General features: G+C 65.6%; 53 protein-coding genes and 2 pseudogenes (1 of these 55 running past the window's edge). 25 read left to right on the top strand and 30 right to left on the bottom strand.

The features are described 5' to 3' along the window. The 7 genes from CXQ91_RS17365 to CXQ91_RS17335 form a co-directional block, all read left to right on the top strand. Positions 1–1,077, top strand: partial view of a hypothetical protein gene (locus CXQ91_RS17365; protein ID WP_146072374.1) — the 3' portion only. Its footprint begins 882 nt before the window's first position; the window shows 1,077 of its 1,959 coding nt (coding positions 883–1,959); its start codon lies off the left edge, out of view; its stop codon occupies positions 1,075–1,077. A 106-nt stretch (positions 1,078–1,183) separates the two neighbouring features. Beyond that, on the top strand, positions 1,184–1,837 hold the full coding sequence (locus CXQ91_RS17360) for a TetR/AcrR family transcriptional regulator (RefSeq protein WP_104175147.1): 654 nt from the start codon (positions 1,184–1,186) through the stop codon (positions 1,835–1,837). Between the two features lie 361 nt (positions 1,838–2,198). After that, positions 2,199–3,185, top strand: coding sequence for an ABC transporter permease (locus CXQ91_RS17355; RefSeq protein WP_104175146.1), 987 nt, complete (start codon positions 2,199–2,201; stop codon positions 3,183–3,185). Positions 3,186–3,187: 2 nt separating this feature from the next. Next, entirely contained in the window at positions 3,188–4,174 is a 987-nt protein-coding gene (locus CXQ91_RS17350; protein WP_104175145.1) for an ABC transporter permease, read from the top strand. Beyond that, positions 4,171–6,414: an ABC transporter ATP-binding protein gene (locus tag CXQ91_RS17345; protein ID WP_104175144.1), complete on the top strand. Its 2,244-nt coding sequence runs from the start codon at positions 4,171–4,173 to the stop codon at positions 6,412–6,414. The genes CXQ91_RS17350 and CXQ91_RS17345 overlap by 4 nt, the downstream gene beginning before the upstream one ends. A gap of 53 nt (positions 6,415–6,467) precedes the next feature. Further along, complete coding sequence (locus tag CXQ91_RS17340) at positions 6,468–8,177, top strand: ABC transporter family substrate-binding protein (RefSeq protein WP_104175143.1); 1,710 nt, start codon at positions 6,468–6,470, stop codon at positions 8,175–8,177. 283 nt (positions 8,178–8,460) lie between these two features. Next, a complete protein-coding gene (locus tag CXQ91_RS17335; RefSeq protein WP_104175142.1) occupies positions 8,461–9,549 on the top strand; it encodes a Gfo/Idh/MocA family oxidoreductase in 1,089 nt (362 codons plus the stop codon). Positions 9,550–9,655: 106 nt separating this feature from the next. Here CXQ91_RS17335 and ald read toward each other — a convergent pair whose 3' ends face one another. Then, entirely contained in the window at positions 9,656–10,774 is a 1,119-nt protein-coding gene (ald, locus tag CXQ91_RS17330) for an alanine dehydrogenase (RefSeq protein WP_104175141.1), read from the bottom strand. 235 nt (positions 10,775–11,009) lie between these two features. Between ald and CXQ91_RS17325 the strand changes: the two genes are divergently transcribed. Next, complete coding sequence (locus CXQ91_RS17325) at positions 11,010–12,230, top strand: CdaR family transcriptional regulator (protein WP_104175140.1); 1,221 nt, start codon at positions 11,010–11,012, stop codon at positions 12,228–12,230. A 39-nt stretch (positions 12,231–12,269) separates the two neighbouring features. Further along, on the top strand, positions 12,270–12,350 hold the full coding sequence (locus CXQ91_RS25780) for a hypothetical protein (RefSeq protein ID WP_374953675.1): 81 nt from the start codon (positions 12,270–12,272) through the stop codon (positions 12,348–12,350). Positions 12,351–12,385: 35 nt separating this feature from the next. Here the strand turns inward: CXQ91_RS25780 and CXQ91_RS17320 are convergent. The 7 genes and pseudogenes from CXQ91_RS17320 to CXQ91_RS17295 all read right to left on the bottom strand — a co-directional run. Beyond that, a pseudogene (locus CXQ91_RS17320) lies at positions 12,386–13,177 on the bottom strand (IS110 family transposase); the annotation flags it as partial. Positions 13,178–13,227: 50 nt separating this feature from the next. Then, the gene (locus CXQ91_RS17315) at positions 13,228–15,732 is read right to left on the bottom strand and encodes a site-specific integrase (RefSeq protein ID WP_104175139.1); all 2,505 of its coding nucleotides are present in this window, start codon (positions 15,730–15,732) and stop codon (positions 13,228–13,230) included. After that, positions 15,729–16,991, bottom strand: a complete 1,263-nt coding sequence (locus CXQ91_RS17310) for a site-specific integrase (RefSeq protein WP_104175138.1) — start codon at positions 16,989–16,991, stop codon at positions 15,729–15,731. The genes CXQ91_RS17315 and CXQ91_RS17310 overlap by 4 nt, the downstream gene beginning before the upstream one ends. A 73-nt stretch (positions 16,992–17,064) precedes the next feature. Beyond that, positions 17,065–17,367: pseudogene (locus tag CXQ91_RS25350) on the bottom strand (transposase); the annotation flags it as partial. Positions 17,368–17,667: 300 nt separating this feature from the next. Continuing rightward, the gene (locus tag CXQ91_RS17305) at positions 17,668–18,996 is read right to left on the bottom strand and encodes an FAD-binding protein (protein ID WP_104175137.1); all 1,329 of its coding nucleotides are present in this window, start codon (positions 18,994–18,996) and stop codon (positions 17,668–17,670) included. A gap of 120 nt (positions 18,997–19,116) precedes the next feature. Beyond that, on the bottom strand, positions 19,117–19,389 hold the full coding sequence (locus tag CXQ91_RS17300) for a hypothetical protein (RefSeq protein ID WP_104175136.1): 273 nt from the start codon (positions 19,387–19,389) through the stop codon (positions 19,117–19,119). A 99-nt stretch (positions 19,390–19,488) separates the two neighbouring features. Next, a complete protein-coding gene (locus CXQ91_RS17295) occupies positions 19,489–19,878 on the bottom strand; it encodes a helix-turn-helix domain-containing protein (RefSeq protein ID WP_104175135.1) in 390 nt (129 codons plus the stop codon). 200 nt (positions 19,879–20,078) lie between these two features. On the opposite strand from CXQ91_RS17295, the gene CXQ91_RS17290 reads away from it, so the two are divergent. Then, complete coding sequence (locus CXQ91_RS17290) at positions 20,079–21,071, top strand: SAM-dependent methyltransferase (protein ID WP_181038932.1); 993 nt, start codon at positions 20,079–20,081, stop codon at positions 21,069–21,071. Between the two features lie 36 nt (positions 21,072–21,107). Here CXQ91_RS17290 and CXQ91_RS17285 read toward each other — a convergent pair whose 3' ends face one another. Genes CXQ91_RS17285 through ptsP form a run of 3 tightly spaced genes read right to left on the bottom strand, consistent with a single transcriptional unit; the run spans position 21,108 to position 24,053 of the window. Then, positions 21,108–21,992 carry an SDR family NAD(P)-dependent oxidoreductase gene (locus CXQ91_RS17285; protein WP_104175217.1) on the bottom strand — a complete coding sequence of 295 codons (885 nt, stop codon included), beginning with the start codon at positions 21,990–21,992 and terminating at the stop codon, positions 21,108–21,110. Positions 21,993–22,050: 58 nt separating this feature from the next. After that, entirely contained in the window at positions 22,051–22,329 is a 279-nt protein-coding gene (locus tag CXQ91_RS17280) for an HPr family phosphocarrier protein (protein ID WP_104175133.1), read from the bottom strand. Positions 22,330–22,367: 38 nt separating this feature from the next. After that, on the bottom strand, positions 22,368–24,053 hold the full coding sequence (ptsP, locus tag CXQ91_RS17275) for a phosphoenolpyruvate--protein phosphotransferase (RefSeq protein ID WP_104175132.1): 1,686 nt from the start codon (positions 24,051–24,053) through the stop codon (positions 22,368–22,370). Between the two features lie 164 nt (positions 24,054–24,217). Here ptsP and CXQ91_RS17270 point away from each other — a divergent pair, with 164 nt between their 5' ends. The 6 genes from CXQ91_RS17270 (at position 24,218) to CXQ91_RS17245 (ending at position 30,392) form a co-directional block, all read left to right on the top strand. Beyond that, on the top strand, positions 24,218–24,943 hold the full coding sequence (locus tag CXQ91_RS17270) for a TetR/AcrR family transcriptional regulator (protein ID WP_104175131.1): 726 nt from the start codon (positions 24,218–24,220) through the stop codon (positions 24,941–24,943). A 57-nt stretch (positions 24,944–25,000) separates the two neighbouring features. Continuing rightward, positions 25,001–26,956: a PTS mannitol transporter subunit IICBA gene (locus CXQ91_RS17265; RefSeq protein ID WP_104175130.1), complete on the top strand. Its 1,956-nt coding sequence runs from the start codon at positions 25,001–25,003 to the stop codon at positions 26,954–26,956. Further along, positions 26,956–28,110 carry a mannitol-1-phosphate 5-dehydrogenase gene (locus CXQ91_RS17260; RefSeq protein ID WP_104175129.1) on the top strand — a complete coding sequence of 385 codons (1,155 nt, stop codon included), beginning with the start codon at positions 26,956–26,958 and terminating at the stop codon, positions 28,108–28,110. Before CXQ91_RS17265 ends, CXQ91_RS17260 begins: the two co-directional genes overlap by 1 nt. A 183-nt stretch (positions 28,111–28,293) precedes the next feature. Continuing rightward, a complete protein-coding gene (locus CXQ91_RS17255) occupies positions 28,294–28,815 on the top strand; it encodes a GNAT family N-acetyltransferase (RefSeq protein ID WP_374953673.1) in 522 nt (173 codons plus the stop codon). A 61-nt stretch (positions 28,816–28,876) separates the two neighbouring features. Next, the gene (locus tag CXQ91_RS17250) at positions 28,877–29,326 is read left to right on the top strand and encodes a MarR family winged helix-turn-helix transcriptional regulator (protein ID WP_258074068.1); all 450 of its coding nucleotides are present in this window, start codon (positions 28,877–28,879) and stop codon (positions 29,324–29,326) included. Positions 29,327–29,351: 25 nt separating this feature from the next. Then, entirely contained in the window at positions 29,352–30,392 is a 1,041-nt protein-coding gene (locus tag CXQ91_RS17245; protein WP_104175127.1) for an MFS transporter, read from the top strand. A 7-nt stretch (positions 30,393–30,399) separates the two neighbouring features. Here CXQ91_RS17245 and CXQ91_RS17240 read toward each other — a convergent pair whose 3' ends face one another. The 3 genes from CXQ91_RS17240 to rraA form a co-directional block, all read right to left on the bottom strand. After that, positions 30,400–31,839 (bottom strand): sugar porter family MFS transporter, encoded by a 1,440-nt coding sequence (locus tag CXQ91_RS17240; RefSeq protein WP_104175126.1) that lies wholly within the window; start codon positions 31,837–31,839, stop codon positions 30,400–30,402. Positions 31,840–32,116: 277 nt separating this feature from the next. Beyond that, positions 32,117–33,781 (bottom strand): MDR family MFS transporter, encoded by a 1,665-nt coding sequence (locus CXQ91_RS17235; RefSeq protein ID WP_104175125.1) that lies wholly within the window; start codon positions 33,779–33,781, stop codon positions 32,117–32,119. 104 nt (positions 33,782–33,885) lie between these two features. After that, the gene (gene rraA, locus CXQ91_RS17230) at positions 33,886–34,416 is read right to left on the bottom strand and encodes a ribonuclease E activity regulator RraA (RefSeq protein WP_258074067.1); all 531 of its coding nucleotides are present in this window, start codon (positions 34,414–34,416) and stop codon (positions 33,886–33,888) included. Positions 34,417–34,514: 98 nt separating this feature from the next. Here rraA and CXQ91_RS17225 point away from each other — a divergent pair, with 98 nt between their 5' ends. The 6 genes from CXQ91_RS17225 to CXQ91_RS17200 all read left to right on the top strand — a co-directional run bounded on the left by CXQ91_RS17225 (position 34,515) and on the right by CXQ91_RS17200 (position 40,153). Further along, the gene (locus tag CXQ91_RS17225; RefSeq protein ID WP_104175124.1) at positions 34,515–35,831 is read left to right on the top strand and encodes an MFS transporter; all 1,317 of its coding nucleotides are present in this window, start codon (positions 34,515–34,517) and stop codon (positions 35,829–35,831) included. A 149-nt stretch (positions 35,832–35,980) separates the two neighbouring features. Next, positions 35,981–36,556 (top strand): TetR/AcrR family transcriptional regulator, encoded by a 576-nt coding sequence (locus tag CXQ91_RS17220; RefSeq protein WP_104175123.1) that lies wholly within the window; start codon positions 35,981–35,983, stop codon positions 36,554–36,556. A 304-nt stretch (positions 36,557–36,860) separates the two neighbouring features. Continuing rightward, positions 36,861–38,081 carry an NADP-dependent malic enzyme gene (locus CXQ91_RS17215; protein WP_374953672.1) on the top strand — a complete coding sequence of 407 codons (1,221 nt, stop codon included), beginning with the start codon at positions 36,861–36,863 and terminating at the stop codon, positions 38,079–38,081. Positions 38,082–38,225: 144 nt separating this feature from the next. Continuing rightward, positions 38,226–38,726, top strand: a complete 501-nt coding sequence (locus CXQ91_RS17210) for a DUF456 domain-containing protein (RefSeq protein ID WP_104175122.1) — start codon at positions 38,226–38,228, stop codon at positions 38,724–38,726. 42 nt (positions 38,727–38,768) lie between these two features. Then, positions 38,769–39,734 carry a hypothetical protein gene (locus tag CXQ91_RS17205; RefSeq protein ID WP_104175121.1) on the top strand — a complete coding sequence of 322 codons (966 nt, stop codon included), beginning with the start codon at positions 38,769–38,771 and terminating at the stop codon, positions 39,732–39,734. 59 nt (positions 39,735–39,793) lie between these two features. Continuing rightward, complete coding sequence (locus tag CXQ91_RS17200; RefSeq protein WP_104175213.1) at positions 39,794–40,153, top strand: nuclear transport factor 2 family protein; 360 nt, start codon at positions 39,794–39,796, stop codon at positions 40,151–40,153. A gap of 16 nt (positions 40,154–40,169) precedes the next feature. Here CXQ91_RS17200 and CXQ91_RS17195 read toward each other — a convergent pair whose 3' ends face one another. Further along, entirely contained in the window at positions 40,170–40,820 is a 651-nt protein-coding gene (locus CXQ91_RS17195; protein ID WP_104175120.1) for a LysE family translocator, read from the bottom strand. A 104-nt stretch (positions 40,821–40,924) separates the two neighbouring features. Between CXQ91_RS17195 and CXQ91_RS17190 the strand changes: the two genes are divergently transcribed. Next, on the top strand, positions 40,925–41,380 hold the full coding sequence (locus CXQ91_RS17190) for an Lrp/AsnC family transcriptional regulator (protein ID WP_104175119.1): 456 nt from the start codon (positions 40,925–40,927) through the stop codon (positions 41,378–41,380). Here the strand turns inward: CXQ91_RS17190 and CXQ91_RS17185 are convergent. From CXQ91_RS17185 to CXQ91_RS17165, 5 genes are all read right to left on the bottom strand, one after another. Continuing rightward, positions 41,298–42,269 carry a hypothetical protein gene (locus CXQ91_RS17185; RefSeq protein WP_146072372.1) on the bottom strand — a complete coding sequence of 324 codons (972 nt, stop codon included), beginning with the start codon at positions 42,267–42,269 and terminating at the stop codon, positions 41,298–41,300. The genes CXQ91_RS17190 and CXQ91_RS17185 overlap by 83 nt on opposite strands. Before the next feature lie 26 nt (positions 42,270–42,295). Beyond that, on the bottom strand, positions 42,296–42,976 hold the full coding sequence (locus CXQ91_RS17180; protein ID WP_104175117.1) for a hypothetical protein: 681 nt from the start codon (positions 42,974–42,976) through the stop codon (positions 42,296–42,298). Between the two features lie 230 nt (positions 42,977–43,206). After that, positions 43,207–43,845 carry a hypothetical protein gene (locus CXQ91_RS17175; RefSeq protein WP_104175116.1) on the bottom strand — a complete coding sequence of 213 codons (639 nt, stop codon included), beginning with the start codon at positions 43,843–43,845 and terminating at the stop codon, positions 43,207–43,209. Further along, entirely contained in the window at positions 43,842–45,332 is a 1,491-nt protein-coding gene (locus tag CXQ91_RS17170) for a WXG100 family type VII secretion target (protein ID WP_104175115.1), read from the bottom strand. Before CXQ91_RS17170 ends, CXQ91_RS17175 begins: the two co-directional genes overlap by 4 nt. A gap of 84 nt (positions 45,333–45,416) precedes the next feature. After that, positions 45,417–45,875, bottom strand: a complete 459-nt coding sequence (locus CXQ91_RS17165) for an Lrp/AsnC family transcriptional regulator (RefSeq protein ID WP_181038936.1) — start codon at positions 45,873–45,875, stop codon at positions 45,417–45,419. A 393-nt stretch (positions 45,876–46,268) separates the two neighbouring features. Here CXQ91_RS17165 and gluQRS point away from each other — a divergent pair, with 393 nt between their 5' ends. After that, complete coding sequence (gene gluQRS, locus CXQ91_RS17160) at positions 46,269–47,165, top strand: tRNA glutamyl-Q(34) synthetase GluQRS (RefSeq protein ID WP_104175113.1); 897 nt, start codon at positions 46,269–46,271, stop codon at positions 47,163–47,165. Positions 47,166–47,174: 9 nt separating this feature from the next. Beyond that, positions 47,175–47,780: an HD domain-containing protein gene (locus tag CXQ91_RS17155; RefSeq protein WP_104175112.1), complete on the top strand. Its 606-nt coding sequence runs from the start codon at positions 47,175–47,177 to the stop codon at positions 47,778–47,780. Between the two features lie 34 nt (positions 47,781–47,814). Here the strand turns inward: CXQ91_RS17155 and CXQ91_RS25345 are convergent, their stop codons facing one another. From CXQ91_RS25345 to CXQ91_RS17110, 10 genes are all read right to left on the bottom strand, one after another. Beyond that, a complete protein-coding gene (locus CXQ91_RS25345; RefSeq protein ID WP_258074065.1) occupies positions 47,815–47,970 on the bottom strand; it encodes a hypothetical protein in 156 nt (51 codons plus the stop codon). A gap of 4 nt (positions 47,971–47,974) precedes the next feature. Then, the gene (locus tag CXQ91_RS17150; RefSeq protein ID WP_258074064.1) at positions 47,975–49,324 is read right to left on the bottom strand and encodes a carboxylesterase/lipase family protein; all 1,350 of its coding nucleotides are present in this window, start codon (positions 49,322–49,324) and stop codon (positions 47,975–47,977) included. Between the two features lie 81 nt (positions 49,325–49,405). Then, positions 49,406–50,671, bottom strand: a complete 1,266-nt coding sequence (locus CXQ91_RS17145) for a low temperature requirement protein A (RefSeq protein ID WP_104175111.1) — start codon at positions 50,669–50,671, stop codon at positions 49,406–49,408. Positions 50,672–50,674: 3 nt separating this feature from the next. Then, positions 50,675–51,319 (bottom strand): hypothetical protein, encoded by a 645-nt coding sequence (locus CXQ91_RS17140; protein ID WP_104175110.1) that lies wholly within the window; start codon positions 51,317–51,319, stop codon positions 50,675–50,677. A 17-nt stretch (positions 51,320–51,336) separates the two neighbouring features. Further along, a complete protein-coding gene (locus tag CXQ91_RS17135) occupies positions 51,337–52,653 on the bottom strand; it encodes an ATP-binding protein (protein ID WP_104175109.1) in 1,317 nt (438 codons plus the stop codon). 170 nt (positions 52,654–52,823) lie between these two features. Continuing rightward, complete coding sequence (locus CXQ91_RS17130; protein WP_104175108.1) at positions 52,824–53,453, bottom strand: DUF305 domain-containing protein; 630 nt, start codon at positions 53,451–53,453, stop codon at positions 52,824–52,826. Positions 53,454–53,576: 123 nt separating this feature from the next. Then, complete coding sequence (locus CXQ91_RS17125) at positions 53,577–54,086, bottom strand: hypothetical protein (RefSeq protein WP_104175107.1); 510 nt, start codon at positions 54,084–54,086, stop codon at positions 53,577–53,579. A 125-nt stretch (positions 54,087–54,211) separates the two neighbouring features. Continuing rightward, positions 54,212–55,159: an L-lactate dehydrogenase gene (locus tag CXQ91_RS17120; RefSeq protein ID WP_104175106.1), complete on the bottom strand. Its 948-nt coding sequence runs from the start codon at positions 55,157–55,159 to the stop codon at positions 54,212–54,214. 201 nt (positions 55,160–55,360) lie between these two features. Further along, a complete protein-coding gene (locus CXQ91_RS17115) occupies positions 55,361–56,911 on the bottom strand; it encodes an amino acid permease (protein ID WP_181038931.1) in 1,551 nt (516 codons plus the stop codon). A 58-nt stretch (positions 56,912–56,969) separates the two neighbouring features. After that, a partial coding sequence (locus tag CXQ91_RS17110) for a hypothetical protein (RefSeq protein WP_146072371.1) occupies positions 56,970–57,095 on the bottom strand: 126 nt, incomplete at its 5' end.

The following is a 57,095-nucleotide window of genomic DNA, read 5'->3' as shown; positions in this document are numbered from 1 at the left end:
TCCCTGGCCCGGCCCGTGGTGTTCGCCACCGCAGCCGCCGCGATTGTCGGGATGGCCAACACGTGGGCACTGCTGCTGCTTCTGGTGGTACCGCTGGCCGTATTTGCTGCCTTCCCGTGGTCGCGGCAGCGGCAGCGGTGGCAGGGGACAAGGAACGGGTGGCTGTGGAACGGCGCGACGGCGGCGGTCGCCTTCCTGGGCCTGGTCCTTGTTGGCCTGCAAATTTCCCGAATCGAGACCGGGACCGTCGTGACGGCCATAGGCCGGGTCCCGAGTTCCACCCACGGCGTGGAAATTGCCACGTTCCTTGTCGCGTTGGCGGCGTCAATATTGCTGGTTCACGGAAATTTCAAGCAATTCCTCGCCGGGCAGGGAAAGCTGCCTGCCGCGGCCAGGCTCATTGTTATCCCCGTTGTCGGCCTGGCAGTCGTAATTGGCGTCGGGGCTTACCAGATCATCAGCGTGGGGAAAGTCAACTACTACTCGCTCAAGCTGGCACTGGCGGTGGAGCTCATCCTGCCCATAATTGCCTGCATTGCCGTGACGGCCCTGGTGGGGCGGTGGCTTGCATCGCAAAGGTATGGCCGTCCCAAGGGGCTCGCGGTCATGTCGACCCTTGCAGCCCTGGCGTCGACGCAGGTCTTTGGGCTTACCGTCCAGGACACAAAACCGCTCGGCATGGATCCAATGACGCCGTACCAGCAAGGAATGTCCACGATAGAGGCACACACCAGCAGGAACGCTGAGGCCGCCGCGGAGCTCTTCCATGACGCAGAGTCCCATTCGGCGGACCGGGGGGATGCCATGTACATCATTAATTCCGAGCAGATTGATCCGCTGCTGGCAGCCACGTGGTATCTGTCGCTGACCGGCACGCTCAACCAGAATACGAACCGACTGGTGGAGGAACTGCGGCCGCTCCACGAGGGGTATGGCGGGAATCTCGCTAAAGCCACGGAAAATGTCCTGGCAGCGGACCCGGAGGTTTCCGTGGTTCTTGATTCAACGCTCCGCGACTTCCTCAAATCCGAAGGGCTGCCCGACAATCTGCTCGCACGAACAATCAGCGCGGACTGAATTGACGGACTGAATTGACGGGCGGATTTGCGGGACGCCATTGGGACGTTCACCCCTGCTATTCGGACTGCAGCCCGGACAATAGCCCGGGGCTAGAATACTTCGTGTGAGCCTCATCCCAATCCGCTCCGGATCGCCACTAGGCGGGGAAGCGGAACGCAGCGACGCAGCCCGTAATCGGGAGCTGCTGCTCAAGGCTGCCCGCGAGCTCATTGAGGAGTGCGGGGCGGATGGACTCACCATGGACCGGCTGGCCGAACGTGCCGGGGTGGGCAAAGGCACTGTCTTCCGGCGGTTCGGCTCCCGGGCCGGGCTCATGATGACGCTGCTCAGCGACTCCGAGGCCGCCTTCCAGGGCCGGTTCATGTTCGGCCCCCCGCCCCTTGGCCCCGGGGCGCCTCCGCTGGATCGGCTGGTGGCCTTCGGCGCCGAGCGCATCGCGTATGTCCTGGAGTTCGGGGAACTGGCCCGCGCTGCCGACTCGTCCGCCTACAATCGCTTTGATGTGCCGGCCGCTGTGCTCTGGCACCGCCACATCGAGATGCTCCTGCGGGCCGCCGGCGTGACCGCCGATCCGTGGCTTATGGCGATGTCGCTAAGTTCCACCCTGGACCCCGAGCGGCTGCTCCACGCAGTGCGGGTGCATCACGTGGCTCCGGAGCGGCTCGCGGAGTCCTGGCGCGAACTCGTCACCCGCGTGGTCAGCTGTCCCGGCGGCAGCCCCCGCCCGGCGTCGGATGGTTCAGCGGGCGGAGGATAATCCATGGGACGGGGCCCGGCCAGACAAATCAATCCTACGGATTTGTTCATAACGATCTGGTACAGGCCTCCCGTGTTTACGCGTTCCGGCAGGTGGGAGGGCTGGCCGTATGTGGTAGTTTCCTCTGGAATGTGACCCGCAACATAGTCTACAAAGGCAAGCCCCCAGGGGTGTGCGGGGCGGCCAGACACCCGCTGGCCCATGATCCCGGATCGGCGGCGGAACCCCTGCCGGATGGGGGACGACGGAAGGATCGACTGCTGTGAACGTTGAACTGACACCGGCCCGGACGGGCACCTCCGAAGCGCCACCGGCACTGCGCGGCGCGGAACTGGCAACGGCGATTCAGAGCTAGGCAGACATGTTTCGGTACCTCGCCAAACGGGCAGCCACCTACCTGCTGATGATCTTCCTGACCACGACGGCGGGGTACTTCCTGGCTGTCAGCACCCTGCAGCCCGCGCTGTTGGAACAGGAACGCATTCCACGGCCGACTCCCGAGCAGGTGACCAACTCCTTCCGGCTCAAGGGCCTGGACCCGACGCTCACCCCGTGGGAACGCTACATTGACTGGCTTACGTCGGTCGTCACGCGCTGGGACTGGGGACGAAGCCCCAACGGCGCCTTTATCAATGCGGAGTTCGGTGACCGGGTGTGGATCTCCACCCGGCTGTTCCTGGCCTCCATCGTGCTCACCCTCATCATCGGGGTCGCGCTGGGCGTCTACACGGCCGCGCGACAGTACAAGTTCCAGGACCGAGTCATTACGTCCTACAGCTATCTCGTGTACATCGTGCCCGCGCCGATCGCCTACTTCCTGGTCCAGCTCGGCGCCATCAACATCAACGAGACGGTCGGCGAACGAATTCTGTTCGTCACCGGCATATCCACTCCGGGGCTGGAGGGCAATGGCTGGGTCCAGTTCGTCGACATGCTGGCCCACTACGCCGTGCCGACGTTCGCCATCACCATCGTGGGCTGGGGCACGTACCAGATCGCCCAGCGCCAATACCTGCTGGACAACGTCAACGCCGACTTCGTCCGTACGGCCCGGGCCAAGGGCCTCACCCGGAACCAGGCCATCACCCGCCACGCCCTGCGGGTCTCATTTATCCCGGTGGCGCAAAGCATCGCGTTCACCATTCCCGCCATCTTCGCCGGCGGCTTCTTTGCCGAAAAGATCTTCGCCTGGCACGGCGTGGGCTCCTGGTCCATCGACGCCATCGCCCTGCAGGATGTGAACGCGGCCACCGCCACCCTGGCCTACGGCTCGGTGATCTTCGCGATCGGTGCCATCCTCGCGGACTTTGCCACCACCCTTGTCGACCCGAGAGTGCGGGTGCAGTAACCATGACCAACCTGAATGCGATCGACCCCGCCGCAGTCGCGGAGGAAGCAAAGATCGAGAACGACGACGTCGTGATCGCCAAGTCCGCGATCATCCTGCGGCGTTTCCTCCGGAACAAGACAGCCGTGGCCGGCCTGGCCATTTTTCTCGCCCTGACGGTCTTTTCCTTCGTGGGGGGCTATCTCACCCCGTGGGACAAGGAAACCATCGACCCCTTCAACATCGGGATGCCGCCGTCCGCGGATCACCTGCTGGGGACCTCGCAGGCCGGCATCGACCTCTATGCCCTCACAGTGGAGGGCACGCGGATCTCGATCCTCATTGGCCTGGTGGTCGGACTGGCCTCAGTACTGATCGCCGCCATCTATGGCTGCACCATGGCCTACTTCGGCGGCAAAGTGGACAAGGTCATGCTGTTCATCCTCGAAGCATTGATCATGATGCCGGCACTGCTGGTGGTGGCCGTGGCCACCAGCGGCGGGGGTAACGGCCTGCAGGAAAACCTCCCCAGCTGGCTGCTGCTGATCATCGTCCTGCTGGTCTTCAGCTGGATGGGCACGGCCCGCTTGATCCGTTCCCTTTCGATGTCGCTCATGCAGCGGGACTTCGTCAAAGCAGCCCAGTACATGGGTATCCCCGCCCGCCGGATCGTCTGGCGGCACCTGGTCCCCAACATCGGCTCCCTGCTGGTCCTGGACATCACCCGTGGTGTCACCGGCGCCATCCTGGCAGAGGTCGCTTTCTCCTTCATCGGCATCGGCATCAAGGTGCCTGACGTCAGCCTGGGCGTGCTGATCGGGCAGGCTACGTCGCAGGTCGCCACCTTTCCCTGGATGTTCTGGGTTCCGCTGGTGGTCATGTTCCTCCTGACGGGGTCGCTGGCCATGATGAACGACGGCCTGCGCGACGCGTTCGACCCCAGCTCCGGCTCTATTGGCAGCGCCAACAGGAGCAAGACACAGAAGACCGCGAAGAAGAACAGCAAATGAGCAGCGAAACCACCGCCAGCACAGAGCGCACCGCCGATTCCGTGGCAGAGCGCCTGCACATCGCCGGGCTGCCCGCCCCGGGTTATGCCCCGGCGGATGCCGTCCTTTCAGTCCGGGACCTGAATGTCCGGTTCAACTCGGAAAACGGCGTGGTCCACGCGGTCCGGGGCGTTGGCTTCGACCTCCTGCCCGGCAAGACGCTGGGCATCGTCGGCGAGTCCGGTTCGGGGAAGTCCGTGACGTCCCTGGCCATCATGGGCCTGCTGCCCCCTACGGCCGAGATCACCGGCTCCGTGCGGTTGAACGGCAAGGAACTGCTGCGCCTCAGCGACAAGGCCATGTGCAAGTACCGCGGCAACGACATCGCCATGGTCTTCCAGGATCCGCTCTCTTCCCTGACCCCGGTGTATACGGTGGGCCACCAGATCATCGAAGCACTCACGGTCCACCACCCGAAGATGAGCAAACAGGCTACCGAAGCCCGCGCCGTCGAACTTCTTCGCATGGTCGGCATTCCCAGCCCGAAGGATCGCCTGAAGGCGTTCCCGCACGAATTCTCCGGCGGCATGCGCCAGCGGGTCATGATCGCCATCGCGATCGCCAACAACCCGCGCGTGCTCATCGCGGATGAGCCGACGACGGCACTGGACGTCACCATCCAGGCGCAGGTGCTGGAGGTGCTCCACACCGCGCAGGAGGAGACCGGCGCCGCCGTCGTGATGATCACGCACGATCTCGGTGTGGTGGCCGGCATGGCCGACGACATCATGGTGATGTACGCCGGAAAGCCGGTGGAGACCGGCAGCGTTGACGACATCTACTACAACCCGCGGATGCCCTACACCATGGGCCTGCTGGGTGCAGTGCCCCGCGTGGACATCTCGGAGAAGATCTCGCTGGTGCCTATCGAAGGCATTCCGCCGAACCTCGTCCACAAGCCAACGGGATGTTCCTTCGCACCCCGGTGCCCCCTCGTCAGCGACGCCTGCCTGCAGGGTGAACCGGAGCTGTGGCCGGTCGGTGGTCCGCGGGGCGGAGCGAACGGGCTGCCCGCCAGCGGGACGCACCAGGCTGCGTGCATCAAGACCGATTCCCTTGGCGCCGAAGTGGACGTCCACGAGATCTTCCACGCCCCCGCCGTTCCGGTCTCCCGTTTCGACGCTGTTCCCCGGCTTGAACGCAAGACGGTCCTGGAGCTGAAGGACGTCCGCAAGCACTTTCCGCTGCTGAAAGGCGCGCTCATCAAGCGCCGTATCGGCACGGTGAAGGCAGTGGACGGGCTGAGCTTCGACATCCGCGAGGGCGAGTGCTTCTCGATCGTTGGCGAATCCGGTTGCGGCAAGACCACCACGCTGCTGGAAATCATGGAATTCCACAAGGACCAGGACGGCGAGGTAACCATTGGCGGGCTGAGCAACAAGGCAGCCTCCGATGCCAGGACCAAGAACGCCATGCGCAAGGAGCTCCAGATGGTGTTCCAGGACCCCACCGGCGCGCTTGATCCGCGATTCACGGTTTATGAAGTCCTGGCGGAGCCCCTGGAGAACCAGGGCATGGACAAACCGGCCATCAGGAAACGGATCATGGAGCTGATGAAGCTCGTGGGCCTGCAGCCGGACCACGTTAACCGCTTCCCCAACCAGTTCTCCGGCGGCCAGCGGCAGCGGATCGGCATTGCCCGCGCCCTCGCCGTCAACCCCAAGCTGGTGGTCCTCGACGAGCCCGTGTCCGCGCTGGACGTCTCCGTTCAGGCAGGCGTGATCAACCTCCTGGACAAGCTCCGCGCCGAACTCGGCCTGAGCTACCTCATGGTTGCCCACGACCTGTCCGTCGTGCGGCACATCTCGAACCGCGTGGCTGTGATGTACCTGGGCAAGATCGTGGAAATCGGCGACGTGGACAGCGTCTTCGACAACCCGCGCCACCCCTATACACGGGCGCTCCTGTCCGCGATTCCGGTGCCGGATCCGCAGGTTGAACGGACGCGCGAACGCATCATCCTGCAGGGCGACCTCCCGTCGCCGCTGGATGCGCCAAAGGGCTGCAACTTCGCTACCCGTTGCCCCGTGTTCGCCGCGTTGCCTGCAGCGAAGCAGGAAAAATGCCTTACGCTCGAGCCGCCTTTGGAACCGGCCGCCTCTTCGCAAGCGGCCCAGGCCGCGCCGGACCAGCAGTTCGCCTGCTTCTTCCCCGACGGCGAGCTCGACGCGGACATGCTGGTTGTCCACGGAGCCCCATGACTTGCCCGATCCCCAAAAGCACCAAATCTCGCACCAAAAATGAAGGGAAAACCATGAAGAATCTGACCAAGATTGGCGGGGTGGCCGCCGTAACGGCAGCGCTCGCGCTCACCGGCTGTGGCGGAGGCGGCTCCACCTCGGGGCCCGACGCGGGAAAGGGCCAGGACGCCGGCAGCGACCTCACCAAGCTGATCAGCATCAACGCCAAGGATGCCAAGGACCTGGAACCGGGCGGCACCGTGACGCTTCCGCTGGGCAGCATCGGCCCGGACTTCAATGGTTTTTCCAACACCGGCAACAGCGGAGACAACACTGCGCTGCACCGGCCCATCGACGGCGCGGGCACGTGGGGCTGCTGGAACTTCGACTTCGACGGCACCGCCACGCCGAACAAGGACTACTGCGAGGACGTCAAGAGCGAAGTCAAGGACGGCAAGCAGACCATCACCATCAAGGTGAACGAGAGAGCCACCTACAACGACGGCACGCCGATCGACGTCAAGGCCTTCCAAAACACCTGGAACATGCTCAAGGGCGAGAACAAGGACATCGACGTCGTCAGCTCGGGCGCCTACGAGTTCGTTGATTCCGTCAAGGCCGGTTCCAGCGACAAGGAAGTTGTGGTCACCACCACCCAGCCGGTCTTCCCGCTGGACGCCCTCTTCACCGGCCTCATCCACCCGGCCGTGAACACCCCGGAAATCTTCAACACCGGCTTCACCGGTGACATGCACCCCGAGTGGATGGCCGGCCCGTTCAAAGTTGACAAGTACGACAGCGCCGCCAAGACCGTGACCCTGGCCCAGAACGACAAATGGTGGGGCGCCAAGCCCGTCCTGGACAAGGTCATCTTCCGCCAGCTGGAGACCAGCGCCCAGATTGCAGCGTTCAAGAACGGCGAAATCGACGGCATGTCAGCCAACACCATCGCGCTGTACAAGCAGCTCGACGGCACCAAGAACTCCGAAGTCCGCCGCGGCCAGCGGCTGTTCGCCGGCGGCCTGAACCTCAACGCCCAGAAGGCCCCCATGACCGACGTCGCGATCCGCAAGGCGATCTTCACCGCCGTGGACCGCGAAGCCCTGCGCAAAGTCCGGTTCAACGGGCTGAACTGGGAAGAGCCCAGCTCCGGTTCGATGATGCTGCTCCCGTTCTCCAAGTACTACCAGGACAACTACCCGGCCACGGAATCCGGTCCTGAGGCTGCCAAGAAGGTCCTGACCGACGCAGGCTACAAGCCCAACGCCGCCGGCATCATGGAGAAGGACGGCGCTCCGGCGGCCTTCAAAATCAGCAACTTCGGCGATGACCCCACCACCCTGGCGTTCGCCCAGACCCTGCAAAAGCAGCTCCAGGCCGGCGGCATGGACGTAGGAATCGACCAGCGCGCTTCCGCCGACTTCGGCAAGGTACTGGGCAGCCGCGACTTCTTCCTGAGCGTCTCCGGCTACACCGTGGGTGCCGACGCAACGGACTCCGTCAAGCAGTTCTACGACTCCAAGACCAACGAAAACGGACTCGGCGACGCCGAGCTGGATGCCGAGATCAAGAAGCTCAGCTCCATCGAGGACAACACCGAGCGCAACAAGGCCGCCATGGAAGTTGAAAAGAAGCACATGGCCAAGTACTTCTCCATGGGCGTGGTGATGAACGGACCGCAGATCTCGTTCGTGCGCACCGGCCTGGCCAACTACGGCCCGTCACTGTTCAAGAGCCTTTCCCAGGTTCCGGACTGGACCACTATCGGCTGGGAAAAGAAGTAGCAGCAGCCGGGTAATCCCGCCCCGAAGCGAAAAGCAGCGCCGCGCCAACGCAAGGGCCGGCATTCCCGTGGTCCCTTCACACGGGGGTGCCGGCCCTTCGCCATCCCGCCCCAACTTCCGACGCTCTCTCACTTTTGGCGCCCTTTTGAGCGACCCTCTCTCACTTTTTGCGCCCTTTTGGGCGACCCTCTCTCACTTCACGCGAATTTCCCCAAAGGAGGTGAGAGAGCGTCCGGTGGAAAGCTGCAGGATGTGAGAGAGCGTCCGGGGGTAGCGTAGGTCCATGAGCACAGAAGCAACCCCCAGCGCCGTCCCCGGTAAGCCTGCGATCCGCACGGCCGTTGCCGGATACGGATTGTCCGGCCGCGTGTTCCACACGCCGCTGATCGCCGCCAACCCGGCGTATTCGTTGAACGTGATTTCAACGTCCGACGCCGGAAGGCAGGCTGAAGCGGCCGGCAGCCACCCTGGTGCGCGGCTCGTTGACACGCCCGCTGACATCCTGGCGCTCGCCGGTGACCTTGACCTCATAGTCCTCGGTACACCGCCGGCCACACACTACCCGCTGGCGAAGGCCGCGCTCGAGGCGGGCCTCGACGTCGTCGTCGACAAGCCGTTTGCGGTGCGCAGCGCCGAGGGCCGGGAACTGATGGACCTGGCCGCCCGGCTCGGCCGCGTGCTCACTGTCTTCCAGAACCGCCGCTGGGACGGCGACTACCTCACAGTGAAGGGCCTGGTGGAAAGCAGCATCCTGGGCAAGGTCACCCGGTTCGAGTCGCGGTTCGAACGCTGGGCCCCGGAAGTCTCCAAGGCGTGGAAGGCGGACGCCACAGCGGACGACGGCGGCGGCGTCCTGTTCGACCTCGGGACGCACCTGATGGACCAGTCGCTGGAGCTGTTCGGACCCGCCACCGTGACGCACGCGGAACTCCAGGCGCGGCGGCAGGGAGAAAAGACCGACGATGACGTGTTCGTGGCCCTGCAGCATGATTCCGGCGTCGTGAGCCACCTGTGGATGAACATGCTGTGCCCTCAGCAGGGACCCCGCTACCGGCTCCTCGGATCAGAAGGCGGCTACACGAAGCACGGAATCGACCCGCAGGAGCCGTACATTGTGGCCGGCGGCAGCCCGCTCGACGCCGAGTACGGCATTGAGGACAAAGACTGGGCCGGGCTCCTGGGTCGCGACGGCCACCTGGACCGCCTGCCCACCGAACGCGGGGCGTACCCGGAGTTCTACCGGATCCTTGCGGACAAGATCAACGACGGCGGCGCAGCCTCGCCACTGCCGCTGCCAGTGGACCCGGCAGGCCCGGTCGAAGTCCTCAAATTAATAGAACAAGCACGGGAACTGGCCTCGGCGCAGGCTTAACCAATACCGCGCTGAACGACAGGCATCCGGCAGCGTGCGTCTAAGCGACGAAGGAGCGAGCACGCCGAGGATGTCTGTCGTCCAGCGCAGCGGGACGACCTAAGGCCTACGCGGAGACCAGTTCGTGCCAGTCAGCTACGAGGGGCAGGTTGTGCGCCTCGGAGACGGAGTGGTGGGCGACGTGGCCGCCGGCGATGTTGAGGCCGGCTGCGAGGGCGGGGTCCTTCTCGAACGCGGCCTTCACGCCGAGGTTGGCCAAGGCCACGCCGTAGCGCAGGGTCACGTTGGTGAGTGCGTACGTGGACGTGTTGGGGACGGCGCCCGGCATGTTGGCGACGCAGTAGAAGATCGTGTTGTGGACCTTGTACGTGGGTTCCTGGTGCGTGGTGGGGCGGGTATCTTCGAAGCAGCCGCCCTGGTCCACGGCGATGTCGACGAGGACGCTGCCGGGCTTCATGCGGGAGACGAGTTCGTTGGTGACCAGCTTGGGTGCCTTGGCCCCCGGGATCAGCACGGAGCCGATGACCAGGTCCGCGTCCACGACGGACTTTTCGATCTCGTACTTGTTGGACGCGACGGTCTTCAGGCGGCCCTGGTACTGGGCGTCGAGTTCGCGCAGGCGGTTGATGTTGATGTCCAGGATGGTGACGTCCGCGCCCAGGCCCAAGGCCATGGCGGCGGCATTGGTGCCGGCGACGCCGGCGCCGAGGACAACCACCTTGGCCGGGCGGACGCCGGGGACGCCGCCGAGGAGCACACCCTTGCCGCCGGCGGGGGCCATCAGGGAGGTGGCGCCGACCTGGACGGAGAGGCGGCCGGCGACCTCGGACATCGGGGCCAGGAGCGGAAGGGTGCGGCCTTCCTGGACAGTCTCGTAGGCGATCGCGGTGACGCCGGAGTTGATGAGCTCGCTGGTGAGTTCGGGTTCGGCGGCGAGGTGGAGGTAGGTGAATAGGATAAGGCCCTTGCGGAAGCGGTGGTATTCCGCGGCGATGGGCTCCTTGACCTTCATGACCATGTCCGCGCGGGCCCAGACGTCGTCAGCGTCGGCGACGATCTCGGCGCCGGCGATGGCGTATTCCTCGTCGGTGATGCCCGAACCCAGGCCTGCGCCGCGTTCGACCAGGACGGTGTGGCCGTGGGTGCGGAACTCGTGGACGCCGGCGGCGGTGATGGCGACGCGGAATTCGTTGTTCTTGATTTCTTTGGGGACACCGATGATCATTTTTGGGGCTCCATCGTTGGGGGCTTTGTGGGCCGGACGTGCGGGGAATCTGTACTTCCAGAATAAATCCGCATGTGAGGTAGCTGACAGGCAGCAGCCGGCCTGGTGACTGCAGGTTCCGCGTATTTCCGGGGTTTTTGGTTTTGTTGCCTCGACATCTGTCGAGGCGTGAAGCGTCAGGTGTCGCCTGGTGTCCGTTCACGGTCCGGCGGCGCCGGGCAGTAAGGTGGCAACCATGCACCAGCAGGATGTGGAACAGCTCGTTGAGCAGGTGGCCGTGAAGCTCGGCCGGGGGCTTTCGCTCGAGGATCTCGACGGCGTTTTGCTCGCCTACAGCTCCAACCAGTCCCACGCGGACCGGGTCCGGGTGAACTTCCTCCTGAGCAAACGCGTGCCGGTGGATGTGAAGGCGTGGCAGCTGTCGCACGGAATCGCGACGGCCGTGCGTCCCGTCGTCGTGCCCGCCAACGAGGAGCTGGGCATGCTGGGGCGCGTCTGCGTGCCGCTGCTGGTGCGCGGTTTCCGCGTCGGCTACCTGTGGGTGCAGCAGGACATTGAGGACCAAAGCGCGACGGCGATCCTCACCCAGTTGCCCGGCGTCCGGGACGAACTCGAACTGCTGTCCGGGCTGCTCCTTGAATCGAACACGGCTGAATCGGAATTCCGGCGCCGCAGGGAACAGGAGTTCCTGAGTGCCTGCCGCGGCGAGGCCAACGCCGTGGCCGCCGTGGCCGGCTGGAAGGAAGTCCAGGGGCGCGGCCCCTGGCAGCTTGTCACCGTGCTTGACGCCGACGGCTGGTCAGAGGGATCAGACCCCATCGCGTCCACGCTGATCCACCGCTCAGCCGCGTTGCAGGCCACCATCGGCGTGGATGCGGCGCTCTTCAGCGCAGGCACGGAAACCCATGCGGTGGTCCTCTTCCGGGAGTCTGTTGGCCGTGCGGCCCACGCGCAGGTCCTGGTCCACTACCAGTTGGAGCTCGCCAAGCGGTCCGGGCGCCCGGTCCACCGGATCATCCTGGGCACGAGTGAAGGGTTCGCCAAGCCGCGCGAGCTGGCGGATGCCTACCGGCAATCGAAGCAGGCAGCCCAGGCCGCCGCGGTGGATCCCCAGCTGGGCGAACTGGTGGATTGCCGGGCGACGGGCGTGTACCAGCTGCTGGCCTCGGCCGGAGGCGGTGCCGGCGCGTGGGCCGACGCCGGGTCGGTGTACTCGCGGATGCTGGAAGACCACGACCGGAACGGTGAGCTGCTGCCCGTCCTGGAACTCCTCTACGACAACGACGGCTCGGTCCAGGACGTCGCCACGAAGCTGCACCTGCACCGGAGCAGCATCTACAACCGGCTGGGGCGCATCCGGCAGGTGCTTGGCGTGGATCCGCTGAAGGGCATGGTCCGGCTGGAACTCCACGCCGCGCTCAAGGCCCGCCGCTGGTCCGGGCGCCCGCGGATCTAATACGAAAGTAAGGGCTGTCAGGCTGCGGTGGCCGGGGTGATGGTGACGTCGAAGCCGAGGCTGTTGAGTTTTTTGATGGCGTTGTTTTTGGCTTTGATCGGGTCCAGGCGGGTGAAGTGATCGGCGCCGGGGTCGCCGTAGCATTCGCCCTCGGCGAATAGGTGCCAGGCTGCGGTGAGGATGGAGTGTTCGATCGCGACGATGGCTTTCATCGGTCCGCGCCGGGCGGCGATGCGCCGGTATTTGGCGGCCAGATAGGTGTCCTTGCCCCGGGAAGCGGACAGGGCCGCGGTGCCCAGGGCGGCTTTGAGGTATTTGTTGCCGGGCAGGATGTGCGCGGATTTGATCCGGCCGGCGGATTCGTTGGAGCCGGGACAGACACCGGTCCAGGATGCGAGCCGGCCGGGTGTTTCGAACCGGGCCATGTCCGCCCCGGTTTCGGCGATGATCACGTCGGCGACTTTGAGTGAGACTCCGGGGATGGTGGCCAGGAATTCCCTGGCGGCACGAAAGGGTGCCATCGCCTCCTCGATCCGCCCGGTGAGCGCGTCGATGATGCGGGACTGGGCATCGATCTGGTCCAAATGCAGGCGGGCCATGAACGCGTGGTGGGCCTTGAACCGGCCGGTCAGCGCGTCCACGAGCTCGGGGATTTTGGAGCGCAGGGTTCCCTTGGCGAGCCCGGCGAGGACTTCGGGGTTGCGTTCGCCGTTGATGAGGGCTTCAAGCATGGCCCGGGAGGAGACGCCGGTGAGGTCAGAGACCACCGAGGAGAGCTTGATCCCGGAGCCCTCCAGGAACTTCTCGAGACGCTGGATTTCCCGGGTCCGGTCCCGGGTGGCGATGGACCGGGCCCGGGTCAGATCCCGCAGTTCACGGATCGGCTCCGGCGGGACGAAGGAGGCCCGGAGCAGGCCATGCGCGCCGAGCTGGGCCAGCCAGGCCGCGTCGGAAACGTCTTCTCCGAACTAAGAAAATTACGGGGAGATCGTCGATATTACTGGCCGTTTCTGGGGTCGGGTGGGCTGATGTTGGTGCGGCCGGCGGCTTGGGTGAAGGTGGGCATGCCGAGTTGGGTTGTGTTGCGGCGTTGGGTGATCTGGTCCATTTCGGCAAGTTTGGCCCGGGCCCCTGCGAGGCTGACTTTGAGGCCTTCGGCTTCGCCGAGCCAGCGGTGGGACTCGGCCTCGGCGATGCGTTCTATGAGGTTGTCGCGGATCTGTGCCAGACGGGGTCTTGCTGTGGGATCGGGCCGCAGCAGCGGGCAACGCAGGCAGCTGTGCTCGTGGATGCAGGGCGTGTCGTAGGAGCGGCCGCAGTCGCCGACGGAAACCTTGCGGTGTTCGAAGTGGCCGATGAACTCGGCCCATTCCGCGTCGGTGGGGGTGCGGTATTCCTGGCTGGGACGTAGCGCGCGGCGGCGGGCGATGAATTCACGGTGGCCGTTGATGACTTCTTCGGGGTAGACGGCCTTGTATCCCATGGTGGTGTTGATGTCGCGGTGTCCGGCGACGAGCTGGGCGATGTGTGGTGGCATGCCGTGCATGACGGCGTCGGTGATGAAGATCCGGCGGAAGTCGTGGAAGGTGTAGCGCATCGGGCTGCCGCCTCCGTCTTTGATGCCGAGTTCTTGCAGGGCGTGGTCGAGGTATTGGCGTAGCACCGTTTCGGAAACCGCCCGGTTGTCCAGACGCCGCCGCCATTGGAACAACAGGGGCAGGGGAGGGTTGTAGACGCGTTCGTTTTTGTCGTAGGACACTACCGGCGGGACGTGGGGTTGCCCGGAGCGGATCCGGGAGACGATCTGGGATAGCACGTCGGCGAGTTCGGGCGAGATGACCAGTATCCGCTCGGCGTCGGTCTTGGAAGGGGCGATCTGCAGCAGCGGAACGAGTGCTCCGGTGTCGGGTAGCCGGTATTGGATCAGGCTGTGGTGTGAGAGCTCGCCGAGCTCTTCGATGCGGATGCCCGTGTGGCGCAGCACCTCGATCATGGCCCAGGTCCAGAAACCGCGGTGCTCTTCGAAGGTCAGGTCGCGGCGTGGTCCGCCCTCCGGGTCTTCGGCCCAGACCCGGGCGATGGTTCCGGTCTTCATGGCCGTGCGGCGCAGCGTTTGGCCGGCAGTGGTAAACAGTTCACCCGGAGCGGTGCGTTCGGCGGCCACTAGCAGGTCACTGGTTCGTGCCCGTTCGGCCTGCACCCATGAGACCAGCGCCGGTAGCACCGGCAGCCGTTCGCGGGTGCGTTGGTCGGTGCGTGATTTACGGGCCAGCCGGTCTTTTTTGTGGGAGACATCCGTGGCGCTGACCGGACAACGCACCGCCCACGGCCCCCACCGTGCAGGGTCGTCATCGGCCCATTCGGCCAGGTCCAGGTAGAAGGCGCGCACGGAAGAAAAGACGCTGCGCCCATCCAGTCGTGCCGATGTCTTTTGGATTTGCTCACCGCTCGGGGAGGTGCTGGTGCGGGAACGGGTCATGACCCGCTTTTTCCATGACGCGGCGACCTCGCGGGAGAACTTCAGTGAATCGATCCCTGGATGGTGGGCTTCCAGGTCGGCCCAGAACAATTTGCCCAGCAGATAGGCGGTGCGTTGCAGGGAGGAGAAGTCCATCGCCATCTGGCGTTCCCGCAGGTAGCCCACGAGCACGTCCCGGACCGGCCGGCACTTGATGTTGTAGCGGTCGATCAGCTGCTCGCAAGTCGGTTGGCCGTTGCCGGAGAACATTTCAATGGCGGCGGGTGCATCCTCGCCCAAGACACCATGCTGGCGGAGCAGTTGATAGAACAGCGGGCTGCGCGCATTTGTCTGCAGCCGGGTAGCGGTGCCGATACCGGTGACGGTGGCGAGCAGCTCAACGCAGTCTCCGACTCTCACCGACGAGACCGGTCCTCCCTTGGCGGCCATGATGACCGCGATCCGTGTCAGGGCCTGTTGGCTGGTTTGCAATCCCACGTGTGCGTCGGTGCAGGCCTGGTTCAGGACGGCGAACGCCTTGCTGTCGCGGGTGCGGGCCATCTCGGTGGCCAATGCCCGCCGCGCCGGAGCGAAACGCAACAGCCAGTCAAGGCCCGGGCGGATCACATCGGCGCAGATCAGCACCATCAGGCCGATGCTCAGGTGGTGTGCCGGCTCACCGGGGGCGTTCCGCCACCGGCCGGCGGCCTCGCCGATGAACAAGTCCCGCCAGTCGGAGGCTGCCTCCGCGCCGCTGGACTGCCACCGCTGCTGCCAGTTCCCGCCGGGGAAATCGGACAGCCAGCCCAGCACTGCCAGCACTCCCGTCCGGCGGGTCCGCTGGCTGTCCGGATTCTCCAGCCTGAACGGTGCAGCGAGCACGCGGGCCAGCACCGCAGAACGATCATCACAGGTCCAAGGCCACGACGGGTCAACCCCGCGCGCTGGGAACGCGGCCATCAGCTGCGCCCCGGTTTGCCCCACTGTAGGGCCCGCCGCATCACTGACCACCGGCGGGGCGACTAATTGTTCGCTGCCCGTCATGGCTGGTTCCCTCCGAAGAGGATCTGCAGGCTCTCGGGCCGATAACCGGGTGCAGGCGTGGGTACCGGGTCACGCAGGAGCTGGCGGGCATGAAAAGCAAGCACTCCGGCAATCACGTCCTCGGTCACAGGGTTCAAATACCGCTGCGTGGTCGACAAAAATGCATGACCCAGGACCCATTGGACGTCGGTCAACGGCATCTTCGGATCCTGGGCCATCCGGTAGGCGGCCGTGTGGCGAAGGTCGTGCAGGGACCAGTCCGTGCCCAGCGATGCATTGGCCCGATCGAACATCGCCCGCGCCGCGTCATAGGTCAAGGCACGGAACGGGCGGCGCAATGTCCACCACAATGGTTCATCCCTGCCCGGTGGAACCAGGTCCGACACTTGTGTTTGATAGAGACGCAGCCAGACGAACGCGTCCGGCGCGGCAGGCAACGGCTGTAACGCACCGGTGCCCTTGCGCAGCACGGTGATCAATTGCTGCCCGGGATCAACGTCAGCCACCGTGGCCCCCAGCAGCTCCGAGGCCCGGGCACCGGTCGAGACCCAGAACGCGACCAGGGCCCGGTCCCGATGCGACCCCAGCCGGGCGAACAACCGATCGAACTGGTCATCTGGGATCGCCCGTGGAGCCCGGGTCACGACCTTGGGCCGATAGCGGCCGCGGCGCTGCCCCGAAAACGGTTCCATCGGGTTGTGATGCGCCCGCGCCCGGGTGCCTCCACGGGCACGGGCCAGGGGGAACGGGTTGAGCATCGGGCCGGTGCCAGCTTCCAAGTGGAAGTCGTAGAAGCCACGCAGCACGCTCTCGCAATGCGCAACGGTTACCGCGGCATACCGGTCGCCGCCCGGGGCCTTGCCTGGCCCCGGGATCTCCCTAGCCGCTCCGGGTGCCGCGTCGGAACCCGGGCCGCCGCCATCGGGGTATCGCCAATGCGGCAGCACCGGCTTGAGCGTCACCTGCAGCCAGCGGCAGAAATCACGTGCTTCGACCTGGGTTGCCTGATCCCACACCAGCTCGAGGGCCGAGAGGAATCGAAACCAGCGCAACAAGTCCATGCCATATGACCGCAGCGTCGTCGCCGGCCGTCCGCAGGCCACCAGCTCGGCGAAGAAGGCCGCCGCCGGCCCTATCGTCTCTCCGGCGCCGTCAACGAGCCGATACGGTTCGAAGGGATTGCCGGTGGTCTTCAGCGCACCCGATGGCGGCACCACCAGCTCGGACAGTACCCGCGGAATGTGCTCTTCGTTGACCATGAGAACAGAACCTAGCCGATGCAAACCGGCGCCGCCTGCGGTTCCCCGACGTTGGTCCGGCTAGTTCGGTTAACACGTCGGTTTTGCGGCCCGGGATGTTCCGGGCGGCCTTGGCATTGACCAGCATCACCGGCAGCGTCTCTTCGAGAAGGTAGTAGAAAGGTTTCCAGTAATCGCTGGTCGCTTCCATCACGAGTGTCGTGACGTGCTCGTGTTCGAGGAAGTCCCGTAGCTCAAGGATCTGCGTCGTGGTCGCACCCCAGGTGGTAACCATGGAGGTGTAGGTCCCGGCCCGTTGCCCGGGCAGCCGGAGACAGACCTTGGCGTCGCGCTTGGAAATGTCCAAGCCGGCTGCCCGTTCGTGCACGATATCCATGACTGTTCCTCCTGACACCTTGACCTGGCTAACTGGTGTCTGCCGCGGGGAGGACAGGGAAAATTCAGGAATCTAACACTCGTGCTCCAAGGCAACAATCCACGGTTCCCGTGGAAGTCCTCCGCGCCACGCTAGCCGGCAGGCTCTGCTGCAGCACCAAAGATCGACCGGCGTCGACCGTGACAGACACCTCCATAATCCGCCCGGAAACGTTCCAAGTGCCAGAGACTAAGGCGACGCGAGGACAACTTTCTCCCACCACGGCGCGACAGCGACTCTGGGGCGCTAGCCGGGAACCGGCTACTTGCCGAAGACCTTCCGGGCCAGGAATTCGTTGCGGAATTTGTGCTCCGGGTCCATCCGTTCCGCGAGGTCCTTGAAGTCGGCAAAGCGCGGGTAGAGCGCGGCCACGGAGTCAGCCTCCGCATGGAACAGCTTGCCCCAGTGCGGCCGCGCGTTGAACGGTGCCAGCGCCTCCTCCATCGCAGGGAGCAGTTCCTCCACTTCCGCCTGCCGTTGCTTCCAGGTGAAGTGGAACCCCACGGAGTGCTGGCCGTAGGCGGTGCTGAGCCACAGCTGGTCGGCGGCCACGGTGCGGATTTCCGAGACGTGCAGCAGCGGGCTGATGCGGGGCGAGAGGGCGCGCAGCTCTGAGATGGCGGCTACGGTGTGCTCGCGGCGGACGAAGAATTCGCTCTGGAGTTCATCGCCGCTGCTGGGTGTAAATGCCATCCGGAAGTGCGCCAGGCGCTCGGACCAGGGTCCGGGGACACCGAGCTGTTCCGTGCAGTTCTCGGCGGAGACGCCGGGCAGCGGATGCCGGGCGACGGTGGCCCGTGTGCCGCTGAAGAAAGTGCCGCCGGCGAACGCCGCTTCGGCGGCCGCCGCGCCGGAAACGCGGCTCTTGAGCCAGGCCTGGGCGACGGCGTCGCCGCTCCAGTCCGTAAACAGGCTGACGCTGTAGGCGCTGGAGGTGGCGGCGTCGAAATTCTCCAGCACCGTCTGCCAGGGAAGCGCTTCAAAGACGTCCTGCCGCACCGCGAACGTGGGTTCGATGTCCAGCGTCACCTTGGTGACGACGCCCAGCGCGCCGAGGCCGACGACGGCGCCGTCAAAGTCGGGCGAGCTGCCACGGCCGAGGTGGTGGACGGTTCCGTCCGCTGCCACAATTTCCAGCGCGGCGACGGAGGTTGCCAGATTTCCGTTGGCATCGCCCGAACCGTGGGTTGCGGTTGCGATGGCTCCGGCAATGGAGATGTGGGGGAGGGAAGCCAGGTTGGGGAGCGCATAGCCGTTGGATTCCAGCTTTTCCGCGAGTGTTCCGTAGCGGGTTCCGCCGGAGACCGTGACGGTCCGCGCTGCGGGGTCGATGCGGATCCCGGGGTCCAGGTCTTCGAGCGAGATCAGGGACCCGGGGGAGTCGGCGATGGCGTTGAAGGAGTGCCGGGAGCCGAGCGCGCGGATTTTCGAGGCGCCGGCCACGACGTCCTGGACGTCCTCGAGGGTGCGCGGCCGGTGGATGGCGGCTGCCGTGTAGCGGTAATTCCCGGCCCAGTTCAGTTCCGGCGCGGCGCCGCCGGTTCCGGTGTGGCCGGTCAGCCCGGCCATTTCGCTGATCTCAGTGCGCATTGGATCCCTTTCGCGCCGGACCAACGGGCCATCGGCAGTATGTTATCGCTAACAAGTCTGATGAGGCGGCTGGACCCGTGTCAATGGCCATCCACGGATCAGATGGTCGTTCGCCGGCCGTCAGGCCCTGCCGTCGCGCTCGGACTTGTCGGCGTCAAGTGCCCTGGCTGAATCGCCCTGGTTTTGCCCCTGGCTTTGCCCCGGAAGGCGGGCGGCAGCTTCCCGGCGGCGCTTGGCAAGGTGGCTTTCCATGCCCTTGGAGACCGCGACGAAGGCCACGCAGCTGGCCATAAAGGCGGCAGTGTTGTTCAGGCCCATGGCCGTTCCGAGGGCGGCAGTCAGCAGCATGGCGGCGAACCCCGCCACGATGTGCCACCCTCTGAACTTACCCACAAATAAAGGGTAACCCCGGCCTTTGGGGGCTTTTGGCGGTTACCCGGGATCGTTGCTTGATCCTTATCACTGCTTCACAAATTGCGTACCCACGCTAAATCAAACCTGCTCGCCGCGGCCGTCGGACGCCTTCTGCGTCTCCAGCCATTCCATGATGGCAGCCAACCGGATCCGCCGGTGCGTACCGCGGTACTCCACCGGAATTTCGCCGCGGTCCGTCATATTGCGAAGGTACGTGTGCGAGATTCCGGCAAGCTCCGCGGCCTGGGAAGTGGTGAGCACTTCCTCAACGCTGCTGACGGTCACCGCTTCGCCGCGGCTGAACCGGCTCAGGAGGTCCACGACGGCGTCCCGCGCCTGGGGCGGCAGCCGGTGAACCGTGCCGTCCACAAACACGGTGATGTCGTGGCTGCCGTTGAGCGCATGCTTCAGTTTCAGGGCTTCGTCGCCGGGGAGCCCGGCCGTCACGCGGGGAGCAATCAATGCCATGCGGAAATCCTAACGCCCGCACCGCCGTCGAAGGCGCGACCGCAGCCGCAGCACGCGAAGAATGCACGGCCCATTGGCAGTAATCATCTGGTCGGTGCGAACGCGGCGCCCAGGCTCAACTAGTTGACCGGCGGTGCCGACCGGAGGAGCATAAACCCGGGCGCGTGGAGGGAGCGGGGCGAATGCGGGAAATGCGCGGTATGTCCGTTCTGCGTGCGGCTGCCTTGTTTCGCGTGATCCAGGTGGCACTCCTGCCGGTGGGGATCGTGGCTTATCTGTGGGGCGTCCCGAAGCTGCTCGTCTATAGCCGGCAGACTGCTGTATCGGCGACCCTGCTCGCTTCGCTCTACACCCGCTACATGCAGCACCGGCTGGGGACGAGGCCGGATGAGCCCGCCGCCCGGCTGTTGATGGTGATGCCCAATGTTTCCCGGACAGCCTTCCGCCTGGAGACCGCCCCCACTATGGCGGGCCATCTCCTGACCGGCTACGTTCCCCGAATCTACCGCTACCCGTACAAGGGCGAGCCCCCGGTGCGCCATCAGCAAACAGCGCGGACAAGCTTCTACGACGCGGCCCTGGGCCGGCACCTCCCAACCATCAACCAGCTCGTCATCCTCGGCGCCGGCTTCGACACCCGTGTCTACCGTCTGTCCCCGGAAGACCACGTGCGGTGCTTCGAGATCGATCGGCCCGCAACGCAGGCATTCAAGCTCAGGATGTTGAAGAAGGCGGGCCTCTCAACACACCTGTCCACGTACGTGTCCACCGACTTTCAGGCCGAGGACTGGTTCGAGAGGCTCGTCGCGGCTGGCTTCGACCCGGCCAGACGCGCGTTCTTCCTCTGGGAAGCGGTAACCATGTATCTGGACCGTGCATCCGTGGAGGACACGCTTCGCCGGATCGCCGGGACAGCTCCAGGCAGCGTCGTCGCCTTTGACTACTTCTCCGCCGACACCATCGCGTCCCGATCGCCCTTCATGCGCTACGCCCGTGCCGCGGCGAAGTTCGTGGGAGAGCCGCTCACTTTCGGGATCGACAACACGCCTCCGGCCAGAGACAGCGCCACGGAATTCGTGGCAGCCTTCGGCTTGAACCTTGAGGAGCACCGCAACTTCGGGTCCGAAACCCGACGGCGGCAATCCCCGGCCGGATTCGTTACGGCCACCGTCGGCCAACCGGCCCAGCCCTGAGTTCCTGGTTCCCGTTCCGCCGGACCTGGCACAATTTCACGGTAGCCCGGCCAGATGCGAGCATTCGTCCCACAGCCGAGTGCGGACTTCGGAGTCCGATCCCATGCCGGGTGTGGGGAGCTCCCTGCGCTTTGCCCAGAGCTTTCCGGAGACCGCCCCTGCTTCCCTTGAGGTGGCGAGCCAGAGCGCTGTGTCGGCCGCCTTCTCGGCCGGTGCACCGAAGGTGTTCGTGATCCAGCGGAAAGGGCCCCCGACGTCTTGCAGCAACGACGTGTTCTTCACCAGTCCCGGGTGGACGGCATTCGCCACCACGTCCGAGCCGCGCAGGCGCTCAGCGAACTCTTGGGTGAGGAGAACGCGGGCCAGCATGGTGGGCGGCGTTGAGCGTAGGTAGCTATACCGCCCTTTCGCAGTTTGGAGGTCGTCGAAGTGGAGTTTGGTGTTGCCGTATTTGGATGCGATATTCACGATGCGGGGCGTGCGCGCCGGCGCGGCCGGCCGGTCCGCAGTCCCCGTGGATCCTCCTGTGACGGCGGCGTGTTTGAGCGCGTCCAGCAGGAGGTTGGTCAGCAGGAAGTAGGCCATCACGTTGGTGGCGAAGGTCAGTTCGAGCCCGTCGGGGGTCACCTGGCGCTCCTTGCGAAACACACCCGCTGCGTTGACGAGCACGTCCAGCCTGTCATGGCGGGACAGGAACTCAGCCGCCGCCGTACGGATCGAGGACTGGACTGAGAGGTCACAGGCCAGTGGCTCAAGCAGGGCGGCAGGGACGAGCAGGCGAATGCCCTTTATCGCCTCTTCCGCCCGCGCTGTGGAGCGCCCGACCACCACGACCAAGGCGCCTTCGCGCGCAAGGCCGGTTGCCACAGCATTTCCCAGGCCGCTCGCCGCGCCTGTCACCAGCGCCACGGTTCCGTCCATGGAAGCCATCGCCTCAGCCTTCCGCGTTCACTGCCGCGCCCTCTTCCCGGCCGCCGCGCTATTCGGCGTCGAGGTCGGTCTCCAAAAGGGTGACCAACGCATCCAGCGCCTGGTCGGCGCCGTCGCCGTCGGCCCGCAGCACCACGACGTCTCCCTTGGCCGCCCCCAGCGTCATGAGCGAAAGGATGCTGGCGGCGTCGAGGGCCTCGTCCGCGGGTTCGCCCTGCATGGAAATGGTGACCTCAACGCCGGCATTGCCTGCCGCTTCGGCGAATAGTGCGGCAGGGCGGGCATGGAGTCCGGAGCGGCTGGCGATGGTTGCGGTACGTTCGGGCATTACTTCTCCTGATGGGTTTCGGCGGTGGGCGGCGGCGGTTAGAGGCCGAGTTCGTTGAGTACGGGCAGCTTTTCGCGCACCCAGGCCCGGGCCTCGGTGGCGCTCGGTGCGGAGAGGGCCAGCTTGGCCAGTTGCTGCGCTTCGGCCAGGGTGACGGTCTTGAGCACCGCGGCCACGGCCGCGAGCGAGCGTGCGGTCATGGACAGGGTGGTAACGCCGAGGCCGGTCAGTACGACGGCGAGGGCGGGGTCCGCCGCTGCCTCGCCGCAGACGCCAACGGGCTTGTTGTGACCTTCGGCCCGTGACCCTTCGACGGTGAGGCCGACAAGGCGGAGCACGGCCGGCTGCCACGGAGTGTTGAGTGCCGCCAGCGGACCTAGCTGACGGTCGGCGGCCATGGCGTACTGGGTGAGGTCGTTGGTGCCCAGGCTGGCGAAGCCCACTTCGCGCAGGATGGCCTCGGCTGTCAGCGCTGCGGACGGGACTTCCACCATCACGCCGGGGGTCTTGATGCCGGCGTCGGCGCACATGGAGGCGAACCGGGCCGCTTCTTCCGCCGTCGAGATCATCGGAGCCATGACCCACACGTCTGCTTCGGACTGTTTCTCGGCCAGGGCGATGGCTTCCAGTTGGCGGTCCAGGACGCCGGGCGTGGTGAAGTCCGTGCGGTAGCCGCGGACGCCCAGAGCCGGGTTGGGCTCCGTGGAGTCGGTAAGGAAGGGAAGGGGCTTGTCGGCGCCGGCATCGAGGGTGCGCAGAACCACCTTCTTGCCAGGGAACGCATCAAATACGCTCTTGTAGGCCGCGGCCTGTTCCTCCACGGTGGGCTCGGAGTCCCGTTCCAGGAAGCAGAATTCGGTGCGGAACAGGCCCACGCCCTGGGCGCCCAGCTTGGCGGCCGCCACCGCGTCCTTGCCGCCGCCAACGTTGGCGAGGAGGGGCACCAGGTGACCGTCCGCCGTCGTGCCCGTGCCGCTGAACTCGGCCAGCAGGGAAGCCGTGGCCGCCCAGGCATCCGCTGCGGCACGCAGCGAGTCGTCGGGATCAGACGTGATGGTGCCCGCGGCGCCGTCCACGTAGACCTCCGTGCCGTCCGGGAGCTCGTCCACGCCCACGGCAGCCACCACCGCAGGCAAGCCAAGCGAACGCGCAATGATGGCGGTGTGGGACTGGGGGCCGCCGCCCGCAGTGACGAGTGCCAGGACCTTGTTCGGGTCGAGGGTTGCGGTGTCGGCCGGCGCCAGGTCCTCGGCCACGAGCACAAAGGGCGTGCTGGAGGAGGGAATGCCGGGCGCAGCGACGCCGCGAAGTTCCGCCACAATGCGGGCGCGGACGTCCAGGACGTCGGTGGCGCGTTCGGCCATGTAGCCGCCCAGGTTGTGAAGCATTTCAGAAACGGAGGATCCGGATTCCCAGATGGCGCGCTCGGTCGAGAGGCCGCGGGCCACGAGTTTGGCTGCGCCCTTGATCAGCATGGTGTCCTTGGCCATCAGCGCCGTGGCTTCCAGGACGGCCTTGCCGTCTCCGGTGGCGTGTGCGGCGCGGCCCTTCAGTTCGTCGTGGACGGCCTGGGAGGCTGCTTTGAGCGCTGCCGTTGCGTCCTCGGGCGTGACGCCGGCGGACAGCTGTTCGCCTGCCGGCGGTTCGCTGATCGGTTTGGGCATTTGGCGGACGTTGCCGATGATGCGGCCGGGGCTGACGCCTACTCCTGGGAAGTTCTGCACTGAAGGTCCTCATTCTCTGCCGGTAAGCAGGCCCCGCCATTCGTTGCCTGGGCGATTGCCCAGATCGCCGCGACTGCTACGTCCCGACGGTGTTTTGCGGTGCCTGAAAAAATTGTATGTGATGCAGTTCATATAGCGTTGCTATAGATGATAGGGTAGCGGTTATGAGTTTCGATGGCCAGCTACCGCCCAAAATGAGGCTGTTGCGTGCAGCAGCCGAGTTGCTGGCCAACTCAGCGGGAGCGTCGGTATCCACCCGCCAGATCACGCAGCTGGCAGGGGTGACCGCCCCTACCCTGTATCACCACTTCGGTGACAAGGAAGGGCTGTTCGACGCCGTCGTAACAGCAGGTTTCGAAGAGTATGTGGCAGGGGAACGCGACTTCGCCCCGTCCGGGCAGCCGCTGGAAGATATCCGGCGGATGTGGGACAACCACGTCCAGTTCGGGCTGAACCAGCCGGAACTGTACCTGGTCATGTTTGGCAACATTCGCCCTGAGAGCCGCCCGGCCATCGTTGCCGATGCCGAGGCGCTCATGGAGGAAATGCTGAACAAAGCGGCTGTGGCAGGTCAGCTGAACGTCCAGCCGCGTGAAGCGGCCAGGAGCATCCTGGCGGCGAACGTTGGCGTGACGCTCATGCTCATCGCCGAGCCTGCCGCCGAACGCAACCTTGAACTGTCCACCATGACCCGGGACGCCATGATCTTCGCGGTGTCCACGGAGCAGGCCAGCGGCACTCCGGAAGACTCGGGAAAGTCGTCGGTGGTGGTGGCAGCGATCGCCCTGAACGCCGCACTCCAGGCATCGCACTCGGACCAGCTTTCCAGCTCGGAACTCAAGCTCTTTCTCGAATGGCTCCACCGGATCTCCACCAGCTCCACCAGCTAGTCGTCGAAAATATCGGACCATCCTGCGGTGCAGCAGGAATCACGGTTAGGAAATCACATGGCAACAGAGACAGTTGCAAAACCCCGCACAAGCATGCGGGTTCACGTCCAGAGGTTCGGGACGTTCCTGTCCGGCATGATTATGCCCAATATGGGGGCCTTCATCGCCTGGGGCATCATCACGGCCTTCTTCATTCCGGCTGGCTTTACTCCCAATGAGGAACTGGCCAAGCTCGTTGGGCCAATGATCACCTACCTCCTGCCCCTCCTAATCGGCTTCACCGGTGGCCGGATTGTCCACGGCGTCCGCGGCGGCGTTGTGGGCGCAGTCGCGACAATGGGCGTGATTATGGGTACTGACATCCCCATGTTCATCGGTGCCATGATCATGGGGCCGCTGACGGCCTGGATCATGAAGAAGCTGGACAGGATCTGGGAAGGCCGGGTCAAGCCCGGCTTCGAGATGCTGATCGACAACTTCACCGCGGGCATCGTGGCAGCCGCCATGGCCATCGTGGGCATGCTGGTGATCGGCCCGGTAGTGAAGGCCTTCAGCAACGGCGCCAGCGCCGTCGTCGAATTCCTGGTCACCAACGGTCTGCTGCCATTCACCAGCATCTTCATCGAACCGGCCAAGGTGCTGTTCCTGAACAACGCCGTCAACCATGGCATCCTGACGCCGCTGGGCACGGAACAGGCCCTGGCCAACGGTAAGTCCATCCTGTTCCTGCTCGAAGCCAACCCCGGCCCCGGCGTCGGCATCCTGCTTGCGTACATGTTCTTTGGCAAGGGCCTGGCCAAGGCGTCGGCCCCTGGCGCCGCGCTCATCCAGTTCGTGGGCGGCATCCACGAAATTTACTTCCCGTTCGTGCTGATGAAGCCCATCATCATCCTCGCCGCGATCGGCGGCGGCATGACCGGCATCTTCACTTTGGTGCTCACAGGCGCCGGCCTGCGTTCCCCGGCGGCCCCGGGCAGCATCATCGCCGTGTTTGCCGCGACAGCCAGTGACAGCTACTTCGGAGTGGCGCTTTCGGTGCTGCTCGCCGCCACAGTCTCCTTCCTCATCGCCTCGGTGATCCTGAAGTCCAGCAAGACCCCCGTGGGTGAAACCGAGGAGGACAGCCTCAGTGCCGCTACCTCCCGGATGGAATCCATGAAGGGCAAGAAGAGCTCCGTTTCCTCCGCCCTGACCGGCGCAGGTGCGGCCACCGCCGTCATGGCAGGTCCCATCCGGAACATCGTGTTCGCGTGCGACGCCGGCATGGGTTCCAGCGCCATGGGTGCCTCGGTGCTGCGCAACAAGATCAAGGCCGCCGGCTTCCCGGAGGTCAAGGTCACGAACTCCGCCATCGCCAACCTGAGCGACACCTACGATGTTGTCATCACGCACCAGGACCTGACCGAGCGGGCAAAGCCCGCCACGGCCAGTGCCGTGCATGTGTCCGTGGACAACTTCATGAACAGCCCGCGCTATGACGAGATCGTGGAGCTGGTCAAGAGCAGCAATACCGAAGGAGCTGCTGACGCCGGAGCCGCTGCGGCGCCTGCGGCCGCGGCGCCTGCTGAGGCCGCCCCGCCGTCGGACATCCTGGTGGCTGACAGCGTGATCCTCAACGGCACGGCAACCACCCGCGACGCGGCCATCGACGAAGCGGGCCGGCTGCTGCTGGACTGCGGCGCCGTGGACGGCGGCTACATCGATGCCATGCACGAACGCGAGGAATCCGTGTCCACGTACATGGGCAGCTTCCTGGCCATACCGCACGGCACCAACGCTGCGAAGGACCACATCATGAAGTCCGCCGTGTCCGTGATCCGCTACCCGAACGGCATCGACTGGAACGGCAAGGAGGTCAAGTTCGTGGTTGGCGTCGCCGGCATTAACAACGAGCACCTGCACATCCTGTCCTCCATCGCGAAGGTCTTCACCAACAAGGCCCAGGTGGCCCAGCTTGAGGCCGCCACCACGGTGGACGAAGTACTGGAACTGTTCGGGAAGGTCAACGCATAGTGAAGGCTGTTCATTTTGGGGCCGGGAACATCGGCCGCGGCTTTGTGGGACTGCTGCTGCACCAGGCAGGCTACGAGCTCGTGTTTGCCGACGTCGCTGAAGATCTGATCTCGCAGCTCGCCGCCGCAGACAGCTACGACGTCCACGAGGTGGGGGAGGACCCCACGGTCCGGACCGTGGACAACTTCCGGGCGCTGAACTCCGGCACCCAGGAAGCGGACGTCGTGGCGGAAATCGCGACGGCGGACGTGGTCACCACCGCGGTGGGTCCGCACATCCTGAAGTTCGTGGCCCCGGTGATCGCGAAGGGCATCGCCGCACGAGCCGCCGGGCTGGCACCGCTGCAGGTGATGGCGTGCGAGAACGCCATCAACGCCACGGACATCCTGCGGGACGAAGTGGCGGCGCAGTGGGATACCGCCGCCGGCGAGCTCGAGTCCGTGGCCGTTTTCGCGAACACGGCTGTGGACCGGATCGTCCCCAACCAGGAGCCGGGCAAGGGCCTGGATGTCACTGTGGAGACCTTCTACGAGTGGGTCATTGACCGTACGCCGTTCGGGGATGCGGTGCCGGTCATCCCCGGCGCGACGTTCGTGGACAACCTGGCGCCCTACATCGAGCGGAAGCTCTTCACGGTGAACACCGGGCACGCCGCGGCAGCCTACTTCGGGTTCGAGGCAGGCCTCGGCAAGATTTCGGAGGCCATGGCCGACCAGGATGTCGCCGCCGATGTGCGCGCCGTCCTGGACGAGACCAAGGAACTGCTGATCCACAAGCACGGTTTCAACCGCGATGAGCAGGAAGCCTACGTCGAGAAGATCCTGGGCCGCTTCACCAACCCGCACCTGCCGGACACCGTGAACCGCGTTGGCCGGGCGCCTCTGCGCAAGCTCGGCCGGCACGAACGGTTCATCGGCCCGGCGGCAGAGCTGGCCGAACGCGGAATCGTGCCCGAAGCGCTGCTGGGAGCCATTGCGGCCGCACTGCGCTTCAACGATCCCGCGGACGCCGAAGCGACCGAGCTGGCTAAGATCGTGGCGTCGTCCACCGCGGCGGAAGCGACCGAGAAGGTAACGGGCCTGACGCCCGGGCACCCGCTGTTCGCCGCCGTCGAGTCACTGGTGGAAGAGGCCAAGGCGGAGGCCAAAGCCTAGGACGCTCTCTCACTTCCTGCCGGTTTTTGGGCGACGCTCTCTCAGATCCTGTCGGATTTACCCCAACGCTCTCTCACTGAATGAAGTGAGAGAGCGTTGGGGTTTTTCGTGCGAAAACTGAGAGAGCGTTGGGGTTTTTATCGCAGGAAGTGAGAGAGGGTGCGGCTGTGGCAAGCTGGTCCGGTGACCTCCGAGCAACGTGACCTGCCCGCCCTGCTGACTCTCGACGTCGACGGCGGGACGTTCCGCCTCCGGCCGGCGACGCGGGCCGACCTGCCCCGAATCCTGGAGCTCCTCGCTGACGACCGGCTGGGTGCAAACCGCGAGGACACCTCGGACATGGCACCGTACGAGCGGGCCTTCGAAGCGATCGACGCCGACCCCGCCCATCTCTTGGCGGTGGGCGAGCTCCTTCGGGAAGGCGAGGCCGCCGGGCAGGTCGTGGCCACGTTCCAGCTCAGCTTCCTGCCGGGCCTTTCCCGTCGCGGTTCCTGGCGCAGCCAGATCGAGGCCGTCCGGGTTGCGGCACAGGTGCGCGGCCTCGGGATCGGCGCCGCCATGGTCACGTGGGCTGCCGGGGAGTCGCGCCGCCGGGGATGCTCGCTGATGCAGCTCACCACCGACAAATCCCGCAAGGACGCCCACCGCTTCTACGAACGCCTGGGCTTCGCAGCCAGCCACGAAGGCATGAAGCTAACGCTCTAGCTGCGTCGAAAGCAGGAAGGCCTTTGACTCTTAGGTATCCTAACTGTTAGGCTACCTAACTATGAGTCAACCCCAGCCAATGCCTGCCGCGCTGCAGGGCCTCGCCCAGGATTTCCGCGAAGCGCTCCGCCACAGTGTTTACCTGGTCCGCCGCCTCGACGCGGACGGCGAACTCAGCGCCGCGCAGCTCAGCACGCTGAAGATGCTGCTCCATGACGGCGTCCGCGTCGGCGAGATCGCCCGGAACCTGGGCGTCAAGGTGCCCAGCGCCACCGAGCAGATCATCAAGCTGGAGAAAGTCGGACTCGTGCGCCGCGACCCGGACCCCCACGATTCCCGCGCCGTCCGGGTTGTGCTGACCACGGAAGGCCGTGCCGCCGTCGACACCGCCAACGAGCGGCGCAACGCCGTGATGGCGGAAATCCTGATGACGCTTAGCGACAGCGAGCGGCGGGCCCTCGCCGCGGCCCTGCCCGTGATCGAAAAAATCAACGGCACACTTCACAACTGATACCCAAGACTTAGGAGTGCCCCCTATGGAAGGCCAGCTCGCCGCCACGCGGCCAGCAGTAGAAGAAACCCTCGAGGTCGAAAAGGCCTCCCTGCTCAAGCAGCCGAAGGCCGTATGGGCCACAGCCCTGGCCGCGGTGTTCGCGTTCATGGGCATCGGCCTGGTGGATCCGATCCTCCCGGCGATCGCCAAGAACCTGGACGCCACGCCCAGCCAGGTCTCGCTCCTGTTTACGAGCTACTTCCTGGTCACTGCGGTGGCCATGCTGATCACCGGCTACGTGTCCTCCCGGATCGGCGGCAAGAAGACCCTGCTCATCGGCCTGGCCGTGATCGTGGTCTTCGCCTCGCTTTCCGGTCTGTCCGGCAGCGTGGCAAGCGGCGGCGCCGGAACGGCGATCATGCTCATGGCGGCAGCCTTCGTCGCGCTCATCGCGTTGTTGCCCAAAACCCCGCTGCCCGAGCGGAAGGTCCGGTTCCGCGACCCGCTACTGGCTTTGGGGCACAAGGGACTGCGGACGACGGCGGCCAGCGGCCTGTTCTACAACTTCGGCTTTTTCACCATCCTCGCCTTCACGCCGTTCATCCTGGGCATGGACGCCTACGGCATTGGCGGGGTGTTCTTCGGCTGGGGCGTGGCCGTCGCGGTCTTCTCCGTCTTCGTGGCGCCCGTCCTGCAGAACCGCTTCGGCGCCACCCGGGTGCTGATCGGTACGCTGGCCGTCCTGATGCTGGACCTGGCTGGGCTGGGACTGGCAGCCGGGCACTCGGTGCCCGCCGTCGTCGTCCTGGTGGTGGTCTCCGGGGCGCTGCTGGGAATCAACAACACGGTCTACACGGAACTGGCCATGGGCGTCTCCAACTCGCCGCGCCCGGTGGCGTCGGCCGGCTACAACTTCGTGCGCTGGATGGGCGGCGCCCTGGCCCCGTTCGCCGCCGCGCAGCTCGGTGAGCACTTCGGTCCGCAGGTCCCGTTCTTCGCCGGGGCGCTGGCCATGGTTGTCGCCATCGCAATAGCCTTCGGCGGCAGACGCTTCCTGGCAGACCACGAACCCCACGTGGTCTGACCAGAGCCTAGACCTTGACGGTCCCCTTCGGCACGAACAGCGTCTCCGCCTGCTCCAGTGACATGCCGTTGGTTTCCGGCACCTTGAACATTACGAAGAAGAACGACGCCGCCGCGAACGCCGCGTACATGGCGTACGTCAGCGGCAGCGAGGCTGCCGCCATCACGGGGAAGCTCAGGGTGATGGCGAAGTTGGCGATCCACTGGGCAGCCGCGGCCAGGCCCAGGGCGCGGGCGCGGATCCGGGACGGGAAGATCTCGCCCAGCAGCACCCACACCAGCGGCCCCCAGGAGGCGCCGAAGCTGATCACGAAGACGTTGGCGGCCACCAGGGCAACAGGCCCCCAGGCGCCGGGCAGCGAGATTTCCTCACCGGATCCGTTGGCGGAGGCGAACGCCAGGGCCATGGCACCGAGCGATACAGCCATGCCGATGGAGCCTGCCAGCAGGATGGGGCGCCGGCCGATGCGGTCCACCAGCGCAATGGCCACGAGCGTGACCAGGATGTTGGTGATGGACGTGGCCACCGAAATGGTGAGCGAGTCCTTCTCCTGGAAGCCCACGGCCTTCCACAGGGTGGTGGAGTAGTAGAAGATCACGTTGATGCCCACGAACTGCTGCAGCACGGACAGCGTGATGCCGATCCACACCACGGCCTGCAGGCCAAAGACCTTGCCGCGGAGCGAGCCCTTCTGGCCGGCGAGCTTGTCCTCCTCGATGGCGGACTGGATTTCGCGGATGTGGCGGTCGGTGTCCTCGGACGGGGCGATCGTTTCGAACACCTTGCGAGCCTCGTCCTCCTTGCCCTTGAAGACCAGGAAGCGCGGCGATTCGGGCAGGGTGTAAGCGATCCAGCCGTAGACGACAGCGGGTACGGCGCCGGCGAGGAACATCCAGCGCCACGCTTCGATGCCGAGCCAGAGCGCCTGGTCCGCCCCGCCGGCGGTGGTGGCGAACAGGGCGTCGGAGAGGAGGGCGGCAAAAATACCCGTGGTGATGGCGAGCTGCTGGAGCGACGCGAGCCGGCCGCGAACGTGCCGCGGCGAGATCTCGGAGATGTAGGCGGGGGCAATGACAGAGGCCAAGCCGATGCCGAGGCCGCCCACCAGGCGCCAGAAGATCAGGTCCCAGACGCCGAAGGCGAAGCCGGTGCCGACAGCGCTGACGAGGAAGAGGACGGCCCCGAGCTTCATGGCCGGGATGCGGCCGTACTTGTCGGCCACCTTGCCCGCCAGGAAGGCGCCGGCGGCGCAGCCGAGGAGCGCGACGGCCACGGCGAAGCCGGTGACGGCCTCGCTCAGGGCGAATTCGTCCTTGATGGCGTCCACCGCCCCATTGACAACGGAGGAATCAAAGCCGAAGAGGAACCCGCCCACCGCTCCCGCGATTGCGAGGCCGATCACCTTGCGGGGAACGCCTGGGCGGCCTTCGGTGCTGGATGTGGACATGGATCTCCCTCGGGATTCTTGCTGCGTTGGGTTTTTAGCTGTGCGGACATCGTTGACCACGGAACCGGCCCTGCTGGCCGGCGCACACGCGCTAAACAGTGTGCCACTTCACGCTGTGAGGTTCCACTTAGGGACGCAGGCCGACGACGGCGGGTATCCGCCAGCGGGAAACACAGCCGGGAAACACAGCCGGAGAACACAGCCGGAGAACAGCCGGAGATGACAACGGGAGGCAGCCTAAGAGACTGCCTCCCGTGACGTGGGCGAACGTGGTCACTTAGTGCGCGGCCACCGTTTCTGATTGTGCTCCCTGAGCAGTAGCCTTCGGGTCCGTCAGCTTCTTGTTCGGCAGCGCGAAGCTGATCAGGAAGGCGACCCCGGTGAGCACGGCCGCGGTGAGCATTACGGCGTCGATCGACTGCGCGAAGCCCTCGGTGATGGGGCGGGTCAGCGTGCTGTTTGCCGTGTGCAGCCAGCTGGTGTCGTTGAGGGAATCGTTGGTGGCGCCGTTCTGGAAGAACTCGTAGAGCTTGGCGTTGGCGGGGTCGGCGGCCACCGCGGGGTCCTTGAGGACCTTCAGGTAGTCGGCGTTCTGCATGGCGTCCTTCATGCCCGTGGCGATGAGGTCCGCTGCCATGCTGAAGAGCAGTGAGATGAAGACCGCTGTGCCCACTGCGCCGCCCATGGACCGGAAGAACGCGGCCGAGGACGTGCCCACGCCCATGTCCTTGGGCGGAACGGAAACCTGCATGGCCAGCGTGAGCGGTTGCATGCAGAAGCCCAGGCCCAGGCCGAAGAACACGGCGATGACGCCCGGCACCCAGAGCCCGGTGTCCACGCCCAGCGAGAAGCCCATCACGGTGGCGGCGGCGGTCAGTACCGCCGTGCCCAGGATGGGGAAGATCCGGTAGGTGCCCGACGCCGAGATGGTCCGTCCGGCGGTGATGGAACCGGTGAGGATGCCCACCGTGAAGGTGATCATCATCAGGCCGGCTTCGGTGGGGGTGAGGCCTTTGACCAGCTGGAGATACATCGGGAGCATCGCGATGGCGCCGAACATGCCGATGCCGATGATGAAGTTCAGCAGCGAGGACAGTCCGAAGGTGAGGTTCCGGAAGAGCCGGAGCGGGATCAGGGCGTAGTCGCCGGCGCGCTTCTCGGCCAGCAGGAACGCGATGATGCCCACGACGCCCAAGCCGATGCACAGCAGGGACGCCGCCGAGGTCCAGCCCCAACTGCGGCCCTGTTCAGCGACCAGGAGCAGCGGAACGATGGCCAGCGTGATGGCGGCCGCGCCCCAGTAGTCGATCTTCTGTTTCACGTGCTTGGCGGGCAGGTGCAGGTAGAGGAACACAACGGCCAGGGCAGCCAGGCCGATTGGCAGGTTGATGAAGAACACCCAGCGCCAGCCGTCGAAGCCCAGGATGTTCGCGGAGCCGGCGAAAGCGCCGCCCACCACCGGGCCCAGCACGGAGGAGATCCCGAAGACCGACATGAAGTAGCCCTGGAACTTGGCCCGGTCCTTCAGTGCCACAATGTCGCCGATGATGGTCAGCGCGAGGGCCAGCAGGCCGCCGGCGCCCATGCCCTGGATGCCGCGCGCGATGGCCAGTTCGGTCATCGAGTGCACCGATCCTGCGTACAGGGATCCGGCCAGGAAGATCACGATGGCGGCCAGGTAAAGCGGGCGGCGTCCGAAGATGTCGCTGAGCTTGCCGTACAGCGGGGTGCTCACCGTGGAGGTGATGAGGTACGCCGTGGTGGCCCATGCCTGCAGCGAGAGCCCGTCGAGGTCGTTGGCGATGGTGTAGATCGACGTGGACACGATGGTCTGGTCCAGCGACGAGAGGAACATGCCGAGCATGAGACCGACCATCACTGTGATGGTCTGACGCTTCGTCAGGACGTCCCCGGCTACGGGCCCGGCGGCGGTTTTGGACATGACTGCTCCATTACGAAGAAGGGGAATTAAGCTTGATAGTTGCTTTCAGTAACTATCTTACTTTGCGATTTGTTCCCCCGGCCCTCCGAAATGAGGAATTTACGTCAGCGCTCCACCAGGATCCCGTCCGGATCGCACCAGATCATGGCACCGGGACGCACCGTCACGCCGTCAATCTCCAGTTCCACATCCGTCTCGCCGGCGCCCTCCTTGGCGCTCTTGCGCGGGTTGCTGCCCAGCGCCTTAACCCCAAGCGGCAGGTCGGCCAGGACCTCGCGGTCCCGGACGGCACCGTTGATCACGACGCCGGCCCAGCCGTTGGCCACGGCGCTCGCGGCGATCATGTCCCCCATGAGCGCTGTTCGCAGCGAACCGGCACCGTCCACGACCAGCACGGCGCCGTCGCCCGGAGTGCCCAGGGTGGACTTGACCAGCGCGTTGTCCTCAAGGCACCGGATGGTGCGGACCGGCCCGCTGAAGTGCGACAGCCCGCCCAGGGACTGGAACTGGAGCGCGATGGAATCGAGTTCCTCGCCCCGCTCGTCGTAAAGATCTGCAGTATTGATGCGGCGGCTCTCGTCGACGTCGAGGTTGTCGGGGGTGTCTGCGGGGGAATCTGCAGGCGAAGCGGTCATGGGTCCTCCTCGGAATGGTTGTGGACAACCCGGTACGGGCTGTGTTGCCCACGATAGTCTGAAAGCACACCAATCATCAGTTCCTTGGGGGAGCCGCAATGAGCCTGTCCGACCTGCCGGGGAACGTCCCGGAACCTTCCGTTGTGGCCGCATCCCGGGGAGGAAGTTCGACGACGGCGCTCGCCGAACCGGAGCGGCGCGTCCGTCCGCTCTGGACCACCGGCGTGGTGCTCGTGAACGTGGGCATCAATGCGGCGTTCTTCGGCCCCATCCAGGTCCTGCTCGGACAGCAGGCAGCGCACTTCAGCGAGGGCGACAAGGAAGCCATCCTGGCGCTCGTCACCGGAGCCGGAGCCGCTGTCTCCCTCGTGGCCAACCCGCTGTTCGGTGCCTTCAGCGACCGCACCACGTCACGGTTGGGCCGCCGGGTTCCCTGGGTGGTCTTCGGTGCCATCCTGGGTGCGGCTGCCCTGATCGCCCTGGCGGGCGCCCCCAACGTTGCCGTCATGACCATCCTTTGGTGCTTCGTGCAGGCGGGCTGCAACGGGGCGTATGCCGCCATCACCGCCGCCATCCCGGACCGTGTGCCCGTGCCGCAGCGCGGCGCCGTGGGCGGTCTCGCCGCCATGGGGCAGACGGTGGGGATCCTGATCGGCGCGGTGATCGCCGCCGTCGTCAGCGGGAACTTCGGCGTGGGCTACCTGGTCTGCGCAGCGGCGCTGGTTGCCGGCGTCGCGCTGTACTTCTTCAAAAGCGACGACGTGGCGCTTCCCGCCGGGGCTCGCCCGCCGTTCAGCCTTGCGGGCTTCGCCCGGGGATTCTGGATTTCGCCCGTTCTGTATCCGGACTTCGCGTGGGCCTGGCTGACCCGGCTGCTGGTGAACATCGGCAACCACATGGTCACCCTGTACCTGCTGTTCTTCCTGTCGGATGCGGTCCACCTGAAGGAGACGCAGGGAATCGAGCCGGCCTTCGGCGTGCTGATCCTGACCGGCCTGTACGCGGTGATGGTGATCATCACCAGCGTGATCGGCGGCCCGCTCAGCGACCGCATGGGCAAGCGGAAGCCGCTGGTCATCGCCTCGTCGGTGATCATCGCCGTCGCGTCCCTGATCCTCGCCTTTGCGCCGACCTGGGCCGGCGCAATTGCCGGCGCCTCGGTGCTGGGGATCGGGTTCGGCGCCTACCTTGCCGTGGACTTTGCCCTCATCACACAAGTGCTTCCGAGCGCACTGGACCGCGGCAAGGACCTCGGCGTCATCAACATCGCCAACTCGCTGCCGCAGGTTCTGGCGCCCCTCATCGCGTTCCCGTTCGTCACCCTGTGGGGCGGCTACGTTTCGCTGTATGTGGCCGCCGCGGTGATCGGGCTGCTGGGCGCCGTGTTCGTGGTGAAGATCAAGGGCGTGGACTGAAGAAGGTGGTTCGCAGCGGTCCGGGCAGACATCGTTTTGACTAATGGGCGCCAGGACCGGTGCCGTATAGTGGACTCGAATTGCTGCGGCAGTGCTGTGATGGGGATCCGCCTGACCGCTATACGAAACCCACTCCCGGAACGCTGCTGATGCTTGAACTCAATTCAGATCTTCCACCCATGGCTGCGCCGCCGACCCTGCCCAGACAACAGATCCGCTATGCCCGGATCCTGGACGCCGCCGCCGGATTCGCCCGTAAAGGGCTGGATTCCGTGAGCCTTTCCGAGGTGTCCGCCAAGGCCAATGTGCCGCTGGGGACCCTGTACCGGTATTTTCCTTCCGCCACCCACCTGATGCTGGGGCTGTTCCGGAAGCAGTTGGGCGAACTTCAGGTCGGAAGCTGGCCGGAGACCGGCGGCAGCCGCGTCCATACCCTGGCAGGCGTGGTGATGGAGATTTTCCACATGCGGCTGATGCAGCCGGCGGTGGAGCAGTGCCTGAGCCAGTGCGTTTACGCGAAGGGGAAGGACACCACCGTCCTCCTGCGGGAGATCGACGTCCTTGCCGAGCAGGCCGTCACCGTGGCAAGCGGTGACGCCGCCAAGTCCCGGGTGCTGCTGCTGACCGTCTCCGGCCTGGTGCAGGCAGTCCGCTGCCGCCGGCTGTCGCTCTTCGAAGCCGAAGAAGACCTGAAGAAAGCGTGCTCGCTCCTCACCCGGTGCTAGCAGGCACGTAACCGGTCTAGACCATTAGACGTGCTTTTGGGGTCATTCTTAGTGATGTGGATCACTTGAAATGCTGAATAAACGATTTATCACGAGCGGTGGTCGGCCCAGTGTCCATTCGCCCGCCGCCCGCCTGTTTACCATTGAAGAACCGGAGTGGTTAGCAGCCCGTACCTTGCAGGAGCTTCACGGCGGTCCCGCCATCCATTGGGCCGCAGAATTTCCAGCCTGCCCATCTTGAGCCTCCTATGTGCTTGAGCTTCATTGAGCCGTGCGCCCACGGCTAGCCCCAGGAGACAACGACGTGTCCATTGAAATCATCACTCCCGATGACAGCCTTTCCGCCGGTACCGCTTCCACCGAGTCCACCGTGCTGACGGACCAGGAGATCTTCGAAGCCCATCAGGGCGGCAAGCTGTCCATCTCCAGCACGGTCCCGCTCGCCAGCAAGCGCGATCTTTCCATTGCCTACACTCCGGGCGTTGCCCAGGTCAGCCGCGCCATCCACGCCGACCCCGAACTTGCCAAGACCCTCACCTGGGCCCAGCGATTGGTTGTTGTGGTCAGCGACGGCACCGCAGTGCTGGGCCTCGGCAACATCGGCCCCAGCGCGTCCCTGCCCGTCATGGAGGGCAAATCCGCCCTGTTCAAGTCCTTCGGCGACCTTGACTCCATCCCGCTGGTCCTCAACACCACCGACGTGGACGAAATCATTGAGACCCTGGTCCGCCTGCGCCCCAGCTTCGGCGCCGTGAACCTGGAGGACATCTCCGCGCCGCGCTGCTTCGAGCTCGAAGAAAAGCTCATCGAGGCCCTGGACTGCCCGGTCATGCACGATGACCAGCACGGCACCGCCGTCGTGGTCCTGGCCGCGCTGACCGGCGCCGCCAAGGTGACTGGCCGCGAACTTGAAGGACTCCGTGTGGTGGTCTCCGGTGCGGGTGCCGCGGGCATCGCCGTCGCCGAAATCCTGCTCACCGCAGGCATCCAGGACGTTGTCCTGCTCGACTCGCGCGGCGTTATCAACAAGGACCGTGCGGACATCGCCGCCGACGCCTCCAGCAAGAAGGCGCAGATGGCGCAGCGCAGCAACCCCCGCGGCATCACCGGCGGACCCGGCGAGGCGCTGCTCGGTGCCGACGTGTTCATCGGCGTCTCCTCCTCCCAGCTAGCCGAGGAACACCTGAAGCTCATGAACCACAGCTCCATCGTGTTCGCACTGTCCAACCCGGACCCCGAAGTCCTCCCGGAGGTTGCCTCCCGCTACGCCGCAGTGGTGGCCACGGGACGCAGCGATTTCCCCAACCAGATCAACAACGTGCTGGCCTTCCCGGGAATCTTCCGCGGCGCGCTGGACGCCGGTGCCCGCCGGATCACCCCCGCCATGAAGCTTGCCGCCGCCCGCGCCATTGCTGAACTGGCCGAACCGGAGCTGTCCGCCGACTACATCGTGCCCAGCCCGCTGGACCCGCGCGTGGCGCCGGCTGTTTCCGCCGCCGTGGCCGCAGCGGTCGAAGCGGAGTAACTGCGGACTAATCCGCCAGGAAGTTCGACGGCGGCGCCTCCCGTGCTGGGGAGGCGCCGCCGTTGTTGTTTTAAGCGTCGTTGCCGTTAAGTGTCGCTGCCTTTGAAGGCGTGATGTCCTTGGTGGAACCCTAGACTGAGGGGCATGAACCCCGAGATCCTCGTGACCGTCCTCTGCGGCCTGGCCATCCTGGTGGGCGTGGCCGGCACCGTTATCCCCGTGCTGCCCGGCAGCATCCTCATTGGACTCAGCCTGCTGGCCTGGGCAATCTGGGGCGGCGCCGGGACCGCCGGCTGGGTGGTGTTCGGCGTGGGCCTGGCGTTTGTGCTGGCGGGAATGGCCGCCAGCGCCGTGCTCACGGGACGCAAGCTCAGGGAACACCGGATCCCCAGCCGCAGCGTGGTGGTGGGTCTGGTCTTTGGCGTGGCGGGCATGTTCCTCATCCCCGTGGTGGGACTCTTTGTGGGCTTCGCCGCCGGCTTGCTGCTCAGCGAATCGCACCGCACGCGTGATTTCAGGACCGCCGTGACCACCAGCTGGGCGGCCCTCAAGGCCACCGGGCTGGGCATGCTGGTGGAGTTCGGCCTGGCCTGCCTTGCCGCCAGCACCTGGGTGATCGGCGTCTGGGTGGCCGCGGTCAGCTAACCCTCCCAGCGGCTGCCAAGCGGGCACCACTAGCATGGAAGGATGAGCGCCGGACAGACCTCAGGACCGATCTATCGCGACAACCGTGACCTCACCCCGTTCGGCAACGCGCAGGTCCGCACATCGGTGCGTGACATCGCCGACGGCGTGGGCGGAATCCTGCACAGCGCCCTGGGCGGCCGCGGCAGTGCGCTCCTCAGCGTGGATGGCCCCCTCCCGAGGCTCAAACGGCTTCCCGGGAAGACCGCCAGGGCCGTGTACGACGCAATCTTCCACAACACCGATCCCAACCGACTGATCGCCACAGGCCGTGACTACCCCGGGTGGGCCGGGCTTTGCTACGTGATGGCCGGGCTGCTCGCCTACAAGCAGGGCGGCTACCTGCGTGCCGCGGAGCTGCTCCAGCGCGGCCTCACCACCAGGAACGACGACGACGCCAACCAGTTCGCGTCCAGCTACCTGATGCGGGTGGTCACCAGGGTCGAAGTTGCCGAGCGCATCGACGTTCCGGTGCTGTTCAGCGAGGAAGCGGTGTTCCTGGCGCTTTCGCACTCGTTGCGGGAGACCGGCCACCTTGAGGCGGCGCTGCAAACCGTGGCCTCGCTGCCGCCGTCGCTGCCGGCGGCCCTTGCGCGGTGCTCCCTGGCGCACGCTATCGGCCGGGACAAGGAAGTGGTGGTCTGGACGGAAGGGCTGCTGAATGCCGATGACCTCTCCGCCGCGCTGCTGCTGATCCGGGCGCGTTCGCTCCGCAGGCTCGGGGCCCACACTTCCGCGCAGCAGGCGCTGAAGGAGGTACTGCGGCGCCGGAAGACCGACTTGGCCCTCCGGAATGACGCCCTGACCGACCGCGCCCTCCTGGTGCTGGACAACGGCCGCAAATCCCTCAACCCGCGCGACTGGCTGCGGGGCCGGCCGGCGGAACTCGAAACTTTCGAAGTCATCCGCAAGGACGTTGAAGAGCGCAGGCTCTGGGAACAGGAATGGAAGCAGCTGGACCGGGAATGACCCTGCCGGACCGGGAACAGGCTCTTGTGGGCGGTGGCGGGCCGCGGTACAACGGACCAATGAGCGATGCAATCAGGCAGTGGATGGAAAAGTACATCACGGCGTGGACCACCAACAAGCCGGACGACATCCGGGCGCTCTTCACGGAGGACGCGGTCTATGCCACCCGGCCTTACGACCCGGACGCGTGGCGCGGGCACGGACAGATCGTGGAGCACTGGCTGACTGAGGCGGATGAGCCCGAGGAGTGGACCTTCGAGTGGGAGCCGCTCGGCGCGGACGGCGACCTGCACTTTGTCCAGGGGCGCACCACGTATCTGGGGGACCGCCCCAGCTACGAGAACCTCTGGGTTGTCCGGCTCGCACCGGACGGCCGGGCCGCGGCCTTCACTGAATGGTTTATGGAACGCAGGCCTTGACCGCCGCCGGCAGGCGCTACTGCCAGGCGAGCACGGCCACCACAGGAAACAGCTGCTCGGACAGCAGTACGGTCCCCAGTGCCATCATGATGATCCCGCTGGCAAGCGTCACCCTCCGGGCAGCCCCGGGACGCGAATGCAGCAGCTTTCGGGAGAGCAGTGCCACGCAGGTGTACACGAGGCCTGCCAGCAGGACGAACGTCAGGCCCAGCAGCCCGGACTGCACCGGAACGGGCAGTGCCGCTTCCGGGCTGACGAACTGCGGAACCAGCGCCACGAAGAACAGCAGCCCCTTGGGGTTGATCCCGCTCGTGCCCACGCCCTGGAGGAAGCTGCGGAACTGGGTGGAAGATGCCGGCGAAGTCACCTCGGCGGTGAAGGTGGCGCCGCGCCATGACCGGATGGTGCCGAAGCCCAGCCACAGCAGGTAAGCCGAGCCGGCCACGGTCAGCCAGCCGAGGACGCCCGGCAGGCCGGCGAGCAAGGCGGCCAGCCCGGCCACCATCAGCGCCGTGTGCAGGACGTAGCCACCGCAGAGGCCGGCTACTGCGGGGACGAAGCTTCGCTGTTTCAGGCCCGCCGCAATGGAGTAGGCCCAGTCCACGCCCGGCGTGCAGGCCAGGGCGCCTGCAACCACCAGGAAGGCGAGGAATAACTGGGAATTCATGGCGGCCTCCTAGGGTGTACTGATAGGAGAAACTCTAGGGAAAATGCCGCCACAAGTGTTCCCTGATTTACTCAGGAAATGCGCCCAAAGGGTAAGATAATTGCGTGATTGACCATATTGACAGGAATATTTTGCGCCACCTTAAAGAGGACGGTCGGATGACGGCCACCGCACTGGCCGCAAAGGTGGGATTGACGGTGGCGCCGTGCCACCGGAGGCTGCGCGACCTGGAGTCGTCCGGGGTGATTCGGGGCTACCGCGCGGACATCGACCCGTCCGCCGTCGGTCTCGGATTCGAGGCGATCGTTTTCGTCACGCTGCGGCAGGTGGACAGGCCCACCATGGAGATCTTTGAGAGCCGGGTGGCGGACAATCCCAACATCGTGGAGGCGCAGCGGCTGTTCGGCTCGCCGGATTATCTCCTGAAGGTGATCGCTGAGGACCTGCCGGCGTACCAGCGCTTCTACGACGCCGAGCTCACCTCGCTGCCCGGAGTGGAGCGGTTGACGTCAACGCTGGTGATGAAGAACCTGAAATCGAACGCCGGCCCACCGGTCTAGCCGCGCCGGGGCCCTTTCTGCCGGGGTTTCCGTTTCCCCGGCCGCTCAGGCGGTTTGGTGCGCGTCCGGTCCCGGCCCAGGACCGGCAGGACTGCGGCGCCCTGAGTGCGTGGGAGCTGTAATGGGAGCCAGGCCGCGAGGACGCAGCCGCCCGGACTGCCGGGAACCACAGCCCGATGGCCAGGGCTGCCGCACTGGCTATGCCGGTGAGCCAATGGCTAAGGACGATGCGGTGGAAATCCGTTAGCCACCCTGTCTCCGCCCCGACTGCGTAGAACCACGCCACGGAGGCCGCCAGCAGTCCATAAGCGGCAATTTCCCACGAGCCATCGTCAGTCAGTGCATAGGTCGAGATGGAGCAAAAGCCGGCAGTGAACAGCGCACCCGCCGGAACGCCCTTCCAGCCGCCCACGATCGCCGCGCCTGCCACCGCTGCAATGAGGATGGCCAGGATCAGCAGAGCAGCGAAAGCGCCGAGTGCCCAGTTGCCGGCGTTGTGCCAGCCGCCCGGCATGAAGTCCGCAAATGGGGCCAACCCTGCCAACGTGGCCGCAAGCGCCAGGAGTAGTAGCGGGCCCGAAACAGCCAGCCGGAGAATGAGGGTCTTGCCGGTAGGGCGGACCCATTCGCCGTCGGCATCTATCCACGAACCGCCAGCGGCCCGACTGGTCAGAAAGAGCGCGAACGGAATAAGAAGGCCAGGGGCCAGGATGTAGAGGATGGCCCCGGCCCAGGGGTTTTTCGGGGCATAGCCGAGCGCCGGAATGGTGAGCAGGCAAGCTGCCCCGGCCAGCACCGCCACCCCGGCAAGGATGCCGGCCGCCGCCTGCACACCACGGCGCGCGGATTCCGCCCGCCCGGTTGAGATTGCCTTTGTTCCGCGGCTCACGTGTTCATCCGGCTCCATAGTCCGCATCACGTTCCGCCTAGGCTGCGGGGTCTGACATGGACGATGATCACCTGGGTGTCCTTGGCGCCGTCGTATCGGAGATCGTAATTGACGTCCAGGCCGACGGCCGTGCCCGAGGTGATGGAGAAGTCGCTCGTCTTCGCGGGGTTCTTCTCTGTCGATGAAATCCATCGTTCAGCGGAGTCGCCGCTGATTCCATACCGCTGAACGCCGTCGCGGATGAGGCTGAAATACTCATCCGCCGAATCCGCGGTGAGGAAGTAGGTCACTTCGCTGAAGTCGGAGCGCTTGCCCGTGGTGTCGAAGCGGATGCGGTCGGTTTCGCCGGTGACTGCGCCGTTGGGTGCGGCAATGGTCAGTGCAATCTTTCCTGAGCCGCGGGTATTGATTTCCGGACCGTAGCTGGCCTCTGTCACCCGAACAGCCGCCTTCTTCAGGGACCCCGAACGCATGTCAAGCCGCGCGGTCTTGGTGTCGCGGATCTGATCCACCCCGGCGGCGTCGAGAGTAGAGAACTCAGAGTTGCTCAGGGTGCTCCCCTGGGAGGTCGGTTCGGTGGTTTTGCCGCTGATCTGGCAGCTTGCCAAGGCAAGGCTTCCGGCTAGGGCAAGAAGGACGACGGCGGCCTGCCGCCGGAATCGCCAGGTGGACGTCGCCGGCGCACCTCCGCGATATGGTTCCCGCATCTGATCACTTCCTGTCTGCCCGGTCGCCGGGCTCAGATTCGGAACTCACCGTCCCGCTATTTCTGCCTTGATTTCAGGGGTGTACTACTCCTCGGACAGGAAGACCGTGTAGATGAAGGTCATCCGCCCGGTGGTCCCTCCGCCCCGAACGCGGATGGTGTCCGTCCGCCGCGGTCAGTGCGATCAGTGGTGCCATTTTCTTCAGGGGGGCGGTCCCCATGTCATTTTGCCTACGCTGCCGGGCTGACATGGACGATGATCACCTGGGTGTCCTTGCCGCCGTCGTACCGTAGGTCGTAGTTGACTTCCAGGCCGGTGTCCGTCCCCGAAGTGATGGAAAAATCACTCTTCTTGGCCGGGTCCGCTTCCGCGGAGGAAATCCACCGTTCGGCGGAGTCGCTGTCGATTCCATAGCGCTCCACGCCGTCCCGGATGAGCTCAAAGTACTCGTCCGCCGACTCCGCGGTGAGGAAGTAGGTCACTTCGCTGAAGTCGGGGCGCTTGTCCGTGGTCTTGAAGCGGATGCGGTCGGTTTCACCGGTGATTTCGCCGTTGGGGGCGGCAATCGTGAGCGCGACCTTGCCTGAGTCGCGGGTGTTGATTTCCGGGCCGTAGCTGTCCTCGGTGACCCGTACGGCGGCCTTCTGCAGCGAGCCCGAACTCATGTCCAGCCGGGCCGTCTTGGTGGCGCGGATTTGATCCACCCCGGCGGCGTCGAGAGTGGAGAATTCCGAGGTGCTCATGGTGCTCCCTTGAGAGGTTGGTTCGGTGGCGGTGCCGCTGACCCGGCAGCCTGCCAGGGCGAGGCTTCCGGTGAGGGCAAGGAGGACGACGGCGGCCTGCCGCCGGAATCGCCGGGTGGACGTCACTGGTGCACCTCCGCGTCAAAGCCGGAGACGAAGCGGTCCATGATTCCCGGGATGTTGTTCGTTGGCCTGTACTGGTCCACGCGGGCATTGAAATCGGAGCCAATGATCTGCTCGGCACGTGCCGGGTCAGTTGCCAGCAGGTTCTGGTAGGCCGGCAGCGTGTCCTGCTCGATGAGCGCCCAGCGTTGGTCGGCGCTGGCGATATTGCCGTCGGGGAAGCCGGTGGTGAAGTCCGTGCGGAACTGCGTGGGGTTGTCCCAGTTGGTGAGTGGCACGTTCTCCGGTCCCGGGCTTTCCACGCTGAACTCGTACGGGAACACCTCCGGGTAGCTCTTGGCGCCAGGGATTGACGGTTCACCGGCGAGGGTCACCATGTAGGTCACTGCCTCACCGCCGGGGTGGCTGCGCATGTTCTCGTAGTCGTCAGCGATGATTTCGTTCTGTTCGCGGTACAGCAGTTCCGTGTTCCCTTCCTGCACCTGTGAAGGGTCGCCTGAGTCGATTTTTTCCCAGGACCGGGCCGTTTCCGGATCGATGGCGCCGGAGTCGCGGAGCCGGTTGATTTCGTCCAGGCCGCCGTTCATATAAGCCTGGTGCTGACGGGCCTGGTCCAGGAAGATTTCCTTGTTCATGTCCAGCATGCTGGTTTCGTAGAACTTGATCTCCTGGTCCGTCATGCCAGCCAGCTGCTCGATCTGGTCCAGCACCGGCAGCGGTATGTCAGACGCCGGGTTGTCCGCGATCTGCCGGGCCAGTTCCCGCATCACGGCCATGTCCTTGAACCCGCCGGCGAACGAAGGACCGATCATGTTGGCCATGCCCGCCCACTGCAGGTCCGGGTTGGACAGGTAGGCCTGGCCGTAGAAGTCGTAGACCTTCTTGATGGTTTCCCAGTTGTACGCCGTGCCCTTGGACGTATCCCAGTCGGCCGGGTCGATGCCCATGTCCCGCATGGCCTGTTGGTTCCAGTAGTCGGTGAGGAAATCCGAATACTCCGGCGAATTCTTGCCGATCAGCCCGGAGTCTGCGGCAGCGTCCAGGGCGGCCTTCGCGGCGTCCGGATTGTCCAGCGCCCACTTCCTGAAATCATCGCTCTTCAGGTAAGCCGCGCGTTCTGCAGGGGTCATTCCGTTGAGCCGGTCCGTCAGTTCCTGCGCGGCGCCGTCAGCCGGAGAGTTGCCGCTTCCGCCTGGCCCGCCCGTGCCGCCGCCGGTTGAACCGGTGCTGGCCCGGTCCTGCTGCTCCGCATTCTGGAGCAATGCTTTGGATGCCTGCTGGATGCCGGCGGCTGCAGCCCTGAGCACCTTGGCGTGCTTCGCGTTCCAATCGCTGCGGAAGCGCTCGCCGTCGTTGCCCTTCCACGGGCTGGAGGCAATGGAGCTGCCCAACTGTTGTCCCAGCTGGTCCAGCCGGCTGGCGCCGGTGGCCAGTTCCTTTGCGAGCTGGCGTAGCTGTGCGACGTCCGCACCGTAGAAGTTCCCCGCCACTTTTCCCCCTGGTTGAAGTCCACGGCCAGCCTAACGGCTTTGCCGGCAGGCAGCGATGGGGAGAAGTCCCCGTATGGTGCGGTGTCAGGCTCCCAGCAGCCCGGTGGTGCGGTAGGGAATGACCTCGCGCAGGAACATGCTGGTGGACGTGCGGACAATGCCGGGGCAAAGCCTGATTTCCTCGGATACCCGGTAGAGATCGTCCGGGCTCTTGGCCACCACGCGGATCAGGAGGTCGGTGTCGCCGGCAGGGGCATGGCATTCCAGGACTTCAGGGATCTCACGCAGCGCGGCGATGGCCTCGTTCAGGTGGCTCTGGTCCAGTTCCGCGCTCACTGCGGCGGCCACGCCCCGGCCGAGCGCCGAGGGCAGCACCCGGCTGCTGTTGGGGCGGAGGGCCCCCGACGCCGTCATCCGCTCCAATCGCGACTGCACGGTACCCCGCGCCAGGCCCAGCTTCTGTGCGAGCACCATGATGGGAACGCGGGGGTCGTTGTCCAATGCGGCAAGGATCCGCCGGTCGGTGGAATCCAGTTCCTGCAATCTGTTCACTTCCTGCCTGTTGCGCGCTGCGCGATTGATCAGATTGACCAGCGAAGCACTTGCTCGTTGCGCCTACTGTAGGGCTTCTGTTGAAATAGTGGCAACAAGGGACGCAGGCTACCGCCGGATCCCGCAGGCTACAGGAGCCCCGGCACACCACCCGGTCCCTGGAACAGGTTTCCCGCAAGGAGGCCGCCGCTGATTGACACTTGTTCACGCATCGTCATTCCGCAAGCAGTGCAAGGGGTCCGGAGCTACGCTCCCGGACCCGGCACGGCAAGAGCCCCTGAGCCACCGACGCCGGATCACCCGGAGTGTTCGGTAGCTGAGGGGCTCTTGTGTTTGCTTCTGCCGTGTTGCCTCGCCCACCGCCGGTGAGCCTAGGCTGGTGCCATGACATCAGCCGGCCGCTTCGCTCCGAGCCCCTCCGGCGAACTCCACGTGGGAAACCTCAGGACGGCGATACTCGCGTGGCTGTTCGCCCGCTCCACCGGCCGGCGCTTCCTGATGCGCGTGGAGGACCTTGACCGGGCCCGTGCGGGTGCGGAGGCGGAGCAGCTCCGCGATCTGGCGGCCATCGGAGTGACCTGGGACGGCGGCGTCGTGCGCCAAACGGAACGCGAGCCGCTGTACGCGGAGGCGATCGACCGCCTCGCAGCCGCGGGGCTGACGTATGAATGCTTCTGCACCCGGCGGGAAATCCAGGAGGCGCCGTCGGCGCCGCATGCCCCGCAGGGTGCTTACCCGGGGACGTGCCGGAACCTCGATCCGGCAGAACTCGAGTTCAAAAGGACAATTCGCCCCGCCGCCATCCGGCTCCGAGCGGCTGTGACGGACTGGACGGTCGAAGACCAGCTGCACGGCACATACACGGGCATGGTGGACGACTTTGTGCTCCGGCGCAACGATGGCGTGACCGCCTATAACCTGGCCGTGGTGGTGGACGACGCAGCCCAGGGAATTGACCAGGTGGTCCGCGGGGACGACCTGCTGCCCTCCTCCCCGCGGCAGTCCTATCTCGCTTCACTCTTGAATATTCCTGTTCCGGAATATGCTCACGTGCCGCTGGTGGTGAATTCCGACGGCGCCCGGCTGGCCAAGCGCGACGGCGCAGTGACGCTGGCGGACCTCGCCAGCGCCGGGCTGGATGCGGGCCGTGTCCGGGACATCATCCTGGCATCGTTGGGGTTGCCGGCAGGGCCGCTGGGGAATGCGCTGGCCGTATTCGATCCCGCAAGCCTGCCGCGGGACCCGTGGGTGTGGCCGGGGGCGGTGCAGCTGGGCGCGTAGGCTGGAACCATGCCAGAAACAGGAACCCCGGACGCACACCTCCCCCAGCCACGATTCACTGTTGACACGGCCCGGGTCCTCGCCGAGGTGGCCCACAACCGCCAGAAGGACAAGCTCAAGCGGCCATACCGCGAACATGTTCTCGCCGTCGGCGATGCCCTGGCGGATTTCGACGACGACATCCGGATTGCCGGTTACCTGCACGACATCGCCGAGGACACCCCCATCACCCGGCAGGCGCTGCTGGACATGGGCGTCTCCGAGCGCGCCGTGGACATCATTGAGCGTGTCACCAAGCGGCTGCATGACAACCCGGACGACTACGAGGCCGGTATCCGGTTCATCGCCGAAGACCATGACGCCACACTGGTCAAGATCGCGGACAACGCCCACAACTCCCTGCCTGAGCGCGTCAAGGCCCTGGCCGAAAAGTGGCCGGACAAGCCGCCGGTAACCCGCTACGACGAGGCTCGCCCGGTGCTTTACAACGCTGTCCCGGTGGAAGAGGTCCGGATGATCCTGGCCAGGGTGAACCCGTGGCTGCTCGAAGAACTGGACGACCGCCTGGACGAGGCGGACGACACCGACTACGAGAACCTCTCCTACGAGTCGTAGCTTCTCGGGCGCCGAGGCCACCGGCGACTGCCGGTTACCGGACGCCCTTCCAGAGGTCCCGTTCCCACGCCCTGGGATCGTAAACCACGCGTGACTCGGTGTTAAAGAGCATGGTGGTCCGGCGCTCGAGATCGTAGCCTGGCCAGCCCGCATCCCCGGTGGCTGCAAAGGAAATCCACGCGGCGTGCATGGCATCAGCCAGTTCCTGCGGAGGGTCTGTCCCGAGCAGCGGTCCGAACAACCTGGAGTGCTTGTCCAGGGTGTCGAAGACGAACGGCACATCCACGGCATGGACTGCGCCAAGGCCGGGGGCGGGCCACGCGAACTCGTACATGTACGTGCGCGGCGGTCAGCGACCCGTCCTTGGCACGGGCCTCCGCCAGGCGGATCGCCGGCATCCGCACCCACCAGTCGGTTTCCACGGCGGCCAGCACATCGCCTGGTGAACTGTCCGGATAGTGGGAGCGGTACTCGTCGAGTGCCGTCGCCGCGGGGAGACCGTATGCACCAATTGGCGGGAAGCCGTCCACGCTCCTCGATTCCACCAGGTCCTGCTCCGTGACCTTCGCGATCACGCCCGTGATGGCAAGGAACAGCTTCCAGTCCTCGGTATTGGTGCCCACCATGAGGTCCACCGTCGCGCTGGCGCCGGCACGAATCCGGTCAATGGGGCGCCGGGGAATGACATCACCGTCGATCGACGGCTGCCAGAGCATCATGCTCGCCGCTACCTCGTGTCCCCAGAGCCAGGGGTCCGGGTGGGCACGGAAATCCGCTTGCAACTCCGCCTGCGCCTCGAGAAAACGCGGGACGGGAACGCCTGCCATTGCCTCCCGGGTTTGCGGCACCCCAAGCTTCTCGGCAAGGGACCGGCCGATATGGTGGGCGCTCTGGGCGGGTAAGACATGGTGGGCGGCGCCGCTCTGCAGGATAGCGCGCCGGAACAGTCCCTCCGCGCGGGGCATCGACAGGAGAATTCCGATGCTCATGGCCCCCGCCGACTGCCCAAAGACAGTGACGTTGCCGGGATCACCGCCGAAGGCTGTGATGTTCCTGCGGACCCAGCGCAGGGCCGCGACCTGGTCAAGGAGACCGACGTTGGCCTGCCCGTCGCCAAGGTCAAGGAACCCGTCGGCGCCGACCCGCCAGTTGATCACCACACAGACGACGCCGTCCCGGGCGAAGTTCCGGCCGTCATACGCCGCCGTCGAACCGATTTCGAACGCGCCGCCCTGAATCCAGACCATTACCGGCAGGCCGGCGCTGCCGGGATCTGGTGTCCAGACATTCAGGTTCAGGCAGTCGTCGCCGGCCAGCGCGGCGTCCCACTCCGTGCCCGCACTTTCCGGGGGAGCGAGCTGGAAAGGGGCCGCGCCATACTGGGTGGCGTCGCGGACTTCGGTCCAGGGCTGGACCGGCTGCGGCGGACGGAGCCGGTTCGCGCCCGACGTCGGCGCCGCGTACGGGATGCCCAGGAAACGGTGCACGCCGTTGGCAATGCTGCCGCGCAGCGGGCCATGCGTGGTCTTGACGACAGTGTCCATGCCTACCAACAACCGGGTCGAGGGTTTCGGGCCATAAAGTCACCTTGGCATCCCGCGGTGTCGCTTTTGCAGAGCCGAAGGTCACCCCTTGTTGGTCGAGCCCGTCGAGGCCTCCCGCTCCATCTGCTCCAGCGCTGCGATCATCTTGTCGGTGCCGCGCTTTTCGTCGATGACAATCGAAACGCCCAGCGCCAGCACAATCACCAGAAGGCAAACGGGCACCGAGACCCCGGCGACGGCAAGTCCAACGCTGCCCGCTAGCGCAACCACGACGCCGGCTGCCACGGCAATGACGGTGCGGTCCACGCAGATCATGACGCTGAAGAGCCAGGTCAGGGAAAGTTTGAACAGCGCCACGGGTACCGCGATGCAGGCCACGGCCACGGCGGCGCTGATGTGGGCCTCGTGGTCGATGTAGTAGGCCGCGACGTGCAGTCCGGCGCCGGTTGCGGCGATGGCAGCGAAGATGGGCATGTGCCCGTAGCCGAAGAAGAATGAGCGGTGGCGCTGGTGATGCAGGGCCGGGCCAGCGGGCAGGATGAAGTAGATCCACCACATGCTGAATGCAAGGGCCGTTCCGCCGAATCCCACCAGCGCGGCATCGACGCTCCAGCCATGGTGGGCCACAATGGCGCGGAGGGTTTCGATCGCCCCGATCAGGCATTCGCCAAGGGCAATGATGGCGAGCAGCCCGTAGCGCTCGGCGATATGGTGCGCGTGCCACGGGGTCCGCATGCCGCGCTCCGCGGCGTAGGGTGTGGCCATTTCCAGGATGAACAGGGGCGCAGCAACGAGGAACGTGGTCAGGATGTCCGCCTCAATGATGAGCACCGCGATCCAGCCGAGCTGCACCACGCCAAGGTACGTGGCGTAGCGCCGGCAGGTCTGCCGGCGTGCAGGATCCTGCCGTGCCGCGCGCAGCCACTGGAACACCAGGGCCAAGCGCATGATCACGTAGCCGCCCACCATCACGGCATTGTCCACATGGTCGCCCTCCACCAGAGAGTGGAACATCGGCTCAATTCCCATGGCCAGGATCAGTACGCCGAGAAGCTGGACCATGGTGACCACGCGGAAGACCCAGTCGTCGGTGTCGTAGGCGCTGGCAAACCAGGTGAAGTTGATCCAGGCCCAGATCACGGCGAACATCGCGAAGGAGAAGCCCAGCAGCCCGGCACCAAAGTGGGCTTCGGCTATCTCGTGGGCGAACTGGCTTCCGGCCACTCCGAACGCAATGACAAACGTCAGGTCGAAGAACAGTTCCAGCGGTGTGGCGGCACGGTGCTGCTCATGTGGGTCACGGCCGCCCATACGGGCCACGGCATGCCGAAGGGGATTGTTGGACATGGCTCAAAGAGTACCGCCGTGAGCCGCGCCCGCTCCAGCGCGCCCCGGCCGCGCCCGCAGCATCAAACCGATATACACGAGGTCGAAAATGCTGCAGAGGGCGCCGACGCCCAGGATCAGCGGCGAGTTGCCGAACCAGCCGAAAACGATGGTGGGAGCCAGGGTTCCGATCCATTTGGCGACGGCGATCAGCAGGGACTGGCCCCGGGCGCCGCCGCGGGCAACGAACATGGCGATGAACAGCCCGGACATCAGCAGGTTCTGCAGGAAGGCCGAGTAGCGCGGCGCGGCCTCCCAGCCGAACTCAGCAACGAATAACAGCTGCACAGTGAAGGCGGTGACGCCCAGGAGGACCGCCCAGCCAAGGAAGAGCTTCCGGGTCACCCAGAAAGGGAGCTCGGCCCGGCCGAACCTGAAGAACGTGTACAGGATGACGACGTCCGCCAGCGCCCACACGATGTTGATGACGCCCTGGACGGACAGCCCGGTGGTGACCGAATGAGACGCATAGATGGCCTCCCAGGCGAAGTTCAGCGCCAGGGCTGCGGCGGGGATCGCATAGCACCGGTCCCTGAAACCGATCCGGACTGCGTCAACGTACACCACCGTCCAGGCGATGCCGCTGAGAACAGTCAGGAACAGGATCATCGGACGAGCATCAGGGGCTACACCCGGCCCAGTGCGTCGATGTCCTCCAGGAACAGCTCGTGGACCTCTTTGCTCACTGTCGTGCGCGTGTCAGCGATCGCATCGAGGTAGTCCTGCGTGGCGGGTCCCTTCCGGACTGCTTCGCGGATGGAGACGTCGCCGCCGGAAGCCAGCCCGCCGTCGTCGTACACCGCCTTTTCCAGCGCACGCTGGGAGGCGCTCCGGGCGGCGTACTCAATGTCCGCAGGGGAGAAGCCCTCGGTGCGGTCCACCAGCAGCTCAACGTCCACGTCGTCCACCACGGTGGCAGGGATGAAGCGTTCCCACATGGCGCGGCGGGCTTCGGAGTCCGGGAGGCCGATCGGGATCACGTAGTCAAACCGGCCGTGCCGCAGGAAGGCGGTGTCCAGCGCGCGGATGAAGTTGGTGGCGCACACCAGCAGGCGGCCGGGCTGTTCGCGGAAGGCCGGGATGATTTTGAGGAGCTCGTTGGTGACGCCCTGCAGCGGCGACGGCGGTTCGCCGGACCGCTGGGACGCGATCTCCTCCACCTCGTCTATGAACACCACGGCATGTTCCAGCTCGGCGATCTCCAGGAACGTCTCACGGAGCGCGCCGGCCAGGCCCTTTGGATCGGCGGCGAGTCTGGAGGGGAATACTTCCACGAACGGCCATTCCAGGCGGGACGCGATCGCCTTCGCAAACGTGGTTTTTCCGGTGCCGGGAGGGCCAAAGAGCACGACGGCGCGCGGCGGCACTACGCCGAATTCGTCCGCGAGGTCTGCTTCCGCCAGGGGGAGCACCAGCCGGCGTTCCAGCAGTTCCTTCTCGTTCCGCATGCCGGCAACGTTCTCCCAGAGGTCGCGGGCCAGGATGCGGCCGCCGAGGAGGCCCAGGGGTTCGAGTTCCTGGCGCTGCACCGGGATGGTCCGCTCGAAGTACCGCAGGTTTTTCTTGAGCACGAAGCCGCGGCTGAGGAACGCCTCCACCCGGGTTTCGGACTCCGGCATAAGCGCCGAAAGTTTGTTCAGCCCGTGCGGGGCCATCCTGTTTTCGACGGCGGCCAGCAGCGAGGTGCCGATCCCGCGGCCGCGGAATTCGGGGAGTGTGGCCAGGAAAACGATCCAGCCCTGGTCGTGCGCGGCACGTCCGACGGCGGCACCCACCACCTGATCACCCTGCACCGCCACGACGGCGTGGTCCTTCTCGCAGGAGGCCAGGACTTCGGAGAGCGCGTAGACGGGCTCCACGTTGCTGGCCTTCAGCGATTCCCAGAGGTGCAGGATGCCGTCAAGATCGGCCGAATGGAAATCCCTGATCCGCCAGGTGGTCATGAGCGTTACTCCTGTGGTGGTTCGTCGTTGAGCCAGCGTGAACTTCTCTGCTGAGCATATGCGAACCGACCCCCGCCGGGGGTTGCGCCGGCGTTGCATTACGCCGGCTCACCCTAGCCGCCGCAACTTAAGCGCGAACGGACACTTGCGGCCCGGCTACGGAAGCCCTGCTACTGAGCCGCGGCCAGCAGGTTCTCCATCTCCTTTATTTCGGCCTCCTGGGCGGCGATGATCTTCTCGCTGAGTTTGATCGCATCGCTGTTCCCGCCGTCGGCGATCTCCGCTTTGGCCATGTCCACGGCGCCCTTGTGATGGGCGATCATCTGCGTGAGGAATAGCTTGTCCGCCTCCTTGCCCTGGGCAGCCCCGAGTGCCTGGAGGTCGTCCGCGCCCATCATGCCGGACATGCTGTGGCCATCGGCCACCTGGGTGGATTCGTTCCAGCCGTTGAGCCAGCCGGTCATCTGTTCGATTTCCGGTGCTTGGGCGGCCTTGATCCTGGTGGCCAGCTCCGTCACGTCCGGATCGGCGCCCTGCTTCTTGAGCATCAGTTCGCTCATTTCCACGGCCTGTGCATGGTGCGGGATCATCGACTGCGCAAACATGGTGTCGGCGGCGTTGTGGCCCATGGCAGCAGCGCTATCCGCCGGCGCCGAGCTGGAGCCCATGGCGCCGTGGTCCATGCTGGAGCCGCTTCCCGTGCTGGGGTTGCCGGCGGTGGTGGTCGAATCCGTGGCGCAGCCCGCCAGTGCGATGACGGCGGCAAGGGCGGCGGCGGATAGGGTCAGGTTCTTCTTCATGGAATGGGTCCTTCGTGAATCCGGCGGGGGTGCCGGTATCGGCGGACGCGCATCACTGCCACACGGGCAGCACGCGTCCAGGGGCATGGTGGGCGCCGGAATCTGCACGGCGCGGGCCCGGTTTTATGTGCGGCTGATGGACAGTTCGCCCGGCGAAGGACTGCCGGGCACATAGGCGTACGCGGCGACAGCCTGGAGCCGGCTGGCGCCCGGGTCCGGTGCGGCGACCGGGGCGGTTCCCGGTGGCGGTGCGGCCAGGGACGAGCCGCCGGGGGCCGGGACACAGGTCGCATGTGCCGCAGAAATTTCGCCACAGCTGCCCCGGCAGGAGCACGACGGCGGCAGCTGGGCAGTGCTTCCGGCCGCCGGGGCGGTGGCAGTCTCGGCAGGTGCAGCCGCCGGGCTGCCGGGAGCGCCGCGGCTGACATGGCCGCCGTGGCGGGTGGACGTCGTCGTCTGCTCGTCCCCGACGGAACTGGGTGCGGCGGGGGCAGCAACAGCCGTACCGTGAACGCCGTGCGATCCGGCGAGGACGTGCATGCCGAGGAGCCCGGCCACGATGGCCAGCAGGGTGGCGAACAGCGACGCACGGCGAAGGAGAGCGGCGGCAGTGCCTGTCACGGATGTGGCCACGGCGTCCTCCTTCCCCTCAGCCAGAATCACTCAGTCAACGGTCAGGTCAAGGCTACCGGCTTGTGCCGCATGCCCGCCTCAGGTTCAACGAAGGGGATGCCACTGAAGTTTCGTTTGCTGACAGCTTAGATTCCCAACGTCCCCATCGTGTTCCGCAGGGTAGCGGCCGAATACTGCAGGGCCGCCAGTTCGCCGTCGTCCATGGGCGTATGCAGCACGCGGTGCACGCCGCCGCGACCCACAATACTGGGAAGGGACAACGCCACCCCGGAGATCCCGTAGGGGCCGTCCAGCACGGTGGACACTGGCAGCACGGCGTTCTCGTCCCGGAGCAGGGCTTCTACGATCCGCGCGCCGGAAAGGCCGATCGCGTAGTTGGTTGCTCCCTTGCCGGCGATGACTTTGTAGGCCGCCTGCGTCACCTCGCGGGCCGTCTCGGCGAGGTACTCCGGGGTGAAGATGCGTTCGCCGTGGTCTTTCCAGTCACGGATGGGGACGGGGCCGATGGTGGCACCGGACCACACCGGAAACTCCGTGTCGCCGTGCTCACCCACCATGCTGGCATGGACGCTGGCCACGGAGACGCCGGCGCGGCGGGCCAGCAGCCACCGCAGCCGCGACGTATCCAGCACGGTGCCGGAGGAAAAGACGCGTTCCGGCGGCAGCCCGGAGATCTTTTGCGCTGCAACAGTGAGCACGTCGCAGGGGTTGGTGACCAGGACATAGACGGCGTCCGGGGCACGCTGAAGCAGTTGCGGCATGAGCTGTTCGAGGATGCGGACGTTCGTGCCGGCAAGATCCAGGCGCGTTTGGCCCGGGGCCTGCTTCGCCCCGGCTGTGATCACCACCACGTCGGCGCTTTCCGTTACGGCGATGTCGCCGCCGCCGGTGACCGTGGCGGCCACCGCGGCGAACTGAGTGCCGTGGGCAAGGTCCAGGACCTCTGCCTCCGCTTTGAGGGCGTTGACATCGAACAAGGCGATGTTGCTGGCCGAACCCCGGATCAGGGCCGCGTAGGCCAGCGAGGTGCCCACGCTCCCGGCTCCCACCACGGCAAGTTTGGATCCTGACATGAGCTACCTCTTCCCCGGCCCCGGCACTCCAGGGCCGCGCTGATGGTGCAAGCGTCCGCGATGGCTACATGCTACCGATTTAGGGCTGGCAGCACAGGCCCCGCCGCAAACGCGAACGGACACTTGCTGCCCTTCGATCCGAAGATTTCAGGGCCGCAAGTGTCCGTTCGCGCTAAAGGAAGGGTCTATTCGCCGCGCTGGCTATTCGCTGTCCCGCGAGCCCGGGCCGGGCCGGTTGGCGACAAGCGGGTAGGGGCCGGTGAAGCCGTCGCGGACCGCGGCGAGCTCCAGGACGCGGTCCCGGCAGAGGCGCCAGCCCAGCATCATCAGGGGGATGATGACAAGTAGCGAGGCGATGGTCCAGGTGCCTACGGGGGAGTCGAAGGCCATCAGAACCAGCACTGCCAGCAGGAAGGCCAGCGTGATCCAGCCGGTCACAGGCGCGCCGGGCATCCGGAACGCCGGGCGGAGCAGCTCGCCGCGCTTGGCCAGCCGAGCCAGCTGCATCTGGCACATCACAATCACGGCCCAGGTGCTGATGATGCCCAGGGAGGCGACGTTGAGGACGATCTCGAAGGCTTCGGCGGGAACGAGGGCGTTGAGCACCACGCCGAGGACGGCCACGGCAGCAGTCAGTGCGATGCCGCCGTAGGGGACGCCGGCCTTGTTCATGCGGGCTGCGAACTTGGGGGCGGACCCGGTGACGGACATGGACCGCATGATGCGGCCGGTGGAGTACAGGCCGGCGTTCAGCGAGGACAGTGCCGCGGTGAGGACCACCAGGTTCATGATCGCGTCCACGCCTTCCACGCCGATGGAGCCGAAGAACGTGACGAACGGGCTTTCGCCGGCTTTGTACGAGGTGTACGGCAACAGCAGGGACAGCAGCACCAGGGAGCCCACGTAGAACACCGCGATACGGAAGATCACCGTGTTGATGGCCTTGGGCATGATCTTTTCCGGGTTCTCGGTTTCACCGGCGGCGGTGCCGATCAGCTCGATGGAAGCGTAGGCGAACACGACGCCCTGCATCACGACGATGGCGGGCAGGAGACCGTTGGGGAACATGCCTCCGTTGTCCGCGATCAGGCTGAAGCCCACCTGCTGGCCGTCCACGGGTGTGCCGAAGATGACGAAGTAGATCCCCACCACGAGGAAGGTCACCAGCGCCACCACCTTGATGAGCGCGAACCAGAACTCGAGTTCGCCGAAGACCTTGACGGAGATCAGGTTCAGGCCGAGCACCAGGATCAGGGCCGTCAGCGCCCACACCCACTGGGGAACATCCGCGATGGGAGCCCAGTATTTCTTGAAGAAGTTCATGTAAAGAGCGACGGCGGTGATGTCCACGATTGCGGTCATCGCCCAGTTCAGCCAGTACAGCCAGCCGGTGACGAAGGCTGCCTTCTCGCCGAAGAACTCCCGGGCGTAGGAAACGAACGATCCTGACGAGGGGCGGTGCATCACCAGTTCGCCGAGGGCGCGCAGGATCATGAAGGCAAAGAAGCCGCACACCGCGTAGCTGATGATGAGGGCAGGCCCGGCGGTGGCAAGCCGGCCGCCGGCACCCATAAAGAGCCCGGTGCCGATCGCGCCGCCGATGGCGATCATCTGGACCTGCCGCGGCTTGAGTCCCTTGTGGTAACCCTCATCCTCGCGGTGGAGCGTGGCTTCGGAAGCGTGCGCGTGCGCCGGAATGGTGTGGTCAGTGACTGCCTGTTTTTGGGCAGTGTCCTGCTGTGGCTGTGTCATTGGTTGTCCTTTGGTTTCCTGTTGGGGAGGAGCCGGAGGTGCTTCGGTGGTGGTGCTTTTACTTGCTCAGGTTGGCCAGGCGTTGGGGGCTGAGGAGTTCCTGGAGTTGTTCGGCGGTGAGGAGGCCGTGTTCGAGGACGAGTTCGGCGACCCCTTTGCCGGTGGCGAGGGCTTCCTGGGCGAT

Origin of the sequence: Arthrobacter sp. Y81 (genome assembly GCF_002929335.1) — a bacterium.
Lineage (GTDB): Bacteria > Actinomycetota > Actinomycetes > Actinomycetales > Micrococcaceae > Arthrobacter.
The sequence above is the reverse complement of the archived record's forward strand: the minus strand, read 5'-3'. Positions and strand labels throughout refer to the sequence as shown.

Bases quoted from the DNA above. Each gene is read 5' to 3' on its own strand.
- CXQ91_RS17355 (WP_104175146.1), top strand. From the start codon at position 2,199: ATGTTTCGGTACCTCGCCAAACGGGCAGCCACCTACCTGCTGATGATC.
- CXQ91_RS17350 (WP_104175145.1), top strand. From the start codon at position 3,188: ATGACCAACCTGAATGCGATCGACCCCGCCGCAGTCGCGGAGGAAGCA.
- CXQ91_RS17345 (WP_104175144.1), top strand. From the start codon at position 4,171: ATGAGCAGCGAAACCACCGCCAGCACAGAGCGCACCGCCGATTCCGTG.
- CXQ91_RS17340 (WP_104175143.1), top strand. From the start codon at position 6,468: ATGAAGAATCTGACCAAGATTGGCGGGGTGGCCGCCGTAACGGCAGCG.
- CXQ91_RS17335 (WP_104175142.1), top strand. From the start codon at position 8,461: ATGAGCACAGAAGCAACCCCCAGCGCCGTCCCCGGTAAGCCTGCGATC.
- ald (WP_104175141.1), bottom strand. From the start codon at position 10,774: ATGATCATCGGTGTCCCCAAAGAAATCAAGAACAACGAATTCCGCGTC.
- CXQ91_RS17325 (WP_104175140.1), top strand. From the start codon at position 11,010: ATGCACCAGCAGGATGTGGAACAGCTCGTTGAGCAGGTGGCCGTGAAG.
- CXQ91_RS25780 (WP_374953675.1), top strand. From the start codon at position 12,270: ATGGTGACGTCGAAGCCGAGGCTGTTGAGTTTTTTGATGGCGTTGTTT.
- CXQ91_RS17315 (WP_104175139.1), bottom strand. From the start codon at position 15,732: ATGACGGGCAGCGAACAATTAGTCGCCCCGCCGGTGGTCAGTGATGCG.
- CXQ91_RS17310 (WP_104175138.1), bottom strand. From the start codon at position 16,991: ATGGTCAACGAAGAGCACATTCCGCGGGTACTGTCCGAGCTGGTGGTG.
- CXQ91_RS17305 (WP_104175137.1), bottom strand. From the start codon at position 18,996: ATGCGCACTGAGATCAGCGAAATGGCCGGGCTGACCGGCCACACCGGA.
- CXQ91_RS17295 (WP_104175135.1), bottom strand. From the start codon at position 19,878: ATGGCATTGATTGCTCCCCGCGTGACGGCCGGGCTCCCCGGCGACGAA.
- CXQ91_RS17290 (WP_181038932.1), top strand. From the start codon at position 20,079: ATGTCCGTTCTGCGTGCGGCTGCCTTGTTTCGCGTGATCCAGGTGGCA.
- CXQ91_RS17285 (WP_104175217.1), bottom strand. From the start codon at position 21,992: ATGGACGGAACCGTGGCGCTGGTGACAGGCGCGGCGAGCGGCCTGGGA.
- CXQ91_RS17280 (WP_104175133.1), bottom strand. From the start codon at position 22,329: ATGCCCGAACGTACCGCAACCATCGCCAGCCGCTCCGGACTCCATGCC.
- CXQ91_RS17270 (WP_104175131.1), top strand. From the start codon at position 24,218: ATGAGTTTCGATGGCCAGCTACCGCCCAAAATGAGGCTGTTGCGTGCA.
- CXQ91_RS17265 (WP_104175130.1), top strand. From the start codon at position 25,001: ATGGCAACAGAGACAGTTGCAAAACCCCGCACAAGCATGCGGGTTCAC.
- CXQ91_RS17250 (WP_258074068.1), top strand. From the start codon at position 28,877: ATGAGTCAACCCCAGCCAATGCCTGCCGCGCTGCAGGGCCTCGCCCAG.
- CXQ91_RS17245 (WP_104175127.1), top strand. From the start codon at position 29,352: ATGGAAGGCCAGCTCGCCGCCACGCGGCCAGCAGTAGAAGAAACCCTC.
- CXQ91_RS17240 (WP_104175126.1), bottom strand. From the start codon at position 31,839: ATGTCCACATCCAGCACCGAAGGCCGCCCAGGCGTTCCCCGCAAGGTG.
- CXQ91_RS17235 (WP_104175125.1), bottom strand. From the start codon at position 33,781: ATGTCCAAAACCGCCGCCGGGCCCGTAGCCGGGGACGTCCTGACGAAG.
- rraA (WP_258074067.1), bottom strand. From the start codon at position 34,416: ATGACCGCTTCGCCTGCAGATTCCCCCGCAGACACCCCCGACAACCTC.
- CXQ91_RS17225 (WP_104175124.1), top strand. From the start codon at position 34,515: ATGAGCCTGTCCGACCTGCCGGGGAACGTCCCGGAACCTTCCGTTGTG.
- CXQ91_RS17220 (WP_104175123.1), top strand. From the start codon at position 35,981: ATGCTTGAACTCAATTCAGATCTTCCACCCATGGCTGCGCCGCCGACC.
- CXQ91_RS17210 (WP_104175122.1), top strand. From the start codon at position 38,226: ATGAACCCCGAGATCCTCGTGACCGTCCTCTGCGGCCTGGCCATCCTG.
- CXQ91_RS17205 (WP_104175121.1), top strand. From the start codon at position 38,769: ATGAGCGCCGGACAGACCTCAGGACCGATCTATCGCGACAACCGTGAC.
- CXQ91_RS17200 (WP_104175213.1), top strand. From the start codon at position 39,794: ATGAGCGATGCAATCAGGCAGTGGATGGAAAAGTACATCACGGCGTGG.
- CXQ91_RS17195 (WP_104175120.1), bottom strand. From the start codon at position 40,820: ATGAATTCCCAGTTATTCCTCGCCTTCCTGGTGGTTGCAGGCGCCCTG.
- CXQ91_RS17180 (WP_104175117.1), bottom strand. From the start codon at position 42,976: ATGCGGGAACCATATCGCGGAGGTGCGCCGGCGACGTCCACCTGGCGA.
- gluQRS (WP_104175113.1), top strand. From the start codon at position 46,269: ATGACATCAGCCGGCCGCTTCGCTCCGAGCCCCTCCGGCGAACTCCAC.
- CXQ91_RS17155 (WP_104175112.1), top strand. From the start codon at position 47,175: ATGCCAGAAACAGGAACCCCGGACGCACACCTCCCCCAGCCACGATTC.
- CXQ91_RS25345 (WP_258074065.1), bottom strand. From the start codon at position 47,970: ATGCACGCCGCGTGGATTTCCTTTGCAGCCACCGGGGATGCGGGCTGG.
- CXQ91_RS17150 (WP_258074064.1), bottom strand. From the start codon at position 49,324: ATGGACACTGTCGTCAAGACCACGCATGGCCCGCTGCGCGGCAGCATT.
- CXQ91_RS17145 (WP_104175111.1), bottom strand. From the start codon at position 50,671: ATGTCCAACAATCCCCTTCGGCATGCCGTGGCCCGTATGGGCGGCCGT.
- CXQ91_RS17140 (WP_104175110.1), bottom strand. From the start codon at position 51,319: ATGATCCTGTTCCTGACTGTTCTCAGCGGCATCGCCTGGACGGTGGTG.
- CXQ91_RS17135 (WP_104175109.1), bottom strand. From the start codon at position 52,653: ATGACCACCTGGCGGATCAGGGATTTCCATTCGGCCGATCTTGACGGC.
- CXQ91_RS17130 (WP_104175108.1), bottom strand. From the start codon at position 53,453: ATGAAGAAGAACCTGACCCTATCCGCCGCCGCCCTTGCCGCCGTCATC.
- CXQ91_RS17120 (WP_104175106.1), bottom strand. From the start codon at position 55,159: ATGTCAGGATCCAAACTTGCCGTGGTGGGAGCCGGGAGCGTGGGCACC.
- CXQ91_RS17115 (WP_181038931.1), bottom strand. From the start codon at position 56,911: ATGACACAGCCACAGCAGGACACTGCCCAAAAACAGGCAGTCACTGAC.